Annotated in this window: 42 protein-coding genes and 3 pseudogenes (1 of these 45 running past the window's edge); 32 read left to right on the top strand and 13 right to left on the bottom strand. The window is 72.3% G+C overall.

The features are described from left to right. The 7 genes and pseudogenes from ACFZAM_RS35470 to ACFZAM_RS35440 form a co-directional block, all read left to right on the top strand. On the top strand, positions 1-2,730 hold the 3' portion of the coding sequence (locus ACFZAM_RS35470; protein WP_391052280.1) for a DNA translocase FtsK. It extends 51 nt beyond the left edge of the window; only the last 2,730 of its 2,781 coding nucleotides appear in the window; its start codon lies off the left edge, out of view; the stop codon is at positions 2,728-2,730. 319 nt (positions 2,731-3,049) lie between these two features. Beyond that, the gene (locus ACFZAM_RS35465) at positions 3,050-3,859 is read left to right on the top strand and encodes a RodZ domain-containing protein (protein WP_391052293.1); all 810 of its coding nucleotides are present in this window, start codon (positions 3,050-3,052) and stop codon (positions 3,857-3,859) included. An 83-nt stretch (positions 3,860-3,942) separates the two neighbouring features. Then, a pseudogene (gene rimO, locus ACFZAM_RS35460) lies at positions 3,943-5,466 on the top strand (30S ribosomal protein S12 methylthiotransferase RimO); the annotation flags it as partial. 146 nt (positions 5,467-5,612) lie between these two features. Beyond that, positions 5,613-6,413, top strand: coding sequence for a CDP-diacylglycerol--glycerol-3-phosphate 3-phosphatidyltransferase (gene pgsA, locus ACFZAM_RS35455; RefSeq protein WP_391052278.1), 801 nt, complete (start codon positions 5,613-5,615; stop codon positions 6,411-6,413). Then, positions 6,410-6,961 (top strand): CinA family protein, encoded by a 552-nt coding sequence (locus tag ACFZAM_RS35450; RefSeq protein WP_355338129.1) that lies wholly within the window; start codon positions 6,410-6,412, stop codon positions 6,959-6,961. Before pgsA ends, ACFZAM_RS35450 begins: the two co-directional genes overlap by 4 nt. A 94-nt stretch (positions 6,962-7,055) precedes the next feature. Continuing rightward, the gene (locus ACFZAM_RS35445; RefSeq protein WP_355338132.1) at positions 7,056-7,448 is read left to right on the top strand and encodes a helix-turn-helix transcriptional regulator; all 393 of its coding nucleotides are present in this window, start codon (positions 7,056-7,058) and stop codon (positions 7,446-7,448) included. A 246-nt stretch (positions 7,449-7,694) separates the two neighbouring features. Further along, positions 7,695-8,165: a DNA starvation/stationary phase protection protein gene (locus tag ACFZAM_RS35440; RefSeq protein ID WP_355338135.1), complete on the top strand. Its 471-nt coding sequence runs from the start codon at positions 7,695-7,697 to the stop codon at positions 8,163-8,165. 683 nt (positions 8,166-8,848) lie between these two features. Here ACFZAM_RS35440 and ACFZAM_RS35435 read toward each other — a convergent pair. From ACFZAM_RS35435 to ACFZAM_RS35420, 4 genes are all read right to left on the bottom strand, one after another. Further along, positions 8,849-9,646: a glucose 1-dehydrogenase gene (locus ACFZAM_RS35435; protein WP_391052274.1), complete on the bottom strand. Its 798-nt coding sequence runs from the start codon at positions 9,644-9,646 to the stop codon at positions 8,849-8,851. A 33-nt stretch (positions 9,647-9,679) separates the two neighbouring features. Then, positions 9,680-10,483: a DNA-formamidopyrimidine glycosylase family protein gene (locus ACFZAM_RS35430; protein WP_391052271.1), complete on the bottom strand. Its 804-nt coding sequence runs from the start codon at positions 10,481-10,483 to the stop codon at positions 9,680-9,682. Positions 10,484-10,581: 98 nt separating this feature from the next. Next, positions 10,582-11,298, bottom strand: coding sequence for a LuxR C-terminal-related transcriptional regulator (locus ACFZAM_RS35425; protein WP_391052290.1), 717 nt, complete (start codon positions 11,296-11,298; stop codon positions 10,582-10,584). Between the two features lie 62 nt (positions 11,299-11,360). After that, positions 11,361-12,782, bottom strand: coding sequence for a histidine kinase (locus ACFZAM_RS35420; RefSeq protein ID WP_391052269.1), 1,422 nt, complete (start codon positions 12,780-12,782; stop codon positions 11,361-11,363). A 255-nt stretch (positions 12,783-13,037) separates the two neighbouring features. Between ACFZAM_RS35420 and ACFZAM_RS35415 the strand changes: the two genes are divergently transcribed. Together ACFZAM_RS35415 and ACFZAM_RS35410 are read left to right on the top strand one after the other, a co-directional pair. Continuing rightward, the gene (locus ACFZAM_RS35415) at positions 13,038-13,619 is read left to right on the top strand and encodes a heme-binding protein (RefSeq protein ID WP_391052267.1); all 582 of its coding nucleotides are present in this window, start codon (positions 13,038-13,040) and stop codon (positions 13,617-13,619) included. A 123-nt stretch (positions 13,620-13,742) separates the two neighbouring features. Further along, a pseudogene (locus tag ACFZAM_RS35410) lies at positions 13,743-14,384 on the top strand (ankyrin repeat domain-containing protein); the annotation flags it as partial. 234 nt (positions 14,385-14,618) lie between these two features. On the opposite strand, the gene ACFZAM_RS35405 reads toward ACFZAM_RS35410, so the two are convergent. Continuing rightward, the gene (locus ACFZAM_RS35405; protein WP_391052265.1) at positions 14,619-19,262 is read right to left on the bottom strand and encodes an ATP-dependent helicase; all 4,644 of its coding nucleotides are present in this window, start codon (positions 19,260-19,262) and stop codon (positions 14,619-14,621) included. A 105-nt stretch (positions 19,263-19,367) separates the two neighbouring features. Between ACFZAM_RS35405 and ACFZAM_RS35400 the strand changes: the two genes are divergently transcribed. The 3 genes from ACFZAM_RS35400 to ACFZAM_RS35390 are packed head-to-tail and all read left to right on the top strand — an operon-like array spanning position 19,368 to position 21,419. Then, positions 19,368-20,216 carry an AraC family transcriptional regulator gene (locus ACFZAM_RS35400; protein ID WP_355338155.1) on the top strand — a complete coding sequence of 283 codons (849 nt, stop codon included), beginning with the start codon at positions 19,368-19,370 and terminating at the stop codon, positions 20,214-20,216. Between the two features lie 4 nt (positions 20,217-20,220). After that, positions 20,221-21,096: an AzlC family ABC transporter permease gene (locus ACFZAM_RS35395; RefSeq protein WP_391052261.1), complete on the top strand. Its 876-nt coding sequence runs from the start codon at positions 20,221-20,223 to the stop codon at positions 21,094-21,096. Further along, entirely contained in the window at positions 21,093-21,419 is a 327-nt protein-coding gene (locus tag ACFZAM_RS35390) for an AzlD domain-containing protein (protein WP_391052259.1), read from the top strand. The genes ACFZAM_RS35395 and ACFZAM_RS35390 overlap by 4 nt, the downstream gene beginning before the upstream one ends. A gap of 94 nt (positions 21,420-21,513) precedes the next feature. Here the strand turns inward: ACFZAM_RS35390 and ACFZAM_RS35385 are convergent, their stop codons facing one another. Beyond that, a complete protein-coding gene (locus tag ACFZAM_RS35385) occupies positions 21,514-22,416 on the bottom strand; it encodes a hypothetical protein (RefSeq protein WP_391052257.1) in 903 nt (300 codons plus the stop codon). A gap of 100 nt (positions 22,417-22,516) precedes the next feature. On the opposite strand from ACFZAM_RS35385, the gene ACFZAM_RS35380 reads away from it, so the two are divergent. The 3 genes and pseudogenes from ACFZAM_RS35380 to recX form a co-directional block, all read left to right on the top strand. Then, positions 22,517-22,711, top strand: coding sequence for a DUF3046 domain-containing protein (locus ACFZAM_RS35380; protein WP_188286122.1), 195 nt, complete (start codon positions 22,517-22,519; stop codon positions 22,709-22,711). 237 nt (positions 22,712-22,948) lie between these two features. Beyond that, entirely contained in the window at positions 22,949-24,082 is a 1,134-nt protein-coding gene (recA, locus tag ACFZAM_RS35375) for a recombinase RecA (RefSeq protein WP_355338167.1), read from the top strand. Beyond that, a pseudogene (gene recX / locus ACFZAM_RS35370) lies at positions 24,039-24,650 on the top strand (recombination regulator RecX); the annotation flags it as partial. The gene recA and the pseudogene recX, both read left to right, overlap by 44 nt. 198 nt (positions 24,651-24,848) lie before the next feature. Here recX and ACFZAM_RS35365 read toward each other — a convergent pair. Continuing rightward, positions 24,849-26,567: an FAD-dependent monooxygenase gene (locus ACFZAM_RS35365; RefSeq protein ID WP_391052253.1), complete on the bottom strand. Its 1,719-nt coding sequence runs from the start codon at positions 26,565-26,567 to the stop codon at positions 24,849-24,851. A 299-nt stretch (positions 26,568-26,866) separates the two neighbouring features. Here ACFZAM_RS35365 and ACFZAM_RS35360 point away from each other — a divergent pair, with 299 nt between their 5' ends. Then, positions 26,867-27,634, top strand: coding sequence for a response regulator (locus ACFZAM_RS35360; protein ID WP_391052251.1), 768 nt, complete (start codon positions 26,867-26,869; stop codon positions 27,632-27,634). An 18-nt stretch (positions 27,635-27,652) separates the two neighbouring features. Further along, on the top strand, positions 27,653-29,143 hold the full coding sequence (locus ACFZAM_RS35355) for an ATP-binding protein (protein WP_391052248.1): 1,491 nt from the start codon (positions 27,653-27,655) through the stop codon (positions 29,141-29,143). 97 nt (positions 29,144-29,240) lie between these two features. Here ACFZAM_RS35355 and ACFZAM_RS35350 read toward each other — a convergent pair whose 3' ends face one another. Then, complete coding sequence (locus ACFZAM_RS35350) at positions 29,241-30,257, bottom strand: TAXI family TRAP transporter solute-binding subunit (protein ID WP_391052246.1); 1,017 nt, start codon at positions 30,255-30,257, stop codon at positions 29,241-29,243. Positions 30,258-30,369: 112 nt separating this feature from the next. On the opposite strand from ACFZAM_RS35350, the gene miaB reads away from it, so the two are divergent. Then, positions 30,370-31,857: a tRNA (N6-isopentenyl adenosine(37)-C2)-methylthiotransferase MiaB gene (gene miaB / locus ACFZAM_RS35345; protein ID WP_355338182.1), complete on the top strand. Its 1,488-nt coding sequence runs from the start codon at positions 30,370-30,372 to the stop codon at positions 31,855-31,857. A gap of 99 nt (positions 31,858-31,956) precedes the next feature. Continuing rightward, positions 31,957-32,706 (top strand): hypothetical protein, encoded by a 750-nt coding sequence (locus ACFZAM_RS35340; RefSeq protein ID WP_391052245.1) that lies wholly within the window; start codon positions 31,957-31,959, stop codon positions 32,704-32,706. 84 nt (positions 32,707-32,790) lie between these two features. On the opposite strand, the gene ACFZAM_RS35335 is transcribed toward ACFZAM_RS35340, so the two are convergent. Next, the gene (locus tag ACFZAM_RS35335; protein ID WP_391052242.1) at positions 32,791-33,027 is read right to left on the bottom strand and encodes an Rv0909 family putative TA system antitoxin; all 237 of its coding nucleotides are present in this window, start codon (positions 33,025-33,027) and stop codon (positions 32,791-32,793) included. Between the two features lie 120 nt (positions 33,028-33,147). Between ACFZAM_RS35335 and miaA the strand changes: the two genes are divergently transcribed. From miaA to hflX, 5 genes are all read left to right on the top strand, one after another. Further along, entirely contained in the window at positions 33,148-34,062 is a 915-nt protein-coding gene (miaA, locus tag ACFZAM_RS35330) for a tRNA (adenosine(37)-N6)-dimethylallyltransferase MiaA (RefSeq protein WP_391052239.1), read from the top strand. A 105-nt stretch (positions 34,063-34,167) separates the two neighbouring features. Then, the gene (locus tag ACFZAM_RS35325) at positions 34,168-34,686 is read left to right on the top strand and encodes a hypothetical protein (RefSeq protein WP_355338786.1); all 519 of its coding nucleotides are present in this window, start codon (positions 34,168-34,170) and stop codon (positions 34,684-34,686) included. A 52-nt stretch (positions 34,687-34,738) separates the two neighbouring features. Beyond that, the gene (gene dapF / locus ACFZAM_RS35320; RefSeq protein ID WP_391052236.1) at positions 34,739-35,656 is read left to right on the top strand and encodes a diaminopimelate epimerase; all 918 of its coding nucleotides are present in this window, start codon (positions 34,739-34,741) and stop codon (positions 35,654-35,656) included. Between the two features lie 185 nt (positions 35,657-35,841). After that, a complete protein-coding gene (locus tag ACFZAM_RS35315) occupies positions 35,842-38,013 on the top strand; it encodes an HD domain-containing protein (protein ID WP_391052234.1) in 2,172 nt (723 codons plus the stop codon). A gap of 344 nt (positions 38,014-38,357) precedes the next feature. Beyond that, positions 38,358-39,854: a GTPase HflX gene (hflX, locus tag ACFZAM_RS35310; RefSeq protein WP_391052231.1), complete on the top strand. Its 1,497-nt coding sequence runs from the start codon at positions 38,358-38,360 to the stop codon at positions 39,852-39,854. 105 nt (positions 39,855-39,959) lie between these two features. Here hflX and ACFZAM_RS35305 read toward each other — a convergent pair whose 3' ends face one another. Continuing rightward, positions 39,960-41,123: a trypsin-like serine peptidase gene (locus tag ACFZAM_RS35305; protein ID WP_391052229.1), complete on the bottom strand. Its 1,164-nt coding sequence runs from the start codon at positions 41,121-41,123 to the stop codon at positions 39,960-39,962. A 292-nt stretch (positions 41,124-41,415) separates the two neighbouring features. On the opposite strand from ACFZAM_RS35305, the gene ACFZAM_RS35300 reads away from it, so the two are divergent. The 5 genes from ACFZAM_RS35300 (at position 41,416) to ACFZAM_RS35280 (ending at position 48,065) form a co-directional block, all read left to right on the top strand. Continuing rightward, positions 41,416-42,750 carry a diaminobutyrate--2-oxoglutarate transaminase gene (locus tag ACFZAM_RS35300; protein WP_391052286.1) on the top strand — a complete coding sequence of 445 codons (1,335 nt, stop codon included), beginning with the start codon at positions 41,416-41,418 and terminating at the stop codon, positions 42,748-42,750. 77 nt (positions 42,751-42,827) lie between these two features. After that, complete coding sequence (locus ACFZAM_RS35295) at positions 42,828-44,663, top strand: IucA/IucC family protein (protein ID WP_391052226.1); 1,836 nt, start codon at positions 42,828-42,830, stop codon at positions 44,661-44,663. 124 nt (positions 44,664-44,787) lie between these two features. Continuing rightward, positions 44,788-45,492 (top strand): GNAT family N-acetyltransferase, encoded by a 705-nt coding sequence (locus tag ACFZAM_RS35290; protein WP_355338209.1) that lies wholly within the window; start codon positions 44,788-44,790, stop codon positions 45,490-45,492. A gap of 123 nt (positions 45,493-45,615) precedes the next feature. Further along, positions 45,616-47,382, top strand: a complete 1,767-nt coding sequence (locus tag ACFZAM_RS35285) for an IucA/IucC family protein (protein ID WP_391052223.1) — start codon at positions 45,616-45,618, stop codon at positions 47,380-47,382. A gap of 101 nt (positions 47,383-47,483) precedes the next feature. After that, a complete protein-coding gene (locus ACFZAM_RS35280) occupies positions 47,484-48,065 on the top strand; it encodes an FHA domain-containing protein (RefSeq protein ID WP_391052220.1) in 582 nt (193 codons plus the stop codon). On the opposite strand, the gene ACFZAM_RS35275 is transcribed toward ACFZAM_RS35280, so the two are convergent. Together ACFZAM_RS35275 and ACFZAM_RS35270 are read right to left on the bottom strand one after the other, a co-directional pair. After that, positions 48,043-49,242, bottom strand: coding sequence for a serine/threonine-protein kinase (locus ACFZAM_RS35275; protein ID WP_355338218.1), 1,200 nt, complete (start codon positions 49,240-49,242; stop codon positions 48,043-48,045). The genes ACFZAM_RS35280 and ACFZAM_RS35275 overlap by 23 nt on opposite strands. A gap of 39 nt (positions 49,243-49,281) precedes the next feature. Further along, the gene (locus ACFZAM_RS35270) at positions 49,282-50,451 is read right to left on the bottom strand and encodes an FHA domain-containing protein (RefSeq protein WP_355338221.1); all 1,170 of its coding nucleotides are present in this window, start codon (positions 50,449-50,451) and stop codon (positions 49,282-49,284) included. A gap of 103 nt (positions 50,452-50,554) precedes the next feature. Here ACFZAM_RS35270 and ACFZAM_RS35265 point away from each other — a divergent pair, with 103 nt between their 5' ends. After that, positions 50,555-52,537: a helicase C-terminal domain-containing protein gene (locus ACFZAM_RS35265; protein ID WP_391052215.1), complete on the top strand. Its 1,983-nt coding sequence runs from the start codon at positions 50,555-50,557 to the stop codon at positions 52,535-52,537. Between the two features lie 175 nt (positions 52,538-52,712). Here ACFZAM_RS35265 and lexA read toward each other — a convergent pair whose 3' ends face one another. Beyond that, positions 52,713-53,486 (bottom strand): transcriptional repressor LexA, encoded by a 774-nt coding sequence (gene lexA, locus ACFZAM_RS35260; RefSeq protein WP_355338227.1) that lies wholly within the window; start codon positions 53,484-53,486, stop codon positions 52,713-52,715. A gap of 505 nt (positions 53,487-53,991) precedes the next feature. Between lexA and nrdR the strand changes: the two genes are divergently transcribed. Beyond that, positions 53,992-54,504 carry a transcriptional regulator NrdR gene (gene nrdR / locus ACFZAM_RS35255; RefSeq protein WP_391052211.1) on the top strand — a complete coding sequence of 171 codons (513 nt, stop codon included), beginning with the start codon at positions 53,992-53,994 and terminating at the stop codon, positions 54,502-54,504. Between the two features lie 120 nt (positions 54,505-54,624). Continuing rightward, positions 54,625-57,522 (top strand): vitamin B12-dependent ribonucleotide reductase, encoded by a 2,898-nt coding sequence (locus ACFZAM_RS35250; RefSeq protein WP_355338233.1) that lies wholly within the window; start codon positions 54,625-54,627, stop codon positions 57,520-57,522. Positions 57,523-57,671 lie beyond the last annotated feature (149 nt).

The following is a 57,671-nucleotide window of genomic DNA, read 5'->3' as shown; positions in this document are numbered from 1 at the left end:
GCCAAGAAGACCGCGGCGAAGAAGCCCGCCGCCGCGAAGAGCGCCGCGGGGAGACCGCCCGCCAAGAAGGCTGCGGCGGCCAGACCCGCGCCCCGGCCCGCACCGTCGCCGACCAGCGGGCTCTTCCGCATGGCGCGCGCCGTGTGGCTCGGCCTGGCGCACACCGTGGGCGCCGTCTTCCGCGGCATAGGGCGCGGCGCGCGCGGCCTGGACCCCGCGCACCGCAAGGACGGCCTGGCGCTGCTCCTGCTCGGCCTGACCCTGGTGGTCGCCGCGGGCACCTGGTCCAACCTCCAGGGCCCGGTCGGCAACCTCGTCGAGATCCTGATCACCGGCGCCTTCGGCCGCCTCGACCTGCTCGTGCCGTTCCTGCTCGGCGCGGTCGCCGTACGCCTGATGCGCCATCCGGAACAGCCGGAGGCCAACGGCCGGATCGTGATCGGCCTGTCCGCCCTCGTCATCGGCGCGCTCGGCCTGGTCCACCTGGCCTGCGGCGCCCCCGGCCGGGGCGAGGGAGCGACCGCGATGCGCGACGCGGGCGGCCTGCTCGGCTGGGCCGCCGCCTCCCCGCTCGTCTACACCGTCGGCTCGGTGCTCGCCGTCCCGTTGCTCCTGCTCTTCACCGGCTTCGGCCTGCTCGTGGTCACCGCCACCCCGGTGAACGCGATCCCGCAGCGGCTGCGCCAGGCCGCCACCCGCCTCGGCGTGTACGAGGCGCCCGCGGACCCCGAGGCGGTCCCGCTGGAGGACTTCTTCGAGGACGAGGACGACCCCCGCACCGCCGACACCACCGACGAGTCGCCCGTACGGCGGCTGCCGATCCGCTTCGGCAAATCGGCCGCGGAGCCCTACGACGTCGACAGCGACACCGACCCCGACGAGCGCTCCGCCGTCGCGTCCGCGGCCGGGGGCGACCCGGGCGCCGACGAGCCCAAGCCGCGCCGCCGCCCCAGGCGCCGCTCCGAGGCGCTGCCCGGCGACCGGGACGAGGACGGCAGGGACGCGGTGGACGTGGCCGCCGCTGCCGCCGCCGCGCTGGACGGCGCGGTGCTGCACGGTGTGCAGCCCTCCCCGCTGGTCGCCGACCTCACCAGCCGGATCAGGAAGCCGGTGCCGGCCGCGCGCGCCGAGGACACCCCGGAGGATGCGAGCGCTGCCCCCGCGGAGTCCGGCGGCGTCCCCGACCTCACCAAGAAGTCGCCCGAGACCACGGGACCGCCGCTGCCGCCCCGCGCGGAACAGCTCCAGCTCTCCGGCGACATCACCTACGCGCTGCCCTCCCTGGACCTGCTGGAGCGCGGCGGCCCCGGCCGTACCCGCAGTGCCGCCAACGACGCGGTGGTCGCGGCGCTCGGCCAGGTCTTCAAGGAGTTCAAGGTCGACGCGGTCGTCACCGGCTTCACCCGCGGCCCGACGGTCACCCGCTACGAGGTGGAGCTGGGCCCCGCGGTCAAGGTCGAGCGGATCACCGCGCTCGCCAAGAACATCGCCTACTCGGTCGCCAGCCCCGACATCCGGATCATCAGCCCGATCCCCGGCAAGTCCGCGGTCGGCATCGAGATCCCCAACAGCGACCGCGAGATGGTCAACCTCGGCGACGTGCTGCGCTCCGCGGAGGCCGCGGGCGAGGACCACCCGATGACCGTCGCGCTCGGCAAGGACGTCGAGGGCGGCTACGTGATGGCCAACCTCGCCAAGATGCCGCACGTCCTGGTCGCGGGCGCCACCGGCTCCGGCAAGTCCTCCTGCATCAACTGCCTGATCACCTCGGTGATGGCCCGCGCCACCCCCGACGAGGTCCGGATGGTGCTGGTCGACCCCAAGCGCGTCGAGCTGACCGCGTACGAGGGCATCCCGCACCTGATCACCCCGATCATCACCAACCCCAAGCGGGCCGCGGAAGCCCTCCAGTGGGTGGTGCGCGAGATGGACCTGCGCTACGACGACCTCGCCGCGTACGGCTTCCGGCACATCGACGACTTCAACGCCGCCGTGCGCTCGGGCAAGGCCAAGACGCCCGAGGGCAGCGAGCGTGAGCTGACGCCGTATCCGTATCTGCTGGTGATCGTGGACGAGCTGGCCGACCTCATGATGGTCGCGCCGCGTGACGTGGAGGACTCCATCGTCCGCATCACGCAGCTCGCGCGGGCCGCGGGCATCCACCTGGTGCTGGCCACCCAGCGGCCCAGCGTCGATGTCGTGACCGGTCTGATCAAGGCCAATGTGCCCTCCCGGCTCGCCTTCGCGACGTCCTCGCTCGCCGACAGCCGCGTCATCCTGGACCAGCCCGGCGCCGAGAAGCTGATCGGCAAGGGCGACGGGCTCTTCCTGCCGATGGGCGCGAACAAGCCGATTCGTATGCAGGGCGCCTTCGTCACCGAGGACGAGGTCGCCAAGGTCGTCGACCACTGCAAGGCGCAGCTCACGCCCAGCTACCGCTCCGACGTCACGGTCGGCAGCGGCCCGAAGAAGGAGATCGACGAGGAGATCGGCGACGACCTGGACCTGCTGTGCCAGGCCGCTGAGCTGGTGGTTTCCACCCAGTTCGGCTCCACGTCGATGCTCCAGCGCAAGCTGCGGGTCGGTTTCGCCAAGGCGGGCAGGCTGATGGACCTGATGGAGTCGCGCGGCATCGTCGGCCCCAGCGAGGGCTCCAAGGCGCGCGACGTGATGGTGAAGGCCGACGAGCTGGACGACGTCCTCGCCGAGATCCGCGGCGGGGGAGCGTAGGAGCGGCCGGTCCTGTACGTACCGGGGGCCCGGACGGCCCACGGAAATGCGTAAGTCACGGGACTCGGGGAATGTGTTGGGGCAACCGTTTCTCCTGTTCGTACGTCAAGTTGATACAGGGGGGCTCGTATCGATGCACACGGGTGAACCTGTCGGCTTCCGACGACGATCCTGACCGCGATCCCGATGGCAACCCCGACCGCGATCCCGATGGCAATCCTGATGGCGGACAAAAAGTGATCGTCCGGTTGCCGCCGCGTTTCGTACCCCCCCTAGACTGAACTTCCAGCAGGTGGCTGCACCCTCGAAAGGCGCCCTCGTGTCCGTCGGCAACTCGCCCTCCGAAGACCGGCCTTCGGTCGGTCACGCCCTCGCCCAGGCCCGTATCGCGGCGGGGCTCTCCATCGACGAGGTCAGCACCAGCACGCGGGTGCGCGTCCCGATCGTGCAGTCGATCGAACAGGACGACTTCTCGCGGTGCGGCGGCGACGTCTACGCCCGCGGGCATATCCGGACCCTGGCGCGCGCCGTCGGCGTCGACCCCGAACCGCTGGTCGAGCAGTACGTCGCCGAGCACATCGGCGAGGAGGCGCCCGCTCCCGTCGCGCCGCTCTACGAGGCGCAGAAGATCCGTTCGGAGCCGCGCCGGGCGAACTGGACGGCGGCCATGGTCGCGGCGATCGTCGCCGTGGTGGGCTTCGTCGGCTTCACGGTCTTCACCGGCGGCAGCGGCGGCGACAAGACCGCGGCGAACTCCCCGAGCCCGTCCGCGACCACCAGCGCGCCCGCCGTCACCCGGTCGCCGCAGAGCAACGGCGCCGATCCGAAGACGGACCCGACCGACAGCGCCATCGCCGCGGCCCCGCCCGGCAAGGTCACCGTCAAGATCAGCGCCGAGAGCGGCACGAGCTGGGTCCAGGCCAGTGACGGCAACGGCAAGCAGCTCTTCCAGAAGTCGCTGAAGAAGGGCGAGTCCCAGACCTTCACCGACGACAAGAAGATCAAGCTCGTCGTCGGCAACGCGGGCGCCGTCAAGCTCTTCGTCAACGGCAAGGACCTCGGCGCCGCGGGCACCGACGGTCAGGTGGTGCGTCTCACCTACACGCCGGGTGACCCCACGCAGGGCTGAATTGTGCTTCACCGCCGTCCCGGCACCACCGCGAGCACCGGTGGCGCGGGGGCGGCGGCGACATGGCCGGGTACGCTGAGCGTATGCCCGAACCCCGTACCGTCGCTCTTGTCACGCTCGGCTGCGCCCGCAATGAGGTGGACTCCGAGGAACTCGCCGGCCGGCTGGCGGCGGACGGATGGCAGTTGGTCGACGACGCCTCCGAGGCCGATGTGGCGGTCGTGAACACCTGCGGCTTCGTCGAGGCGGCCAAGAAGGACTCGGTGGACGCGCTGCTGGAGGCCAACGACCTCAAGGGGCAGGCGCGCACCCAGGCCGTCGTCGCGGTCGGCTGCATGGCCGAGCGGTACGGCAAGGAGCTGGCCGAGGCGCTGCCCGAGGCGGACGGCGTACTCGGCTTCGACGACTACGCGGACATCTCCGACCGGCTGCGGACGATCCTGGCCGGCGGCGTCCACGCGTCGCACACCCCGCGCGACCGGCGCAAGCTGCTGCCGATCAGCCCGGCCGAGCGGCAGGCGGCGAGTGTGGCGCTGCCGGGGCACGCGCAGGGGCACGGGACGTCGGGCGAGGAGCCGGTTGAGGCCGCCGTGAGCGCTCTTGAGGCTTCCGAGGACTTCGCGGCCCAGGCGCCCGCCGATCTGCCCGAGGGCGTCGCGCCCGCCTCCGGCCCGCGCGCGCCGCTGCGCCGCCGCCTGGACTCGGGACCCGTCGCCTCCGTGAAGCTCGCCTCCGGCTGCGACCGCCGCTGCACCTTCTGCGCGATCCCGTCCTTCCGCGGCTCCTTCATCTCCCGCCGCCCCTCCGACGTCCTCGGCGAGACCCGCTGGCTGGCCGGAGAGGGCGTCAAGGAGGTGATGCTGGTCAGCGAGAACAACACCTCGTACGGCAAGGACCTCGGCGACATCCGCCTGCTGGAGACGCTGCTGCCGGAGCTGGCGGCGGTCGACGGCATCGAGCGGGTCCGGGTCAGCTACCTCCAGCCCGCCGAGATGCGCCCCGGCCTGATCGACGCGCTCACCGGAACTCCGGGCGTCGTCCCGTACTTCGACCTGTCCTTCCAGCACTCCGCGCCCGCGGTGCTGCGCGCCATGCGCCGCTTCGGCGACACCGACCGCTTCCTCGAACTGCTGGACACCATCCGGGCCAAGGCCCCGGAGGCGGGTGTCCGCTCGAACTTCATCGTCGGCTTCCCCGGCGAGACGGAAGCCGATCTGGCCGAGCTGGAACGGTTCCTGGGCTCCGCGCGGCTGGACGCCATCGGCGTGTTCGGCTACTCGGACGAGGACGGTACGGAGGCGGCGACCTTCGGCGACAAGCTCGACGAGGACGTGGTCGCCGCCAGGCTCGCGCGGGTCTCGCGGCTGGCCGAGGAGCTGACCGCGCAGCGCGCGGAGGAGCGGCTGGGCGCGACCGTACGGGTGCTGGTCGAGGCGGTGGACGAGGAGACCGGCGAGGTGACCGGCCGGGCCGACCATCAGGCGCCGGAGACCGACGGGCAGGTCGTGCTGGCGGTGCCCGACGGCGCTCCCGCCCCGCTGCCGGGGACCTTCGTCATGGCGAAGGTGACGGCGACCGAGGGCGTGGACCTGATCGCGGAGCCGCTGGACGTCCCGGGGGTTCCGGCGAGCCGTGCGGTTCCTGGGATTCCGGCGGTTCCTGAGATTCCTGAGATTCCTGAGGATACGACCGGGACCGCGAGTGCCGCGGGGGGCGTGACCGACGCCCCGCGCGGCCTGCAGGAGGTGGGCAGATGACCGGAGCCCCCGCGCCCGCCGCCCCGGCCTCCTCGACCCCCGATCACCTCGGGGACCCGGTGCTGCCCAAGGCCGATCTGTGGAACATCGCGAACATGCTCACGATGGCCCGGCTGGTCCTGGTGCCCGGCTTCGTGCTGCTGCTCGTGCACGGCGACGGGCACGACCCGGCCTGGCGCTCCTTCGCCTGGGCCGCCTTCGCCGTCGCGATGATCACCGACCTCTTCGACGGCGAGCTGGCCCGCCGCTACGGCCTGGTCACCGACTTCGGCAAGATCGCCGACCCCATCGCCGACAAGGCGATCATGGGCGCGGCGCTCGTCGGCCTGTCCGCCCTCGGCGACCTGCCCTGGTGGGTTACCGTCGTCATCCTCTTCCGCGAGCTGGGCATCACCGCCATGCGGTTCTGGGTGATCAGGCACGGCGTGATCCCCGCCAGCCGGGGCGGCAAGCTCAAGACGCTCACCCAGGGCATCGCCGTCGGCATGTACGTCCTGATCCTGACCGGCCCGCTGGCCACCGTACGGGCCTGGATGATGGGCGCCGCGGTCGTCCTGACCGTCGCCACCGGCTTCGACTACGTACGGCAGGCGGTCGTCCTGCGGCGCGCGGGACTGGCGGCGGAGCGCGCCGCGGTCGCGGCGGCCTCCGAGGCGGTCGCGGAAGCGGCCGCCGCTCCGGCCCAAGCTCCGGCCCAAGCTCCGGCGGGCGCTCCGGCGGGCGCGACCGCGGCGGATTCCGTGGCCGGCGTCGAGCTGGAGGCCGAGGCCGGGGCCGAGCGACCGCAGGGCGTATGACCGCCGCTGGGCGGGCGGACGCGGCGGAGGTACTGCGGCTGCTGGACGAGCGCGGCCGGACGCTGGCCGTCGCGGAGTCCCTGACCGGCGGTCTGGTGGCCGCGGAGCTGACCGGGGTGCCCGGCGCCTCCCGGACCTTCCGCGGCTCGGTGACGGCGTACGCGACCGCCCTCAAGCACGAGCTGCTCGGCGTGGACGCGGCCCTGCTGGCCGCGCGCGGCGCCGTGGACGCCCAGGTGGCCCGCGAGATGGCCGAGGGCGTACGGGACCGGCTCGGCGCCGACTGGGGCGCCGCGACGACCGGGGTGGCGGGACCGGACCCGCAGGACGGGCAGCCGGTGGGCACGGTGTTCGTGGCCGTCGCGGGTCCCGGCGGTGCGGTGGGCGCCGCGCTCAGGCTGTCGGGCGACCGTACGGAGATCCGGCGGGCGACCGTGGCCGCCGTATTCGAACTGCTGACCTCGGAGCTGAGGAAGACCCGCCCCGAGAAGAGTCCGGAGGCGAAGGATAGGGAAGAACACGGGGGGAAGGGATGTTTGCAGCCCTGAGTGAACACGACATCGCTCCCCGCACGGCCGGTGCCCGAGGCGGTACGGTGGGGCGAAGAGGATGCGGATTCGCGGTCCGAGGAGGGAGCCACCGATGATCCTGCTCCGTCGCCTGCTTGGTGACGTGCTGCGTCGGCAGCGCCAGCGCCAGGGCCGCACCCTGCGTGAGGTCTCTTCGTCCGCCCGGGTTTCCCTGGGCTATCTGTCAGAGGTCGAACGGGGGCAGAAGGAAGCGTCATCCGAGCTGCTCTCGGCGATCTGCGACGCCTTGGACGTTCCTATGTCCGAGGTGATGCGGGAGGTCAGTGACGATCTGTCGCTTGCCGAGCTGGCACAGTCGGCGGCGTCCGAGACCACTGCCGCGCCGATGCGGCCCCTGCTGGGTGCGGTCACTTCTGTCACGTCCATGACGTCCACACCGGACGAACGGATCACTATCAAGGCGCCCAAGAAGTCTGCCGAGGCTGTCGACGTGGTCGCCGCCTAGCCTTCTGACCTGCTTGTTCCGACGGCCCCGACCGGCTCGCTCCCGGTCGGGGCCGTCGGCGTGTGCCCGTGCGTCCGCCGGGCTTCGGCCGTTCCGCCGCCCTTCTCCCGGCCATCTCCCGCCGTACTTTCGTCCGCGCTGTTGTTCGTGCTTTTGCCATGTGTGCGAGCCCGAGGCAGGGTAGGCGGGGAGGGTCAAGGGGGGCGAAACGGACCTCATGGTGTCGATCCGCTAGGAGAGAACCGCATGACTGTCGTCAAGAGCCCGCTGTCGGAGCCGGACCGGAAGACCGTCGGAGACGCGCTGCAAGGCGCCCTGGTGGACCTCCTGGACCTGTCGCTGCTCGCCAAGCAGGTGCACTGGAATGTCGTCGGCCCGCGCTTCCGCTCCGTCCATCTCCAGCTCGACGAGGTCGTCGACACCGCCCGGCTGCACTCCGACACGGTCGCCGAGCGGGCCTCCGCGATCGGCGTGACGCCTGACGGGCGGGCCCGCACGGTCGCCGAGACCAGCGGGATCGACACGGTGACCGACGGCTGGGTCAAGGACACCGAGGTCGTCGAGATCCTGGTCGCCGCGCTGGACGCCGTGATCGTGCGGATGCGCGAGCGGATCGAGACCACCGAGCAGCCCGATCCGGTCAGCCAGGACATCCTGATCGGGATCACCGCCGACATCGAGAAGTTCCACTGGATGTTCCAGGCCGAGAACGTCTGACGCACGGCCGGAATGTCGCTTTGCGTGCATATGTCGCAGCTGGTCGTGGCCGTGCGGCGACCCTTTCGGGTGAACGTTGCCCGGGGCCTGCCGGCGCGCGGCTAGCGATCTTGGCGGCAGGGCATCGCACCTGAGTACGGGACCCGCCGCGGGCGGCCTCCCGCCGCAACCTCGGGGGTCCGAAGGAGGCGGCCATGCGCGCACTGCGAGTTTTCGTGCTCCAGGCCACGGACCGGGTGGGGGGCTGGTCATGGGACGGGTCATGGGGTCGGTCGCGGCGCCGGTCATCGGTGCGGCCGCCGGGCCGGGAGACGCCGGACGGTTCTCCGGTCCGCGGTAGGGGATTCGCGGGCCGCGGTGCTGAATCCGGTGTCCGCCGTACGGGATCCGGCCGGGGCGTACGCTCCGCCGCCGTTGTGTTCGCGCTCGCCTGCGGGCTGCTGTGGTGGTGGGCGGTGCTGCGGCTGTGGATACGGCCGGAGGCCGTCGGGTCGTGGGAGGGCGCGATGGCCGCGGGCGGCTGGAGCCTCGGGCTCATACCGCTGCACGCGGTGCCGACGGTGAAGCGGCGGATGCGGGCGGCCGTGGCGGGTGACGCGGACGGGCCGTCCTTTCCGCGGGGGCCGATGGAACGGGTGCGGACCGGACGGCTGTCGCCCGACGCCGGATTCCGGGGATGCGTCCTACCAGGGCATGGCCACCCCGCCGTTGGGGCGGAGGATCTGGCCGGTGACGAAGGCGGAAGCGTCTGAGGCGAGGTAGAGCACGGCCGGGGCCACGTCCTCGGGCCTGCCGACCCGGCCCAGCGGGGACATGCGTGCCAGCGACTCCTCGGCGCGGGCCTGCGCCCTCTCGTCGAACACCCCGTCCGCGCCGGTGCCGTAGTGCGCGGTCATCGGGGTGCGGATGAAGCCGGGAGCCACGGTGTTGGCGCGGATGCCGAGCGGACCCAGCTCGGTGGCGAGGGTCTTGGTGAGCTGGACGACGGCCGCCTTGGAGACGCTGTAGCAGAGCAGGCCGCGCGCGCCCGTGTCGATCGCGCTGGACGACATCGTGATGATGCTGCCGCCGCCGCGGTCGGCCATCGCGCGGGCCGCCTCCTGGGCGCAGTGCAGCACCCCGCGGAAATTCACCGCCAGGACGCGGTCCAGGTCGTCGTCGCTGGTGTCGAGGACGCCGCTGCTGTGCATGATCCCGGCGACGGCGGCCAAGATGTCGAGGCCGCCGTGGTCCCGGACGATGCCGGCGACGGTCCGGGCGATAGCCGCTTTGTCGGTGACGTCGAGCGCCCGGGGCTCGGCCCGCCCGCCGGCCTCATCGATCAGCGCCGCCGTCTCGCGTACCCCCGGCTCGTCCCTGTCCGCGCACACCACGACCGCGCCCGCTGACGCCAGCGACCGCGCGCTGGCCCGGCCGATCCCGCTCGCCGCTCCGGTGACCAGGGCGACCCGCCCGCTGAGGTCGTACGCCGTGACCGTCATGCGTCCGACCGTACGACCGTATCTGACGGTGCGTCAATTGCCGTGCGGGGGTGGACCTTTCTGGCAGCTCGGGCACCAGTACGCGACCCGGCTCTGGTCCGCCCTGCCGTGCCGGTCGGTCCTGACCGTGGTGCCGCAGCGCAGACACGGCCGGTTCGCCCGGTCGTAGACCCAGTGCGTACGGCCGCGCCGCGTATCGCCCGTGGTGATGTGGCCGGGGCGCTCCTTGTTCGCCTCCAGCAGCCGCTTCGCCAGCGCGACCACCTTCTCCGGCGCCCTGACGTCGCCGACCGCCGTCCACGGTGTCACCCCGCGCAGAAAACACAGCTCGACCACGTACACATTGCCGAGCCCCGCCATATTGCGCTGGTCGAGCAGCGCCTCGGCGATCTCCCGCTCCGGCTCCGCGACCAGCCGCGCCAGCGCCCGCGCCGGGTCCCAGTCGGGCCCGAGCAGATCGGGGCCCAGGTGGCCGACGGCCTCGGACTCCTGCGCGGTCGGCAGCAGCGCCAGTACCGGCAGCCGGTAGCCGACGGCCGTCCTGTGCTCCGTCTCCAGCACTGCCCTGATCTGGTGGGCGGGACCGCCGCGCCAGCGCTCACCGGGCGCGTACAGGTGCCAGGAGCCCTCCATCCGCAGATGCGAGTGGAGCGTCGCGCCGCCGTCCAGCCGGGTGAGGAGGTGCTTGCCGCGGCTCACCACTTCGAGGACCCGGCGGCCGGTCAGATCGGCCGTGGCCAATTGCGGCACCCGCAGGTCGGCCCGCACGAGGGCGCGCCCCGCCAGCGCGTCATGCAGTCGGCGGGCCGTCAGCCAGACCGTGTCTCCCTCGGGCATCTGTCCATGATGACGCGGGGCGGGGGCGGGGGTCACGTCGGGGCGGCGGCGGTTTTGGCGCGCCCCTGGGGCGGGGTGCTGGGGGTTCGGGTGCGGGATCAGCCGAGCAGGCGGCGTTCGGTCGCCGCGGCCACCGCGCCCGCGCGGGTGTCGACGCCGAGCTTGTCGTAGATCCGGCCGAGGTGGGTCTTGACGGTGGCCTCGCTGATGAACAGGGCGCGGGCGATGTCGCGGTTGCCGAGGCCGCGGGCGAGCTGGCCGAGGATGTCGCGCTCACGGGCGGTCAACTGCGGTCCCGGCGCGCGCATATGGGCCATCACGCGCCCCGCGACCGGCGGCGACAGCGCGGTGCGGCCCTGCGCGGCGGCGCGGATCGCGGAGAACAGCTCCTCCGGGCGCTCGGCCTTCAGCAGGTAGCCGGTCGCGCCCGCCTCGATGGCGCGGGTGATGTCGGCGTCGGTGTCGTACGTGGTGAGGACGAGGACGTACGGGCCGCCGGGCGCCGTGCCTGTTCCGGGCGCCGTGCCTGTCCCGGGCGCGGCGGCTGCTCCGGACGTGGCGGCTGTTCCGGACGTGGCGGCTGTTCCGGGCGTGGCGGCTGTTCCGGGCGTCTCCGGCCGAACGGATTCGGCCGGTGCGTGGGCCGCTGCGGCGGCGATCCGCCGGGTGGCCTCGACGCCGTCGATGCCCGGACCGAGCTGGAGGTCCATGAGGACCACGTCCGGCCGCGTCTTCGCGGCCATCGCGACGGCCTCCTCGCCGCTGCCCGCCTCGCCCACCACCTCGATGCCGTCCGCGCTGGCCAGCAGCGCCATCAGTCCGGCACGCACCACGGCGTGGTCGTCGCAGACCACGAGACGGACGGGTCGGATCTCGGTCACGGCGCGGCCTCCAGGGCTTCGAGGGGGACGGCGACGGACAGCACGGTGCCCTCGCCGGGGGCTGACTCGATGCTCAGGGTGCCGCCGAGCTGGCCCACCCGCGCGCGGATCGCGGGCAGCCCGTGGCCGCGTACCCCGGTGGCGGCGACGGCGGCCGGATCGAAGCCGCGCCCGTCGTCGGAGACGTCGAGCAGCACCTGGTCGTCGAGATACGTCAGCGTGAGCGTGGCGTGGGCGGCCCCGGCGTGCTCCGCGGTGTTGGCGAGCGCGCCCTGCGCGATCCGCAGCAGCGCCGACCGCGTACGGTCCGGGAGCGGTACGGGCGCGCCCTCCACGTGGCAGCGGACCGTGAGGGCCGACGGCCGGGAGCGCGGAGCGTGCTCGGAGTCGGCAGAGCCTTCGGAGTGGTCGGAGCCTTCGGAGCGGTCAGAGTCTTCGGAGTGCTGCGCGGCGAGCGCGCGCAGGGCGTCGTCCAGGTCCTGTCCGACGAGCGCGGCGGGCGCGAGGTCGTGCACGAAGCGGCGTGCTTCGGCGAGATTCTGCTCGGCCACGGCGGTGGCGGTACGGACGTGGCCGCGGGCGGCGTCCGGTGCCGTCTCCCAGATCCGGTCCGCGGCCTGGAGCAGCATCCGCTGGCTCGACAGGCCCTGCGCGAGGCTGTCGTGGATCTCCATCGACAGCCGCTGCCGTTCCGCGAGGGTGCCCTCGCGCCGTTCGGTGGCCGCCAGTTCGCGGCGGGTCCGCACCAGGTCGTCGATGAGGGCCTGCTGGCGGCCGGTCTGCCGCCGCATGTGGACGAAGACGGCGGTGGCGAGGGTGGCGACGGCGGGCGGCAGCAGCACCAGATTGGGGTCCGTCCCGTCCGCCAGCCGCAACTCCGCGATGACGACGAGTACGGCGAGCGCGGCCACGAGCGCCACGGCCGCCCGGGTCGGCAGCGACCGCAGGCTCGTGTAGATGAGCGGGACGGCGCACCAGGCGAAACTCGGCGCCAGCAGGACGACGACGGTCCAGCAGGCGACGAGGGCGGCGAGGCGTGCCAGCTCCCACCTGCGGGGGAGCGGTTCGCGTTGCCGTCCGGGCCGACGGCCCGCGAACTGGAGGACCGTGAGCGCCACGCTCAGCCCGATCACCCACGGCAGGCGACCGCTGCCGGGGTGCCGGTCGACGAAGCGGATGAGGGCGCCCGCGAGGAGGACGACGAAGGCGCCGTTCATGACCGCCGCCAGCCACCAGCCGTCCGGATCGGGGCTCGGCTCCGGGTCCCGCTCCGATGCGGGCTCCGGCCTCAGCTCCCATTCCGATTCCGGCTCCGGCTGCGGCTCCGGCCGCCGGTTCGGCTCCGGCGTCCGGTTCGGCTCTGGGCTCGGGACCGGGGGCGCGTCCCGGTCCTGGCCGGGCGGCGGCGAGCTGTGCATCGGGGCTCCTGGTCGAGGGCGGGGTCCGTGCGCTGCGAGCGGTACGGGAGGCGACCCGGTGACCGGCCGCCATTCGCAGCGTGACCTGCCGGAACGGCCCGCGCATCGACCGATCGGATGACCCGCTTGTCCTCCATCATGCCCGCGCGCGCGATCCGTATCGCGGACCGGCGCGGCCCCGGTCCGGCCAGAGGATCGAAGGCAGAGGCGGGAACGCGAAAGGCGGTCCCGCAGACCCGAGGAGTTGGAACGTCCATGAAGAAGATGTCCTCCCGTACCCGCGTCCTGACCGGTGCCGTGGCCGTCGCAGCCGTCGGCGCGGCCGCCTTCGGAGCCGCCTCGGCGAGCGCCGTCTCCGCGACCGCCGCCGCCCCGGCCGCGTCCGGCAAGGCCGCCCCCGCCTCGGCGAGCGCCGCCGCGAACGGCAAGGACACCCGTCAGGTCGACCGGCTCACCACCGCCGTCGCGACGAAGGCCGCGCAGGCGGCCCTCGACGCCGCGAACCGCGCCGGCCAGCGCGTCACCGTCGCCGTGGTCGACCGGGACGGCAACACCGTCGTCACCCTGCGCGGCGACGGCGCGGGACCGCAGTCGTACGAGTCCGCCGAGCGCAAGGCGTACACCGCCGTGTCCTGGAACGCCCCCACCTCCGAACTCTCCCAGCGCCTCCAGCAGACTCCGCAGCTCAAGGACATCCCCGGCACGCTCTTCCTCGCGGGCGCCGTTCCGGTCACGGCCAAGAGCGGGCCCGTCGCGGCCGTCGGCGTCGCGGGCGCGCCCAGCGGGGACCAGGACGAGCAGTTCGCCCGGGCGGGAGCGGCAACGCTCGGCCATTGAAGGCCGACGGGCGGGGGGACAATCACCCCGGCGCCCGACAGACATGAGACGTGCGGGAAGCCCGAAGCACCGGAGAAGCCGGAGAAGCGGGAAAACCCGGAGAAGCGGGAAAACCCGGATAACTCCGGTAACCCGGAGAAGCTTTCCGGAGAAGGAGGAGACATCGGCATGGCCGACCTGAACACCAGGCTGCTGGACGCCGCCCACTGCGGCGACGCGGAGCAGGTGACCGCCCTGCTCGACGCGGGCGCGGACATCGAGACCCGCGACGACCAACGGCGCACCCCGCTGCTGCTCGCCGCACTCGCCGACCACCCCGAGGCGGCCCGCAGGCTCGTCGCCGCCGGAGCCGATCCCAACGCGCCGGACTACCGCCAGGACACCCCCTGGCTGGTCACCGGCGTAACCGGCAGCGTCGAGATGATGCGCGCCCTGCTGCCCGCGCACCCCGACCTGACCCTCACCAACCGCTACGGCGGCGTCTCCGTCATCCCCGCCTCCGAACGCGGCCACGTCGCCTACGTCCGCGCCGTCCTCGCCGAGACCGGCATCGACGTCAACCACGTCAACCGCCTCGGGTGGACCGCCCTCCTCGAAGCCGTCATCCTCGGCGACGGCGGGGCCGACCACCAGGAAATCGTCCGACTCCTCCTCGCCGCCCACGCTTCCCCCTCCCTCCCCGACGCCGACGGCGTCACCCCTCTCCAGCACGCCGAACGCCGTGGCTTCGACGCCATCGCCCAACAACTCCGCGCCGCGACCTGACGCAGGCCCCGGCCCCAGCCTCCTCGCCGGTCCCCGCCCCGCCGGGGCGGGCGACCGGCTGCGGCGAGCCCGCGACCGTCGCCCATGGCGAGGCGAGACGCACCCGACGGCCGGTGCGTCCGGGCGGACCGCAGACCGGGGCGACTCCCTGGGGGGCCAGGTCGAGGTCCCGGCCCGCCACGACTGCCCCACGCAGTGGCCCGCTGCTTCCGCCGCCCTGCGTCCGACCGGGCTCTATCCGCCGTCCCGCAGGCGCAGGCCCCGCGGAGTGGCGTGGAAGCCCGCGGCTTCCAGAGCACGGCCGAGGGGCGAGGTGAGGGCCGACTCACCGTTGGTCCGCTCCACCGTGAGGCGGCCCAGCGCGCCCTCGCGGACGGCCAGCGCCAGCGCGTCCGCGGCGGCCTGGAGACGTATCTCGTCGTCGGGCCACGCCAGCAGCGTCTTGCCGCCGCGCTCGACGTAGAGGGCGGGCTCTCCATCGATGAGGACGACCAGGGCGCCGGCCTTGCGGCCCGGTTTGTGGGTGACGCCCGCGGGCTGCTCGGGCCAGGGAAGGGCCGCGCCATAGGCGTTCGCGGGGTCGGCGGCGGCGAGCACCACCGTACGGGCGCGGGAGGCGTGCTCCTCCTCGCGGTCGCGCGCCGTGCTCAGGGCGCGCAGCCGGTCGACGGCGCCGTCCATGGCGAATTGGGCCGCCCCCAGTCCCTCCACCACATAGCCGCGCCGGGCCTGCCCGGTCTCCTCGAAGGCCGCGAGCACCCGGTAGGCCGCGGAGAAGCCGCCCGCGACGCCCTCGGCGGCCACCGCGCCCCGGGTGACCACGCCGTGCCGGTCGAGCAGCGTGTGGGTGAGGGCGTGCGCCCGCAGCGTCGGGTCGGGCTCGGCGGACGGTACGAGGGACCAGCGGCCCGCGGTGGTCGGCGGACCGGAACGGGACGCCGTCGCACGCGGGGCGCGGGTCGCCAGCGAGCTGTACCGACCGCGCGGCACGGAGCGCGGTGCCCGGTGCGCGGTGGAACCCGCCGTGCGGCCCGAGCCGAGGAGCGCCCTGAGCGGCGACAGGGTGTCGTTGGTGAGCCGTCCCGACCAGGCCAGGTCCCAGACGGCGTCGGCCAGTTGGGGATCGGTGGTGTCCTGCCCCGCGGCCCGCACCTGCTCGGCGATCTGCCGGAAGAAGAGACCGTAGCCGCCGGACAGCGTGGCCAGCACCGCCTCGTGCAGCGGGGACAGCTCCAACGGCTGCGGGGCGGGCAGCAGCAGGGGGGCGCTGTCGGCGAGGTAGAGCGACACCCATCCGTCCTTGCCCGGCAGGGCGCCCGCCCCGGCCCACAGGATCTCGCCGGAGGCCGTCAACTCGTCCAGCATCGCCGGGTTGTAGCCCGTCACCCGGGACGGCAGCACCAGCTTCTCCAGCGCCGACGCGGGTACGGACGCGCCCTGCAACTGCTCCACGGCCCGCACCAGCCCGTCGGGACCGCGCAGGCTGTGCGTGCCCACGTGCTGCCACTGCGGGAGGAAGACGCCGAGCGTGGCGGGCGGCACGGGCTCCAACTCCTGCCGCAGCGCGGCCAGCGAGCGGCGCCGCAACCGCCGCAGCACCGTCGCGTCGCACCACTCCTGGCCCGCGCCGCCCGGCCGGAATTCGCCCTGCACCGTACGGCCCGCCGCCGTCAGCCGTTGCAGCGTCCCGTCCGCCACCGCGGCGCCCAGGCCGAATCTCCCGGCCGCCTCCTTGGTCGTGAACGGCCCGTGCGTGCGTGCGTACCGGGCGAGCAGATCCCCCAGCGGGTCCTTCACCGGCTCGGTGAACGCCACCGGCACGCCCACCGGCAGCGCCGTACCGAGCGCGTCCCGCAACCGCCCCGCGTCCTCGACCGCCGCCCAGTGCTCCGCCCCGGCGATCCGCACCCGGATCGCCCGCCTTGCCGTCTCCAACTCCTCCGCCCACCCCGGCTCCGCGCCCCGCGCGGCCAACTCCGCGCCGGTCAGCGGTCCGAGCACCCGCAGCAGATCCGCGACCCCCTCGGCGCTCTTCACCCGCCGGTCCTCGGTCAGCCACTGCAATTCGGTGTCCAACTCGGCCAGGACATCGGCGTCCAGCAACTCGCGCAGCTCCGCCTGGCCCAGCAGCTCCGCCAGCAGCCGCGAGTCCAGCGACAGCGCCGCGGCCCGCCGCTCCGCCAGCGGCGAGTCGCCCTCGTAGAGGAACTGCGCCACATAGCCGAACAGCAGCGAGCGGGCGAAGGGCGAGGGCTCGGGTGTGGTCACCTCGACCAGCCGCACCCTGCGGGCCTCGATGTCGCCCATCAGCTCCACCAGACCCGGCACGTCGAAGACGTCCTGAAGGCATTCGCGGACCGCCTCGAGGACGATCGGGAAGGAGCCGAACTCCGAGGCGACCTGGAGCAGTTGCGAGGCGCGCTGGCGCTGCTGCCACAGCGGGGTGCGCTTTCCGGGGTCGCGGCGCGGCAACAGCAGGGCGCGGGCGGCGCACTCGCGGAACCGGGAGGCGAACAGGGCCGAGCCGCCCACCTGATCGGTGACGAGCTGTTCGACCTCGCCCTTGTCGAACGCGACATCCGCCGCGCCCACCGGCGACTGCTCGGGGTCGAACTCCGCTCCGCGCAGCACCGGATCGGAGTCCAGCAGGTCCAGGCCCATCAAGTCGGCGTCCGGCAGCCGCAGCACGATCCCGTCGTCGGCGTGCATCGCCTGGGCGTCCAGGCCGTAGCGCTCCTGGAGCCGCGCGCCGAGCGCCAGCGCCCACGGCGCGTGCACCTGCGCGCCGAAGGGGGAGTGGATGACGACCCGCCAGTCGCCCAACTCGTCGCGGAACCGCTCGACCACGATCGTCCGGTCGTCCGGCACATGACCGCACGCCTGCCGCTGCTCGGCCAGATACGACAGCACATTGTCCGTCGCCCAGGTGTCGAGACCGGCCGCCGTCAGCCGCTCCCTGGCCCGCTCCGGTGCCAGCGCGCCCACCTCGCGCAGGAACGCGCCCAGCGCACGGCCGAGTTCGAGCGGGCGGCCGAGCTGGTCGCCCTTCCAGAACGGCAGCCGTCCCGGCACTCCCGGCGCGGGCGAGACCAGGACCCGGTCGCGAGTGATGTCCTCGATGCGCCACGAGGTGGTGCCCAGGGTGAAGACGTCCCCGACCCGGGACTCGTACACCATCTCCTCGTCCAGTTCCCCGACCCGGCCGCCGCCCTTCTTCGGGTCGGAGCCCGCCAGGAACACCCCGAACAGCCCGCGGTCGGGGATCGTGCCGCCGGAGGTGACGGCGAGCCGCTGGGTGCCGGGGCGTCCGGTCACCGTGTTCGCCACCCGGTCCCACACCAGGCGCGGGCGCAGCTCGGCGAAGGCGTCCGAGGGGTAGCGCCCGGCCAGCATGTCGAGGACCGCGATGTAGGCGGAGTGGGGCAGCGCCGAGAACGGCGCCGCACGCCGCACCAGGGCCAGCAGGTCGTCCACGTCCCAGGTGTCGAGCGCGGTCATCGCCACGATCTGCTGGGCCAGCACGTCCAGCGGATTCGCGGGCACCCGTAGCGACTCGATCGCGCCCTGCCGCATCCGCTCGGTCACCACGGCGGACTGCACCAGGTCACCGCGGTACTTGGGGAAGACCACCCCGGTGGAGACCGCTCCCACCTGGTGCCCCGCGCGCCCGACCCGTTGCAGACCGGAGGCGACCGAGGGCGGCGACTCCACCTGCACCACCAGATCGACCGCGCCCATGTCGATCCCCAGCTCAAGGCTGGAGGTCGCGACGACCGCGGGCAGCCGCCCCGCCTTCAGGTCCTCTTCCACCAGGGCCCGCTGCTCCTTGGACACCGAGCCGTGGTGTGCCCTGGCCAGCACCGGCGGCGTGCCCTTGGCCGCGCCGGACTGGGCCATGATCTCGGCGGGGGAGTGCGCCTCGGGCAGAGCCTCGCCCTCGGCCCGCTCGTAGGCGATCTCATTGAGCCGATTGCACAGCCGCTCCGCCAGACGGCGCGAATTGGCGAAGACGATCGTGGAGCGGTGCGCCTGCACCAGGTCGGCGATCCGCTCCTCCACATGCGGCCAGATCGAGGCCCGCTCGGCGGGACCCGCCGCCGGCCCGGTGTGCTCGGCCACCGGGGAGCCGCCCAGCTCGCCCAGATCCTCCACCGGCACGACCACCGACAGGTCGAACCGCTTCTGCGACGGCGGCTGGACGATCGTCACCTTGCGGCGCGGCGACAGATAGCGGGCGATCTCGTCCACCGGCCGGACGGTCGCCGACAGCCCGATCCGGCGGGCGGGCCGGTCAAGGAACTCGTCCAGCCGCTCCAGGGAGAGCGCCAGATGCGCCCCGCGCTTGGTGCCCGCGACCGCGTGCACCTCGTCCAGGATCACCGTCTCGACCCCGCTCAGCGCCTCCCGCGCGGCGGAGGTGAGCATCAGGAACAGCGATTCGGGGGTGGTGATCAAAATGTCCGGCGGCCTGGTCACCAGCGCCCGCCGTTCCGCCGGAGGCGTGTCGCCCGAGCGGATGCCGACCCGGACCTCGGGCTCCGGCAGTCCCAGCCGTACCGACTCCTGCCGCAGCCCGGCGAGCGGGCTGCGCAGATTTCGCTCGACGTCCACCGCGAGCGCCTTCAGCGGCGACACGTACAGCACCCGGCACCTGCGGCGGGCCTCGGCGGGCGGCGGGGTGCTGGCCAGCCGGTCCAGGGCGGCGAGGAAGGCCGCCAGCGTCTTGCCGGAACCGGTCGGCGCGACGACCAGCACGTCGGAGCCCTCGGCGATGGCCGACCACGCCCCGGCCTGGGCGTCGGTGGGCTCGCTGAACGCCCCCGTGAACCACGCGCGGGTGGCCGGGGAGAACGCGTCGAGACTGCTGCGACTGGACATGGCATCCATCCTGCCTCGCCGCACCGACACCGCGCGGCGGCCGACCCCTCAGCCTGTGGATAACTCGCTGGACGCCCCGGCCCGCCACCGGTCCACAATGGCCGTGTGACGGTGCGAGAGCAGGCCAGGTACTGGGAACACCCCGGACTGCCCGGAGTCGACCTGCTGCGTGCCCGCTATGTCCGGCACACCTTCACCCGGCACGCCCACGACAGCTACGTGATCGCGGCGGTCACCGGAGGCGTCGAGGGCATCGGGCTGCCCGGCGGAGCCGAGCGGGCGGGCGCGGGCGGAGTCGTCCTGATCAACCCTGAGACCCCGCACACCGCCTACGCGGGCGTCGAGGAGGGCTGGAGCTACCGGGTCCTCTACCCCTCGCCCGCCGTGGTCGCCGCCGTCGCCGCGGAGACCACGGCATTGCGCGGCACCCCTTCCTTCAACGCCTCGGTGCTCGACGACCCCGTGACCGCCCGCATGATCGCCGACGTCCACCGCGCCGCGGAAGGGGACAACGCGCTCGCCGCCGACACGCAGCTGCGCCTCGTCGTCGCCCGGATGCTCGCCCGCCACGCGAACTCCGCGGCCCTCGGACCCGCGCCCGTCGCGGGCGCGGGCGTCGCGGCCCGTGCCCGTGACCTGCTGGCCACCCGCCTGGCGGCTCCGCCGAGCCTGGAGGAACTGGCCCGTGAGGTCGGCACCGGCCCCTTCGCCCTGCTGCGCGCCTTCAAGGCCGCCTACGGGCTGCCGCCGCACGCCTGGCTGACCAGCGAGCGGGTCAGGGCCGCCCGCCGCCTGCTCGACACAGGCGTCAGCCCGGCCGACACGGCCGCCGCCGTCGGCTTCACCGACCAGCCCCACCTCAACCGGCACTTCGCCCGGATCGTCGGCGTCCCGCCCGGCGCCTACCAACGCGAGCGCAAGAACGTACAAGACCCGCCGTCCCGCCGTCCCTAGCCTCATGCGGGTGACGGGACATCCGATAGCCACAGAACCCGCGGAATCCGCCGACCGCAGAGAATCCACCGGGCCGGCGGACCGGCAGCCACGCTCCGCGCGCGCCCAGGTCGTCCGCGACGCCCTCGGGGTGGGTGTCGCCGTCGGGCTCTCCGGCTTTGCCTTCGGCGTGACCTCCGCCGGAGCCGGGCTCGCACTCGCCCAGACCTGCGCCCTGTCCCTGCTGGTGTTCACCGGAGCGTCGCAATTCGCCCTGGTCAGCGCCCTGGGGTCGGGTGGCAACCCCTTCGCGGCAGCCGCGGGAGCCTTCTTCCTCGGCACCCGCAACGCCTTCTACGGGCTCCGGCTCTCCCAGCTCCTCCGCCTGCCCGCCGCGATACGGCCGCTGGCCGCGCAGTGGGTCATCGACGAGACCTCCGCGGTCGCGCTGGCGCAGAAGGACCGCGCCTCCGCGCGGCTGGGCTTCACCGTCACCGGAGGCAGCCTCTACGCCCTGTGGAATCTGACCACCCTCATCGGCGCCCTGGGCGCCTCGGCGCTCGGCGACCCCGCTTCCTGGGGGCTGGACGCGGCAGGCCCCGCCGTCTTCCTCGCGCTCCTCGCCCCCATGGTCAAGGGGCGCGCCGAACGGGCGGTCGCCGCGGTCGCCGTCCTCCTCGGCCTTGTCTGCCTGCCACTCCTGCCCGCCGGAGTCCCGGTCCTGGTCGCCGCCCTGGCGGCGCCCCTCGTCCTGGCCGTCACCCGCGCGAAGCGCACCGGAAAGGACGCGTCAGGAACCGTACGGAAGCCGGAACGGACACCAGCACCAGCAAAGGCACCAGCACCGGCACGGGCATCGGCACCGGCACCGGCACGCGAAGAGGGAGAGACAGCGGAATGAGCACAGGAGCGAGTACCTGGATCGCCGTCATCGTGACGGCCCTCGGCTGCTACGCGGTCAAACTGCTGGGCCTGTCCGTACCGGCGGGATTGCTGGAACGCCCCGTGGTCAAGCGCCTCGCCGGGCTCGTGCCCATCGCGCTCCTCGCCGCGCTCACCGCCCTCCAGACCTTCGGCACCAGCGGACTGCGGCTGGCCGTGGACGCGCGCTCGGCCGGGCTCGCGGCAGCGGCCGTCGCCCTCCTGCTGCGGGCGCCCTTCCTCGTGGTGGTGGCCGCGGCCGTCGTCGTGACCGCGGCCGTACGGGCCGTCTCCGGCATGTGAGCCACGGGCCGGTCCTCCGCGACATCCGGTGCCCGGTCACCGGCGTAAGGACCGGGCACCTGGATCAGCGCCCCTTACCCGCGCGGCCTCGCCGTCAGCCCAGACGGCCGTACGCGCGCAGCGTCCGCAGCGCCTCGATCGTCACCATGGGCCGCCCTTCGAGGGCGGAGCCCGGCGCCCACTCGCGCCAGGTGATCGGCCAGCCGCCGTCGTCGCCCTGCTGCCCCGCGAGATAGTCCAGCGACCGTTCCATCTCGGTGTCGGTGAACCACGACCGGGCGGCCGAGTCGGGGGAGGGCGCGAAGTCGTGGGCGAAGTGATGTTCGCCCGGCGCGTATCCGGTCGGCGGCGCGACCCGCCCGGCGCGCTCGGGCTCCAGCAGCGCCAGACCCTGCTCGCGCACCAGTCGTCCCAGCCGCTCCACCGCGCCCTGCGCACGCGGCCGGTCCTGCGCCGAGGCCAGGAACGCCAGCGAGGCCAGCACCTCGTAGGGATGCGTCCGGTCCAGGGCGTCGATCGCCGCCCAGCAGAAGTCCGTCGACCTGAACAGCCACGCGTGCCACACCTCGTTGCGGCGCAGCAGCCCCACCACGGGCCCGGTGGCGAGCAGGTCACCGGGCGGGTCGTCGGAGATCCGCATCCAGGGCGCGTACGGATAGCCGCGCAAGGACGCGTCGACCGCGGGCAGCGCGCCCTCCGCCGTCGAGCACGCCGTCAGATAGCGGCAGATGCGCTCGGCCCTGCCGCCCCTGCACCGGTCGATCTCGTCCAGCACCCGCAGCGCGTACGCCACGTGCAGCGGCTGGCTCACCGGGCCGCGCAGGTCGGGCTCCAGCGCGTGGCCGTATCCGGCGTCGTCATTGCGGTACGCGTCGAGCGCGGTCTCGACCGCGTCGCCGTCGCCGTCGAGGAAGTGGAAGGCGAACCTGCGCTGCTCGAGCACACGGGCGGTGAGCCACACGAACTGCTCGGCGCGACCTAGCGGGGTTGCTGGCATGCGCGCACCCTAGGTCGTGCGCGGCGGCCTGAACACGGCTGAGCCGAGGAGCCACCCGGCTGTGTGACGGTACGCGTGCGGGCGCGGGATACTGGCAGTCATGCGGTTGACGATTTTCTGGGAGCGGATGCGCGCGCACTTCGGCGACGCGTACGCCGATTCCTTCGCGCGGGACCATGTGATGGCCGAATTGGGCGGCCGTACGGTGCATCAGGCGCTGGACGACGGCTGGGAGGCCAAGGACGTCTGGCGCGCGGTGTGCGCCTCGATGGACGTGCCCGCCGCCAAGCGCTGACGCGATGTCGCGAGCGGAGCGACGGATTCAGGAGCGGCCCGACACCCCCGGCGGGTCGCTTGACATCAAATTCGAACATCCATTCTTATGGCTTGTGCCGGGTGGATTTCCGTGGTGACGAAGCGTGTTTCCGCCGGAGTTATCCACAGCACGGGGCGACGGCCGGGCGCGTTGTCAGTGCCAGGCGCTAGCGTCGTGGACGTGAAGCGATCGAACCAGACATCCCGGGTGGAGCCCATGGCAGGAAACGACCGCGAGAAGGCGCTCGACGCCGCGCTCGCGCAGATTGAACGGCAGTTCGGCAAGGGCGCGGTCATGCGCCTGGGCGACCGGCCGAACGAACCCATCGAAGTCATCCCCACCGGATCGACCGCTCTTGACGTGGCACTCGGCGTCGGCGGCCTGCCGCGCGGCCGAGTGGTGGAGGTCTACGGCCCGGAGTCCTCCGGTAAGACGACCCTCACCCTGCACGCGGTGGCCAACGCCCAGCGGGCGGGCGGCACGGTGGCGTTCGTGGACGCCGAGCACGCGCTGGACCCCGACTACGCCAAGGCGCTCGGCGTCGACACGGACAATCTGATCCTGTCCCAGCCGGACACCGGCGAGCAGGCGCTGGAGATCGTGGACATGCTGGTCCGCTCCGGCGCTCTCGACCTCATCGTGGTCGACTCCGTGGCAGCCCTCGTGCCACGGGCCGAGATCGAGGGCGAGATGGGCGACTCGCACGTGGGTCTCCAGGCCCGCCTGATGAGCCAGGCCCTCCGCAAGATCACCAGCGCGCTCAACCAGACCAAGACCACCTGCATCTTCATCAACCAGCTCCGCGAGAAGATCGGTGTGATGTTCGGCTCGCCGGAGACCACCACCGGTGGCCGCGCGCTGAAGTTCTACGCCTCCGTCCGGCTCGACATCCGCCGGATCGAGACCCTCAAGGACGGCACCGAGGCGGTCGGCAACCGTACCCGCGTCAAGGTCGTCAAGAACAAGGTCGCGCCGCCCTTCAAGCAGGCCGAGTTCGACATCCTCTACGGCCACGGCATCAGCCGTGAGGGCGGCCTGATCGACATGGGCGTGGAGCACGGCTTCGTCCGCAAGTCCGGCGCCTGGTACACGTACGAGGGCGACCAGCTCGGTCAGGGCAAGGAAAACGCGCGCAATTTCCTGAAGGACAACCCCGACCTGTCGGACGAGATCGAGAAGAAGATCAAGGAGAAGCTCGGCGTCGGCGTGCCGAAGGTCGAGGCGCCGGGCGCACAGCCCGGGGCGGACGCGGCAGGACCCGCGGCCGTGGCCAAGACCGACGCGCCCAAGGCCGAGGTCCCCGCGCCCAAGGGCGCGAAGGCGACCAAGGCGACCGCCGCCAAGGCCTGACGCCGTGGCGCGCAGGTCCCCTGAGCGCGGCGGCTCTTCCGAGTCGAGGGCCTCGCGAGAGCCGCCGCTCGATCCCGAGGAGCAGGCGCGGGCGCTGTGCCTGCGCCTGCTCACCGGGACGCCCCGCACCCGCAGGCAGCTCGCCGACGCCCTGCGCAAGCGCGAGATCCCGGACGAGGTCGCCGAGCACGTCCTGGAACGCTTCCAGGACGTGGGGCTGATCGACGACCAGGCGTTCGCCAACTCCTGGGTGGAGTCCCGGCACCGCGGCCGGGGTCTCGCCCGCCGTGCCCTCGCGCAGGAGCTCCGCCACCGCGGAGTGGACGCGGAGCTGGTGAACGAAGCGGTCGGACTGCTCGACCACGACCAGGAGGAGCAGACCGCCCGCGAGCTGGTACGCCGCAGGCTGCCGGGCACCCGCGGGCTGGACCGCGACAAGCGGATCCGCCGCGTCGCGGGCATGCTCGCCCGCAAGGGCTACTCCGAGGGCCTGGCCCTCCGGGTGGTCCGGGAAGCGCTCGCCGCCGAGGGCGTCGAGGAGGAGCTCGAAGAGGAGCCGTGGGAGTGACGGCGGCGAGGACGGCGGAATCCTGGAAGGCGAGGGAGCACGAAGGCCCCGCCACCGGACGTCGCCCTGCCGCCAGGGCCTCCCAAAACCGCCCCGCCGTCCGGCACCGGGACCATCCGCCAATGGAGACGGTGCCGGTGACCGGCAGCCCCGGCGGGCTGACGGTGACCGTCCGGCAGGGCGTGCCCGGCCCGGCTGCTACCGGGTGTGCCCGCTGACCCGCGTGCCCGCCGCGCCGCCGGGCCCGCCGCCTTCACCGTCACCGTCACCGTCACCGTCGTCGGAGTCCGGCTCCGTACCTTCACTGCCCGCCGGCACCGGCGGACCGCCGCGGGCCAGGTCGGCGTACGAGTACAGCTCCGCGGGGCGGCAGCCCACCATCGCCGTGACCAGGCGCCCGTCCGGCCGGATCAGCAGCACACTGTGCGCGGTCGCCCCCGGATACGTCTCGGCGACGACCAACTCCGCGCGGGTCGGCAGCGCGGCGACCGCGGAGGCGAGCCGGGGCATGAGCCCGGCGGTCAGCCAGTGACGGCTGTCCCACACCCCCGTACCCGGCGCGATCAGCACCACGATCAACCCCCGGCCGAGCCGGTCCCGCAGCCGTCCGACGGTGCCGTCGAGCGCGGTCACCGACACATCGGTCACCGCACCGCCCGGCGGCGTGTCGCACCCGGCGACCAGCGGCGACGGCCCGGACTTGCCGCCTCCGGAGCGCGGCGCGGGCAGCGCGAGCGGCGAGCGCCCGTAGACCGAGGACGCGGCGGCGGACCCCCGGCCGAGATGGCTGTCGGTCAGCAGCTCCGCCTGGCCGCGCGCCGAGCCCGACAGCACCGCGTGCCGTACCGTCTGCCACGCGCCACTGGCCCGCAGCAGCGGAAGCGCCTGGTCGGTGGCGCGCAACCGGGCGCCGACCGCGCCGCGCCGCTCCGCCTCGTAGCTGTTCAGCAGTATCTTCGACGCGCCGTCGTGCCAGGCCAGCGAGAGCTTCCAGGACAGATTCTCCGCGTCCCGCAGCCCCTCCTCGACGCTCTGCGCGCCGAGCGCGCCCATCAGGTGTGCGGCGTCCCCCGCGAGGAAGACCCGCCCCCTGCGCCAGCGCCTGGCCAGCCGCTGGTGCACCGGATAGTCGGCCGAGCCGACGAGTTCGTACGGGACGACGCTGCCGCACCAGGCGGTGAGCGTGGACCGCAGCCGTTCCACCAGCGCGTCGGACGTGAGCAGCCGTCCCTGCGGGGGCAGCAGCCAGTCCAGCCGCCACAGGCCGTCCGGCAACGGACGGGCCGTCACCTCCTGGCCCGCGGGCGCCCCCGGCGGGTCGCGGTGCAGCAACGCCACACCCGGTTCGGGGAGTTCCGCGCGGATCACCGCCACCGCGTGCCGGTCGACGGCGGTGCGGCCGGGGAAACGTACGCCCGTCAGCTTGCGGACCGTCGAACGGGGACCGTCGCAGCCGACCAGGAAACTGCCGCGCCACCAGGTGTCGTGCGACCCGCGGGTGTGCACGGTGATCCCGAGACCGTCCTGCTCGAAGGCGTCCACCCGGCAGCCCGGCACGATCCGCACTGACCCGCAGGCGAGCAGCGCGTCGCGCAGGCCGCGCTCCAATTGGTGCTGCGCGATGTGCGTGGGGGAGTCCTGCGGTCCGAATTCGACGCGCAGCACTTCCGTACGACGGCGCAATGTGCGCCAGGCCGACCAGGAGGCTCCGTCGCCGCGGACACCGGCGTAGCCGAGCCGTTCGACGAACGCGACCGTGTCGGGGCCGAGGACCGCGGTGCGTGGGCGCCGTAACCCGTCGGCATCGGTCAGTGCCTCCGCCTCGTCGAGGACGATGACGGGGACGTCGCGGCGGGCCAGAGCGAGGGCGAGGGCCAGGCCCACGGGACCCGCCCCCGCGACGATCACCGGGTCCATGGAGAGGCCCCCGGAAGAAGTGCGGTCACAAAGCGTATGCAACCCACTGCGCCTTCCCACGTCAAGCGACGGTCCCGCCTCGGCGCGGTGCGCCGCTCCACGCGCCCTCCGTGCTCCGTGCGCGCCCTCGGGCACCTCCGGTGCGTACCGGGTCGGTAACGGTCCACGGCGCGAGCCGGTAGGGCCTTGACGCACCCCGTGCCGATCGGCGTGGATTCGGTCCACAGGTACCGCTACCGCACACGAACAACACGATCAGCCGAAATGATCATAAGACCGAATGAACAGGGAGGTTGACGATGCGACTGCTCCTCGTGGAGGACGACGACAGGGTCGCCTCCGCCCTCTCCGCGGTCCTCGGCAAGCACGGCTTCGACGTGCGGCACGCCCGCAGCGGCGAGGAGGCGATCCAGGCGCTGCTGCCCGGCGACAGCCCCGCGTACGACTGTGTCCTGCTCGACCTGGGGCTGCCCGACCAGGACGGTTTCGAGGTGTGCAGCCGGATACGCCGCCGTACCGCGACCCCGGTGATCATGGTGACCGCGCGGGCCGACGTACGCTCCCGGATCCACGGCCTCAACCTGGGCGCGGACGACTACGTGGTGAAGCCGTACGACACGGGCGAGCTGCTGGCGCGGATCCACGCCGTGAGCCGCCGCCCGCCGCTGAACGCGCAAGGCGCCGCCGGGCCGACGGCCACCGGCGCGACCGTCGCGGGCACCGGAGTGCTGGCCGCCGCGCGGACCGGCGAGACCGGCCCGCAGGAGAGCGCCAAACTGCTGCTCGGCACGGTCACCATCGAACTGTCCACCCGCCGCGTCACCGTGGAGGGCGATCTGATCGCCCTCACCCGCAAGGAGTTCGACCTGCTGTCGCTGCTCGCCAAACGGCCGGGTGTCGTCTTCCGCAGGGAGCAGATCATCAGCGAGGTGTGGCGCACCGCGTGGGAGGGTACGGGTCGCACCCTTGAGGTCCATGTGGCGTCCCTGCGCTCCAAGCTGCGGACCCCGGCGATGATCGAGACGGTGCGCGGGGTCGGATACCGGCTCGTCGTCCCCGTCGGCTGACCCGTCGAGGCCACCACCTTGCGCTCCCGCCTGCTCCCGCTGCTCATCGTGCTGATGGCCGGTGTCCTGCTGGCCCTCGGCTTCCCGCTGGCCGCCAGCCAGGCCGCGTCCCAGCAGCAGCGCGTCGTGGTCGACCGCATCGACGACACCACGCGCTTCGCGGCGCTCGCGCAGTACGTCACCGCGCGGGACGAACAGACCGCCGTGGACAGCGCCGACGACGAGCGGCTGCACACCCTGCGCACCGAACTCACCCGCTACAAAGAGCTGTACGGCATCGACGCCGGAGTCTTCTACCGCGACCGCACCGCGATGGCGGCCGCGCCCGGCGACTGGAAGGTGCCGGACGAGGGCGAGCTGTTCGACGCCTACAACTCGGCGCTGCTCGGCCGCCGCACCCACGACCCCCGCCAGGTGTGGCCGTGGCAGACCCGCAAACTCGCCATCGCCTCGCCGATCGTCCGGGACGGGGACGTCGTCGCCGTCGTCGTGACCGATTCGCCGACCGGCGCGCTGCGCTCCCGCATCCTGCACGCCTGGCTGCTGCTGGCGGCCGGGGAGCTGGCGGCGATGGCCATCGCCGTGCTCTTCGCCGTCCGCCTGACCGCCTGGGTGCTGCTTCCGGTCGCCACCTTGGACCGCGTCACCCACGACATCGCGACCGGCCGGATGAAGTCGCGTGTCGGAACGGCGGGCGGCCCGCCGGAACTCCGCCGCCTGGTCCGTTCGTTCAACGAGATGGCCGACAACGTCGAGGAAGTCCTCGACCAGCAGCGGGCCTTCGTGGCGGACGCGTCGCATCAGTTGCGCAATCCGCTCGCCGCACTGCTGCTGCGGATCGAATTGCTCGGCCTGGAACTGCCCGACGGCCACGACGAGGCCGAGGCGGTGAAGGAGGAGGGGCACCGGCTCGCCCAGGTGCTCGACGACCTGCTGGGCCTGGCGCTCGCCGAACGCTCCGGCAGTCATCTGGCCGTCACCGATCTCGCCGCGCTCGCCCGTACCCGCTCGGCGGCCTGGCGACCCGTCGCCGACCAGGCGGGAATCTCCGTGGAGTTCACAGTGGAGGGGGAGGACTCGGAGGACCGGGGAGGTGAGAGCGCGGGGGAGCGGGCGGGCGAGAGCCCGGGGGAGCGGGCGGCGCTCAAGGTGACCGGGTGGGCCGACGCGGTCGCGCTGTCCAGCGCCTTGGACGCGGTGATCGACAACGCGATCAAATTCACCCCGCGCGGCGAGGCCGTCCATGTGCGCGTGGCGGCGGACGACCAGCGCACCGCGATCTCCGTCGCCGACAGCGGCCCCGGTCTGACGGACGAGGAACTCGCCAGGATCGGCGATCGTTTCTGGCGCAGCGCCCGCCACCAGAATGTGCACGGCTCCGGCCTCGGCCTGTCCATCGCCCGCGCTCTGCTGAGCCAGGGCGGCGGCGCCATCAGTTACGGGCGGCGCGACCCGCACGGCCTGGAGGTCATCCTGACGGTGCCGAGGACGGCGCCGGTCGGGGTGTGACCGTCCGGTTGTCGGATCGTACGACCGTCTGATCATGACCACGGAGTGCGCGGCGGGGTGAGCGCGCGGCGCGGCCGAGGTCACGGCGGAGCACCCGCTACGGCTTCACCGACCGGTAGTACCGCTCCGCGCCGACATGCAGCGGCAGCGGATCGGTGAACACCGCGGTCCGCAGGTCTACCAATTGCGCGGCGTGCACCTCCTTGCCGATCGCGTCCCGGCTGTCGATCACCGCACGGGTGAGCCGTTCGACCAGGCCGGTGTTCGCGCGGTCCGTGGTGACCAGCAGATTGGCGACGGCGATGGTGGCGATCGCCTGCCCCTTCTGCGCCTGCGGATACGCGTCGGCGGGCATCACGGCCTGCCGGTAGTACGACATCTGCGGTCCCATGGAATGCAGCTTCGCCACCAGGTCGCCGAGTTGGACGAGCTTGATGCCCGGCGAGGAGTGCGCCATCTCGGCCACGGCGGCGGTCGGCAGCCCGCCCGACCAGAAGAACGCGTCCAGCTGCTTGTCGCGCAGCATCGCGGGCGCCTGGTCGATGCCGACCGGTATCGCGTCCACATCCTTGGTGATGTCCAGGCCCGCCGCCGCGAACAGCCGCCTGGTGATCAGATTGACCCCGGAGTCCGCCTGGCCGACCCCGACCCGCAGCCCGCGCAGATCGCGCGCGGACCGCACCGTGGAATCGCTCGGTACGACAAGCTGCATGTAGTCGTCGTAGAGCCGGGCGCAGGCGCGCAACTGGTCCTTGCCGGGACCGTTGTAATCGGCGACGGCGTCGGCCGCGGCGATGGTGAAGTCCGCCCGTCCTGACGCCACCCGCTTGATGTTGTCGACCGAGCCCTCGGTGTGCACGAGATTGACCCGCACTCCCGGCAGCGCGGTGTGCAGATCGCCCTTGAGGAGCAGCCCGTACTTCTCGTACACCCCGTTGGCGACCCCGGTGGCCAGCGACATCGGCGCCCGCGGATACGAAGGCCCCGCGTTCGGCAGCAGCCACCACAGCAGGAGGGCGAGCACGGAGACCCCGGCCAGCAGCGCCTGGAGCACGCGCCGCCGCCTGCCCAGCGCGGCATCGCGCAGGCGTACGACGGGGCGGGGGAGGTCCATGCATGGGGATCCTGCCAGCCGGGCGGGAATCGGGGAAGGGCGGTCGGCGGCGGCCGGTCCCGGGAAGGCGGGGGCGCCGGGCCCCGGCGACCACGTACTCTGGGTGATTGTTATGAGCGCGCGTACTTACGAGGTCCGCACCTACGGGTGCCAGATGAACGTCCACGACTCCGAGCGGCTGTCCGGCCTTCTGGAGGACGCGGGGTATGTCCGCGCGCCTTCCGACGCCGACGGCGCGGATGTCGTCGTCTTCAACACCTGCGCGGTGCGGGAGAACGCCGACAACCGGCTGTACGGCAACCTCGGCCAGCTCGTACCGAAGAAGGCCGCCAGGCCCGGCATGCAGATCGCCGTCGGCGGCTGCCTGGCGCAGAAGGACCGCGACACCATCGTGAAGCGGGCCCCCTGGGTCGACGTCGTCTTCGGCACCCACAACATCGGGCAGCTCCCGGTGCTGTTGGAGCGGGCCAGGATCGCCGAAGAGGCCCAGGTCGAGATCGTCGAGTCGCTGGAGACCTTCCCCTCGACGCTGCCCTCGCGCCGCGAGTCCGCGTACGCCGCCTGGGTCGCGGTCTCCGTCGGCTGCAACAACACCTGCACCTTCTGCATCGTCCCCGCCCTGCGCGGCAAGGAGAAGGACCGCAGGCCCGGCGACGTGCTCGCCGAGGTCGAGGCCCTGGTCTCCGAGGGCGTCGTCGAGGTCACCCTGCTCGGCCAGAACGTGAACGCGTACGGCTCCGACATCGGCGACCGCGAGGCGTTCGGCAAGCTGCTGCGCGCCGCGGGCACCATCGACGGCCTGGAGCGGATCCGCTTCACCTCGCCGCACCCGCGCGACTTCACCGACGACGTCATCGCCGCCATGGCCGAGACGCCCAATGTGATGCACCAGCTCCACATGCCGCTCCAGTCCGGCTCCGACACGGTGCTGAAGGCGATGCGCCGGTCGTACCGGCAGGATCGTTACCTCGGGATCATCGAGAAGGTGCGCGCCGCGATGCCGGACGCCGCCATCACCACCGACATCATCGTGGGCTTCCCCGGCGAGACCGAGGAGGACTTCGAGCAGACCCTGCACGTGGTGCGCGAGGCGCGCTTCGCGCAGGCCTTCACCTTCCAGTACTCCAAGCGGCCCGGCACCCCCGCCGCCGAGATGGACGGCCAGATCCCGAAGGCCGTCGTCCAGCAGCGGTACGAGAGGCTGGTCGCGCTCCAGGAGGAGATCTCCTGGGAGGAGAACAAGAAGCAGGTCGGCCGCACCATCGAGGTGCTGGTCGCCGAGGGCGAGGGCCGCAAGGACGACGCCACCCGGCGGCTGTCCGGCCGCGCGCCCGACAACCGCCTCGTGCACTTCGAGCGCCCGGCCGAGCCGGTCAGGCCCGGAGACATGGTGACCGTCGAGATCACCTACGCCGCGCCGCACCATCTGCTCGCGGAGAAGCCCGCCGCCGCCGTACGCCGTACGCGGGCGGGCGACGCGTGGGAGCGGCGCAACGCGGCCCCGGCCGCGACCGGCACGGGCGTGATGCTGGGTCTGCCGACGATCGGCGCGCCCGCCGTGACGGAGCCGGCGTCGCTGGGCGGATGCAGCGTCCAGTGACGCGCGCGGTCCCGGACACCGGTGCGCGGCCGAACGTGCCGACGCCGTTGTCCGGCGACGGCCGTCTATCCGCGAGGCCGCGCCGGTAAGGTTTCGATCATGCTGGTCGCCGCTGCCGTCTGTCCCTGCCCGCCGCTGCTGGTCCCGGAGGTGGCGGCAGGCGCCGCACCCGAACTCGACGCTCTGCGGGCCTCCTGCGCCGACGCGATCGGCGTCCTGGCCGCTTCCCGGCCCGACCGGCTGGTCGTGATCGGTCCGGCGGACCGGCCGCGCCGCGGTGCTTTCGCCGAGGGCGCCACGGGTTCTTTCCGGCCGTTCGGTGTCGCGCTGGACGTCCGCCTCGGATCGGAACGCGGCGCGGCGGCCGAGGCCACGGCCGAGCCCGCTGCTGAGGCCGCCGCTGAGCCCGCACGCACGTTGCCGCCCTCGCTCGCCGTGGCCGCCTGGCTGCTGCGCGGCTGGCACGCCGCACCCGTCGAGGGGCTGGGGGTCGGCGAGCAACTGGAACAGCCGAGCTGCGCCGCCGCGGGCCGCGCTGTCGCCGAGGCCGCGGGACGCGTCGCCCTGCTCGTGATGGGGGACGGCAGCGCCTGCCGTACGGTCAAGGCGCCCGGCTACCTGGACGAGCGCGCCGGGCCCTTCGACGTGGCCGTGACCGCGGCCCTGGCGGCGGCCGACACCGACGCGCTCACCGCGCTGGACGCCGGGTTGGCCGATGCGCTGAAGGTGTCCGGCCGGGCGCCGTGGCAGGTGCTCGCGGGCGCGGCACAGGGCGCGGGCCTGGCGGGGGAGCTGCTGTACGAGGCGGCGCCGTACGGCGTGGGCTACGCCGTGGCGACCTGGACCTGAGCCGGAGGGCTACGCGGATACCTGACCCGGAGCCCCCGCCCGGACGCGCGACTCGGACGTCCTACGGCAGGGCGCCGCGCGCGCTCAGGCGGTCGCGTCGCCGTCCTTGCCGCTCTTGTCCTTGAGGTTGCCCAAGGCGCCCTTGGCCTTGTCCACCCCGGTGCCGATCTTGTCGCTGTACTTGCCGCCGGTCTTGGAGTCGACGGTGTGCGCCGCCTTCTCCAGTCCCGACTCGATCTTGCCGCCGTGCTGCTGCGCCAAGTCGCCGGCCTTGCTCTTCGCCAAGCCCAGCTTGTCCTTGAACGTGTCCTTGAGGCCCATGCGGCACCTTCCCAAGCATCGTGAATCCCCCGCCCTGTTTCCGACCATACCTGTGCCCGCCCTGGCCTGCTTCACGCCAATCGATCGAGGTCAGCGGCCAATGTTTGCGAGACTGGCCACGTGAAGAACCGTGTGATCGCCGTCGTCGGCCCGACCGCAGCCGGGAAGTCCGATCTGGGCGTGGCCCTGGCCCGGATCCTGGACGGCGAGGTGATCAACGCCGACTCCATGCAGCTCTACCGCGGTATGGACATCGGCACCGCCAAGCTCAGCCCGGACGAACGCCAGGGCGTGCCGCACCACCTGCTGGAAATCTGGGACGTGACACAGGCCGCCAACGTCGCCGACTACCAGCGCCTCGCCCGCGTCGAGATCGACCGGCTGCACGCCGAGGGCCGCGTCCCGGTGCTGGTCGGCGGCTCCGGCCTGTACGTACGCGCCGCGATCGACGCCCTGGAGTTCCCCGGCACGGACGCGGCCGTCCGGGCCCGCCTGGAGGCCGAACTCGACATGCGCGGCTCCGGCGCCCTGCACGCCCGGCTGGCCGCGGTCGACCCCGAGGCCGCCCGCGCCATCCTGCCCAGCAACGGCCGCCGGATCGTCCGCGCCCTCGAAGTCGTGGAGATCACCGGCCGCCCCTTCGCCGCCAACCTCCCCGGCCCCGAGGGTGTCTACGACACCGTCCAGATTGGCGTCGACGTCCCCCGGCCCGAACTCGACGAACGCATCGCCCTGCGCGTCGACCGCATGTGGGAGGCCGGTCTGGTCGACGAGGTCCGCGCCCTGGAGGCCGCGGGGCTGCGCGAAGGACGTACGGCCTCCCGCGCGCTCGGCTACCAACAGGTGCTCGCCGCACTGGCCGGTGAGTGCACCGAGGACGAGGCCCGCGCCACGACCGTACGCGCCACCAAGCGCTTCGCACGCCGTCAGGACTCGTGGTTCCGCCGCGACCCGCGTGTGCACTGGCTCACGGCCCGCGGCACGGAACTCGCGCACCAGGCGCTGACGTTGCTCCAAGAAGCGGTTACAGCCTGATCACGTGATGGCATCGGGACGCTCCGGCGTCCCGGACCTGCCGGTCGACCGTGCCATCATCGAGCATCTAGCTACGGTGTCGGAGAATCGGGAGGGCGCGTGGCGATGGAAGCCGGCCCACGCGACACCCCAGCCGGGCGCGACCCCGCGGCGGAAGCCCAGATTCCCCCGGAGTTTCCGCGCAATGGCGCGATCCCCGAGTCGAGGAACACCCTGGAGCCCTTCGAGCCCCTGGACTCCCTCGGCTCCCTGGAAGCGATCGAGCCCCTTCCGCCGATGGAGGAGGGCCAGTCCTTCCGCGAGCTGCGCCCCCAGCGCCGACTGCGGATCTGGCAACTCGCCCCGATCATCGCCCTCGCGGTGAGCGGATCGCTGATGTTCGCCTTCCCCCTCGCCTTCGAATCCGGCGACGCGGGACCTGTCGTCGCCATGCTCGGCCTTCTGCTGTGCTGCTGCTCCGCCGGGTGGGGCCTGATGGCCGCCCGCCGGGTCGGCTACACCTGGCCCGGCCTGCCTGCCCGCGGCTCCGGTGCCCGTGTCGACTGGCGCTACGTGGCCGGATACACCGCGCTGATCGCCCTGCTGGCGGTGCTCGCCGTCTGGCGCGTCGCCCGGCTGCGCTGACGGCCCCGCCCACCAGCCCGTCCCCCTCCGTCGCCCGCGTACGATCGATGACGTGACTGACGCGCGCCACGACACCGCACCGCTCGCCTTCCTCAAGGGCCACGGCACCGAGAACGACTTCGTGATCGTCCCCGACCCGGACGGTCTGCTCGACCTGTCCCCGGCCGACGTCACCCGCCTGTGCGACCGGCGCGCCGGAATCGGCGGCGACGGCCTGCTGCGCGTGGTCCGCTCCGCCTGCCACCCCGAGGCCGCGGCACTCGCCGACCGGGCCGAGTGGTTCATGGACTACCGCAACAGCGACGGCAGCATCGCCGAGATGTGCGGCAACGGCGTCCGCGTCTTCGCCCGCTACCTCCAGCGCACCGGCCTCACCGACGCGGGCGACCTGTCCGTCGCCACCCGCGCCGGCGTCCGCGACGTCCACATCGCCAAGGACGCCGACGACGGCACTCCCGGCGACATCACGGTCCGCATGGGCCGCGCCACGCTTCCCGAGGGCGTCGTCACCGTCACCGTGGGCGACCGCAGTTGGCCCGCGCTCCACGTCGACATGGGCAACCCGCACGCCGTCGCCTTCGTCGACACCCTCGACCACGCCGGTGACCTCCTCCGTGCCCCCGCGGTCGCCCCCGCCGACGCCTACCCGGCGGGCACCAACGTCGAATTCGTCGTCGACCGCGGGCCGCGCCACGTGGCACTGCGCGTCCACGAGCGCGGTTCCGGCGAGACCCGCTCCTGCGGCACGGGCGCCTGCGCCGTGATGGTCGCCGCGGCCCGCCGCGACGGCGCCGACCCGGCCGTCACCGGCCGCCCGGTCACGTACACCGTCGACGTCCCCGGCGGCCGGCTGGTGATCACCGAGACCGCCGACGGACAGATCGAGATGACCGGACCCGCGGTGATCGTCGCCGAGGGCGTCATCGACCCGGCCTGGCGCGGCGGTCCCTCCGCCGACCCCGGTGCCTGAACCACCACCTTTCCGGCGGTATCCGACCGGGATTCCCGCACACGTTCCCTCGAACGGGTGATGGGGATCACTCTCGGCGAGAGCGTGACTGCCGCACGTGGTGGGCTCGGTAGCATCAATCACCGGCGCGGCCCCACGGGGCGTGGAGAGCGTCCGCAGCCGGTTCAGGCTGCTGGAGGTGCCCGATGAGCGCAGACAACGCGGTGGACGCCGACCGCAGTGCCGGGGCCCCGCGCCGTGGACTGCGCCGGATCGACCTGCTCAGGCTCGGCCGCGCGGCGCTGCTCGGCCCCAGCGGTCGGGATCGCGTGCCCGACGCCATCGAGCACCTCACCAAGGTTCACCGCGCGCGCCACCCCGAAGCGGGCCCCGAAGCGATCGAGACGCTGCGGCGGGCGTATGTGCTCGCGGAGTCCTCGCACCGCGGTCAGATGCGCAAGAGCGGCGAGCCGTACATCACCCACCCGCTGGCGGTCACGCTGATCCTTGCCGAACTGGGCGCGGAGACCACCACCCTCACCGCCTCCCTCCTCCACGACACCGTCGAGGACACCGATGTGACGCTCGATCAGGTACGGGAGGAGTTCGGCCAGGAGGTCAGCTATCTCGTCGACGGCGTCACCAAGCTGGAGAAGGTCGACTACGGCGCCGCCGCGGAGCCGGAGACCTTCCGCAAGATGCTCGTCGCCACCGGCAACGACGTACGCGTGATGTCGATCAAGCTCGCCGACCGGCTGCACAACATGCGGACCCTCGGGGTGATGCGCCCCGAGAAGCAGGTGCGGATCGCCAAGGTCACCCGCGATGTGCTGATTCCGCTCGCCGAACGCCTCGGCGTGCAAGCCCTGAAGACCGAGCTCGAAGATCTGGTCTTCGCGATCCTCCACCCCGAGGAGCACGCCAGGACCCGCGCCATGATCGCCGCGAACGCCGCCGGACCCGACCTCCTCGCGGCTGTCGCCGAGGACCTGCGCAAGGTGCTGCGCGAGGCGGACATCGCCGCCGAGGTCGCCATCCGCCCGCGGCACGCGGTCTCCGTCCACCGCGTCCTGCTCAAGCGCGGCGGCGCGGAACTCGGCAGTTGCGACTTCGGCCGCCTGCTCGTCGTGGTCGCCGAGGACGCCGACTGCTATGCCGTGCTCGGTGAGCTGCACACCTGTTTCACCCCGGTGATCGCGGAGTTCAAGGACTTCATCGCCGCCCCCAAGTTCAACCTGTACCAGTCGCTGCACACCGCCGTCGCCGACGAGCGCGGCCGGATCGCCGAAGTCCTGGTCCGCACCCGGCGGATGCACCGGGTCGCGGAAGCCGGGGTGATCGCGCTCGGTGACCCGCACGCCGTGGAGGAGACTCCGCAGGCCGCCGAGGCCGAGCAGGGGGCGAGCGCGGCGGAGACCTGGGGGAGGGTGGACCCGACCCAACCCGGTTGGCTCGCCCGGCTGTTGGAGTGGCAGCGCGACGCCCCCGACCCCGACACCTTCTGGTCCGCTCTGCGGGACGACCTCGCCCAGGACCGCGAGATCACCGTCTTCGCCACCGAGTCCGGCGAGTCCATCGGCACGATGCGGCTGGCCGCCGGCGCGAGCTGCGTGGACGCCGCCTACGCGGTGCACGGCGAGGCCGGTCACCAGTGCGTCGGCGCCCGCGTCAACGGGCGGCTGGCGCCGCTGGGGACCCGGCTGCGCGACGGCGACACCCTCCAGCTCCTGATGGACGACTCCGCCACCTCCGGCCCCGACGCCGACTGGCTGGAGCACGCCATCACCCCGGCCGCCCGGATCGCCATCACCAGGTGGCTGACCCAGAACCCGGCGACGGCAGACGAGGACAAGCCGGCGTCGGCCCCTGCGGTACGCCCGACCCACGCCGCGGGCCAGGCGCGCGCCGCCGAACCGGTGGCGGTCACCGACCTGCCGCACGCGACCGTACGGCTGGCCCGCTGTTGCACGCCGGTGCCTCCGGACGGCCTCACCGGATTCGTCATCCGCGGCGGCACCGTCGCCGTCCACCGCGTCGAGTGTCCGAGCACCGCCCGGATGGTCACGGCGGGACGGGCGCCCGTACCCGTACGCTGGCGCGACGACGGCCCCGCCAACGGCTTCCGGGCCACGATCCTCGCCGAGGCGCTGAGCCGCCCGCGCCTGCTCGCCGACCTCACCGAGGCCATCGCGGCCCAGGGCGTCGGGATCGTCTCGGCCGCGGTGGAGCCCCCGCAGGAGCACCGGGTGCGGCACACGTACACGGTGGAGCTGCCCGACCCCCAGGCGCTGGCAATCCTGATGCGGGCGATGCGGTCGGTGCCAGGTGTCTATGACGTCTACCGCGCGCGACTGGCCGTCACGGCGGCGCAGCCCTGAGACCAGGGCGTACACACGCTTGGACGCGCGCGAGGACTCTCGTGAGGACGCGGGCGCGGAAGCCCGGGTGCGCACCTGCGGGGACTTCGGGAAGTGGGTCATCACTGTCTCCTTCGATCGTTACTCCCAGTGAACGTCTGGTGGCAGATCGTAGGTTCCGGGGTGATCGTCACCCACACGAGTGATTCCGGCGACGGCCGCCGGAGATCCGGTCCTGTCGGCCGGCGGACAGCCCTCGCGGGTATCCGCGGCGAAACTCGCGTGACCGCGAGTGTCCGGCGTGCGACCATCGTAGTAACGGCAGAAACACCGCCGATTCGTTGACCGCTCGACCAAAGGATCCAATGACCTCCTCTCCTTCTTCCTCTTCGAACAACCGCCAGCGCCTCCCCGAGAGCCTTCGGGCCGACGCCCTGATGGAAGAGGACGTCGCCTGGAGTCATGAGATCGACGAGGACCGGGACGGCGACCAATTCGACCGCTCCGAGCGTGCGTCGCTCCGCCGGGTCGCCGGACTCTCCACCGAACTCGAGGACGTCACCGAGGTCGAGTACCGGCAGCTCCGACTGGAGCGCGTGGTGCTCGTGGGCGTCTGGACCACGGGGACCGTCGACGACGCCGAGAATTCGCTGGCCGAGCTGGCGGCGCTCGCCGAGACCGCCGGAGCACTCGTCCTCGACGGCGTCATCCAGCGCCGCGACAAGCCGGACCCGGCCACGTACATCGGATCCGGCAAGGCACTGGAGCTGCGCGACATCGTCGTGGAGACCGGCGCCGACACCGTCGTCTGCGACGGTGAGCTGAGCCCCGGCCAGCTCATCCATCTGGAGGACGTCGTCAAGGTCAAGGTGGTCGACAGGACCGCGCTGATCCTCGACATCTTCGCTCAGCACGCCAAGTCCCGTGAGGGCAAGGCGCAGGTCTCGCTGGCACAGATGCAGTACATGCTGCCGAGGCTGCGCGGCTGGGGTCAGTCGTTGTCCCGGCAGATGGGTGGCGGTGGCGCCGGTTCGTCCGGCGGCGGCATGGCGACGCGTGGTCCCGGTGAGACCAAGATCGAGACCGACCGTCGGCGTATCCGCGAGAAGATGGCCAAGATGCGCCGGGAGATCGCGGAGATGAAGACCAGCCGCGACCTCAAGCGCCAGGAGCGCAAGCGGCACAAGGTGCCGTCGGTCGCCATCGCCGGATACACCAATGCGGGCAAGTCCTCGCTGCTCAACCGGCTCACGGGTGCGGGCGTCCTGGTGGAGAACGCGCTGTTCGCCACCCTGGACCCGACCGTGCGCCGCGCGGAGACCCCCAGCGGACGGCTCTACACACTGGTGGACACCGTCGGGTTCGTGCGGCACCTGCCGCACCACCTGGTCGAGGCCTTCCGGTCCACGATGGAGGAGGTCGGCGACGCCGACCTGATCCTGCACGTGGTGGACGGCTCGCACCCGGTGCCCGAGGAGCAGCTCGCGGCAGTACGCGAGGTGTTCCGCGATGTCGGCGCGCTGGACGTGCCCGAGATCGTGGTCGTCAACAAGGCGGACGCCGCGGACCCGCTGGTCCTCCAGCGTCTGCTGCGCAACGAGAAGCACGCCATCGCGGTCTCCGCCCGCAGCGGCATGGGCATCGACGAGTTGCTGGAGATCATCGACCAGGAACTGCCGCGGCCCGACGTGGAAGTCGAGGCGCTGGTGCCGTACACGCACGGCGGTCTCGTCTCCCGGGTGCACGCCGCGGGTGAGGTCCTCTCCGAGGAGCACACCGGCGACGGCACGCTGCTCAAGGTGCGGGTGCACGAGGAACTGGCCGCGGAACTGGCCCCGTTCACGCTCGTCGCCAGGACCTGACAGGGCTGAGGCGCCACGGCAGTTCGACGCCGGGTCGCCGCCGCGCGCACTGACATGGGTAAGGGGCCGCCTCCTAGAGGCGGCCCCTTACCCATGCGTCGTCTGCTAGTTGAACTTCTGGCTCACGCCGTCGAAGACCTTCTTCGCCTCGGAACCCAAGTGCGGCCCCGCCAGCCAGGTGTTCGTCACCGGCCCGATCGACGTATTGCTGACCAGTGCCGTCGTCCCGTCCGGCCGCTTGGCGAACCAGCCGCCGCCCGACGAACCACCCGTCATCGTGCAGCCGATCCGGTACTCCGTCGGCGCCTGGGCGTTCAGCGACAGCCGGCCCGGCTTGCCCACGCAGTCGTACATCTGCTGCCCGTTGAAGGGGGGCGCCGCGGGATAGCCCCAGGCGCCCATCGTCCCGATCCGCGTCGCGGACGGCGCGTCGAACCACACCGGCATCGCCGTTCCGACCGTCTCCTCCAGCGACTTGCCGCCCGCGCCCTCCTCCGGCTTCACATGCAGCACGGCGAAGTCGTACGGCGAACCGCTGCCGCCGGACTCGGCGCCCGTGCTGATCCACTGGTCGGAGGTGCTGGCCCAGTCGGCCCAGAACACGCCGTACGGCGCCAGCACATCACGCGAGGCGCCCTCCAGGGCCGCGGCGCTCTTGCCCGTGTCGTTGTAGGCGGGGACGAAGGCGATGTTGCGGTACCAGCCGCCGGAAGCGCCCGCGTGCACGCAGTGGCCCGCCGTCCACACCAGATTCGACTTGCCCGGATGCGCCGGGTCCCGGACCACCGTCGCCGAGCAGACCATCGAGCCCTTGGGCCCGTCGAAGAAGAGTTTTCCGACACCAGGTGCGGCCTCGTGGTACGGCGCCGTGACCCGGCTCGCCTGCACCGGATCCGGCGCAGGGTCGCTCTCGCCCTGGTCGGCCGACACGTTGGTGGGCACCTTCTTGTCGCTCTGGTCCGCGCCCTTCATGCGGTCGTCGCTCCACAGCCCGTTGATCACCGGGTTGACGAAATCCGCCGCCTTGCGCAGCCACTTCGCCTTGTCCCAGTTCTTCCAGCCGCCCTTCTTGTACGCCTGCTCCCACTTCTTCAGGTCGTCGAGGCTGGTCGGGAAGGACGTCGGCAGACCGAGGTTGTTGCCCGCCGTCACCGACGAACTGGGCTTGGCGTCCGCGGAGTCACCGGACGACCCGCACGCGGTGGCGGTGCCCGCGAGGAGAACGGCTGCCGCCGCCGCGGCCACCAAGGGCCTTCGTATGGATGACATGGACTGCTCCCCCTGAGATGTCTTCGGCTGTACGGCAGTTGCCGCCCCCGATGCGCGGTGGCCACCACTATGCCGCTGGTGTGAGGGACGGCCGGGGGTGTTCGCCGGTTCCGCGCCGAAAGTCTCCGGGCCGCCCGTGATCGAGCCGTCACCCAGTCGTTAGTACGGACGGGGGACGACTGCCTGGACGCCGACCCGGAGGAGTGAGCACGTGGCCGCCATTTCGAGCGCGCCGGGACAACGACTGGCGGCATCGGCCGAGGTGTCCGCCGAGGGACCGGCCGACGAATCCATGACGGGGGAGGCGATTCTCCGCAGGCAGGCGCAGCGCGAATCGGCCGCGCGCACCTATGCGCGGTCCCTGCCGGTGGTACCCGTCCGCGCCCGCGGGATGACCGTGGAGGGCGCCGACGGCCGCCGGTATCTTGACTGCCTGTCCGGTGCGGGAACCCTCGCTCTCGGCCACAATCACCCCGTCGTCCTGGAGGCCATCAGGGGCGTCCTGGACTCGGGCGCTCCCTTGCACGTCCTGGACCTCGCGACCCCGGTCAAGGACGCCTTCACCACCGCGCTGTTCGAGACGCTGCCGCCTCAACTCGCCGAGCACGGCCGCATCCAGTTCTGCGGGCCCGCCGGGACCGACGCGGTGGAGGCGGCCATCAAGCTCGCCCGTATCGCCACCGGGCGCGGCGGACTCCTCGCCTTTTCCGGCGCCTACCACGGCATGACGGCCGGCGCGCTCGCCGCTACGGGTGACACGGCGGTCCGCGGCGCCGTCGGTGAAGCGGACGCGCGGATCACCCGTCTGCCGTACCCGTACGACTACCGCTGCCCGTTCGGCATCGGCGGCGACCGGGGGGCCGAGCTCTCGGCGCGCTGGACCGCGCATCTCCTCGACGACCCCAAGGGCGGGGTGCAGCCGCCCGCCGCGATGCTCCTCGAACCGGTGCAGGGCGAAGGCGGCGTCATCCCGGCGCCCGACACCTGGCTGCGCAGGATGCGTGAGATCACGGCAGCGCGCGGCATCCCGCTGGTGGTCGACGAGGTGCAGACGGGCGTCGGCCGTACCGGCACCTTCTGGGCCGTCGAGCGCAGCGGAATCGTGCCCGACGTCATGGTGCTGTCCAAGGCCATCGGCGGCAGCCTCCCGCTGGCCGTGATCGTCTACCGCGAAGAGCTCGACGCCTGGCAGCCGGGCGCCCACGCGGGCACCTTCCGCGGCAATCAACTCGCCATGGCCGCCGGCACGGCCACGCTCCGCTTCGTGCGGCAGCACGCGCTGCACGAGCGCGCGGAGACCGTCGGCGCGCGCATGCTCAGCCGCCTGCGCGGACTCGCCGCGCACCACGACTGCATTGGCGACGTCCGAGGACGCGGTCTGATGATCGGCGTCGAACTCGTCGACACCGAAGCCGAGCCCGACGACTACGGAGCGCTTCCCGCCGCGCCCCCGCTCGCCGCCCGCGTCCAGCAGGAGGCCCTGCGCCGCGGACTCATCGTCGAACTGGGCGGACGGCACGGCGCCGTGATCCGGCTGCTGCCGCCGCTGACCATCACCGACGAACAGGCCGAAGCCGTGCTCGACCGGCTGGCCGCCGCCATCGACGCCGCGCGGACCGCGACGTGAGGCGGCCCGGCATGACCCCGGCGGACCGACCGCGAGAAGCCGTGCCGCCGCGCGGTACCGACGAGTGGAGCCCTGGCATGACCGCACCCGTGGACCCCGGCACCCCCATGCCGCCCGGCGCGGCGGTGCCGCTGGCCGCCGCAGTACCGGTGCAGCGACCGCGCGCCGCCGCGGCCGACCAGGATCCGGACCCGTTGGAGCACCCGGACCCGTACCGTGTCGCCGACGCGGCGGGCGCCGAGAATCTGCTGCGCTGCTGGGTCCGCGAGACGGGCCTCACGGAGCCGGCCGACAGCCTGCTGCGGATCTCTCTGCCCGCCAGCGGCACGCAGGCCCAGGCGGTTGTTCTGCACTGGTCGGCGACCGGTCACCACCGCTTCGGACCGGTCCGCCTCACAACCGCCCCGAGCCGCCCGCTGACCGCGGTCGCGCTCGCCGCGCTGCTGGCCCGTGAAGGCGGCGGCGCGGCGGCCGAGGGCGACGACCTGGTGGCGAGGGTGGCCGATTCGGTACGCAGGACCGCCGTGTTCGTCAGCGAGCGGCGTGCGCGGCCCGGCAGGCCCGAGCCGGAACTGCCCTTCCTGGAGTCGGAACAGGCCCTGCTCCTCGGTCACCCGACGCATCCCGCGCCCAAGGCCCGCGAAGGGCTCAGCGAGAGCGAGAGCGCCGCGTACTCGCCCGAGACGCGCGGCTCCTTCGCGCTGCACTGGCTCGCCGTGGACGCCGCCGTCCTCGCCACCGACTCCGCGTGGACCGACCGCGGCCGACCCGTACCGGCCGCCGATTTGCTGACCGCGATGGCCGGGCCAGAACTCGCGTGCCCCGCAGGCACCGCGCCGCTCCCGCTGCACCCCTGGCAGGCGCGCGACATCCTGCACCGGCCCGCCGTCCAGCGGCTGTTGGACGCCGGGCTGCTGCGTGACCTGGGCCCGGTCGGCGACCCGTGGTACGCCACCTCTTCCGTGCGGACCGTCTACCGTCCCGACGCGCCCGCGATGCTCAAGCTCTCCCTCGCGCTGCGCATCACCAACTCTCGCAGGGAGAATCTCCGCAAGGAGCTGAGGCGCGGCACCGAGGTGCACCGGCTGCTGCGCAGCGGGCTCGTCGCGCGCTGGCACGCCGCCCACCCGGGCTTCGACATCGTCCGCGACCCGGCCTGGCTGGGCGTGGACACGCCGGACGGCACACCGGTGCCCGGCCTGGACGTCGTGCTCAGGCACAGCCCGTTCGGCCCCGGCGACCAGGCGCACTGCGTGGCGGGACTCACCTCGCCGCGCCCGTGGCCCGGCGTTCCCGCGCCCGCGCTGCGCTCCCGGCTGGCCATGCTCGTCACCCGCCTCGCGGAGCGCACCGGAAGGCCCGCGACGGCGGTCGCCACCGAGTGGTTCCTGCGCTACCTCGACGCGGTCGTACGGCCGGTGCTGTGGCTCGACGGCGAGGCGGGCATCGCCCTGGAAGCGCATCAGCAGAACACTCTCGTCCTGCTCGACGGCTCCGGCTGGCCCTGCGGCGGGCGCTACCGCGACAACCAAGGGTACTACTTCCGCGAGTCGCACCGCGCGGAGCTGGAACGCCAGCAGCCGGGCATCGGGGTCGACAGCGACACCTTCGTCGCCGACGAGATCGCGGACGAGCGGCTCGCCTACTACCTCGGCGTCAACAACGTGCTCGGCCTCATCGGCGCCTTCGGCTCCCAGCGGCTCGCGGACGAGCAGGTGCTGCTCGCCGCGTTCCGCCGCTTCCTGGCCGCCGCCGCGGGAGGCCGCAGCAGCCTTCCCGCCCGGCTGCTGGACGCCCCGGAACTGCGCAGCAAGGCCAATCTGCTGACCAGGCTGCACGGAATGGACGAACTCGTCGGACCGGTCGACACCCAGTCGGTCTACATCACCATGCCCAACCCGCTGACCGTCTGAGCGGACCGTCCGGCCGCGCGTCCGTCCCCGGTCCTCGCCCCCGGACCCGCACCGGATCCCCGCCGGGAACCGGCCCGGACTCCCGACGAGGACCGGACCCCGCTCAGGAGAGGAAGGAGCTTCCGTGACACCCGCCGACTCCAGCACCGAGGACACCCTCGACCTGAAGCTGCCGCCCGAGGTCCTGGCCCTCTTCGCCGCGACGGCGTTCGACGCCGCCGAACCGGACACCGAGGACCCGGCGGGCGCCGCGAGGCCAGGACTCCTCGGCGCGGCCGCCTCCTGGCCGGCCGTCGAGACCCCCGCAGGCTCCTTCCGGCTGGTGCCGGTCCGCGTCGACCGCGACCTGCCCCTGCTCACCCGCTGGATGAACGACCCGGCCGTCGCCGAATTCTGGGAGCTGGCCGGCGACGAGCGCGTCACCGAGCGGCACCTGCGCGGCCAGACCGAGGGTGACGGACGCAGCGTGCCCTGCCTCGGCGTGCTGGACGGCACGCCGATGAGCTACTGGGAGATCTACCGCGCCGATCTGGACCCGGTTGCCCGTTTCTATCCGGCCCGGCCGCACGACATCGGCGTCCACCTGCTCATCGGCGGCGTCGCCGACCGGGCACGCGGCCTCGGCGGCACGCTGCTGCGCGCCGTGTGCGACATCGTCCTCGACCACCGCCCCGGCTGCCCACGAGTGATCGCGGAACCCGACCTGCGCAACACCCCCTCCGTCGCCGCCTTCCTCACCGCGGGCTTCCGCCTGTCCGCGGAACTCGAACTGCCCGGCAAGCGGGCGGCCCTCATGATCCGCGACCGTTCGCTGCGCCACCGGCTCTGAGCCCGGCCGGCAACGCCTGCGCCCCGACACCGCGTCCTTCGGGCGCTGCCTCGACGGCGGTTCCCCGAACCCTCCTCACCCCTGCCTTCCAGGTCACCAGGTCCCCACCGCAGGAGCCCCACTGTGCTCACCCCCTCCGTGTCCGACTCCGCCGCCTGGCAGCACGCGGCCAGGCGCCTGCTGGCCAAGATGCTCGCCGAGTTCGCGTACGAGGAGGTGATCGTCCCCGAACCGGAGCCCGCCGAGGGCCCGACCGCGTACCGGCTACGGCTCAGCCCGGACGTGACCTACCGCTTCCGCGCCCGGCGCGGCGCGTACGGCAGTTGGTACGTGGACGCGGACAGCGTCACGCCGACCGGTGACCCGCTGCACTTCCTGCTGCACGGCCACGAGAGCGTGCTCGGCCTGAGCGGCGACACCACAGGGCACCTGATCCAGGAACTCCTCGCGACGCTCCGCGCCGACGTGCGGCTCGACAGCACCGCGCTGACGGCGGCCGAACTCGCCGACCTGGACTACGCCGACCTCGAAGGCCACCAGACCGGCCACCCCTGGCTGGTCGCCAACAAGGGACGTATCGGCTTCTCCGCCGCCGACGCCGCCCGCTGGGCACCCGAGGCGCGCAAGCCGGAGCGCCTGCCCTGGATCGCCGTACACCGCGACCTCGCCCAATACCGCGGTATCCCCACGCTCGCCACCCCCGATCTCCTCTACGCCGAAGAACTCACCCCCGGCACCCTCGACACCTTCCGGCACACCATCGCCGACCGGAACCGCGACCCCGCCGACTACCTGCTGCTGCCCGTCCACCCCTGGCAGTGGGACCAGGTGATCGCGCCGCTCTTCGCCCCCGCGATCAGCGACGGATCCATCCTCCACCTCACCACTGACAACGACCTGCGGCTGCCCCAGCAGTCGATCCGCACCTTCCTCAACACCAGCCGCCCGCACCGGCGCACCGTCAAGCTCCCGCTGTCCGTCCTCAACACCCTGGTCTGGCGCGGCCTGCCGACCGAACGCACGCTGGCCGCCCCGGCCGTCACCGCCTGGGTGCGGGGCCTGCGGGACGCCGACCCCTTCCTGCGGGACGAGACGCGGGTGATCCTGCTCGGCGAGGTCGCCTCCGTCACCGTCGAACACCCGCAGTACGACCGGCTGCCCACCGTCCCGTACCAGTACCGCGAACTGCTCGGCTGCATCTGGCGCGAGCCGCTGGCCGCCCACCTGGAACCGGGAGAACACGCCCGTACCCTCGCCGCGCTGCTGCACACCGACCCGAACGGGCGATCTTTCACCGCCGAACTCGTCGACCGGTCCGGTCTCGCGCCCCGCGTATGGCTGCGCCACCTCTTCGCGGCGCTGCTACCGCCCCTCCTGCGCTTTCTCTACCAATACGGCACGGTTTTCTCCCCGCACGGCGAGAACACCATCGTGGTCTACGACGAGCACGACATCCCGGTACGCCTCGCGGTGAAGGACTTCGTCGACGACATCAACGTTTCCGCGGACCCACTGCCGGAACACGACGGCATGCCGGACGACGTACGCCAGGTGCTGCTCACCGAACGGCCCGAATTCCTCACCCAGTTCATCCACGCGGGCCTCTTCATCGGGGTCCTGCGCTATCTCGCGCCCCTGTGCGAGGCACAACTGGACGTGCCCGAAGCCGAATTCTGGACCCTGGTGCGGGACGAGATCATCCGCCACCAGGAGCGCTTTCCCGAACTCAAGGAACGTTTCGCCGCCTTCGACCTCCTTACGCCCCGCATTGACCGGCTCTGCCTCAACCGCAATCGGCTGCACCTCGACGGCTACCGCGACCGGTCGCAGCGCCCGCACGCCGCCGTGCACGGCACGGTCGCCAACCCCCTCCACCTTCCCCGTCCCTGAGGCGCGCCGCGGCCGAGCCGATACGATCCGAGCACGGGGACCCGGTACGGAATCCCGTACGGAACGCGTACGGGAATCACCGCGGAAAGGTGGGGGCGGCCATGCAGGAGGCAACTGGCGCCGAACCCTGCCCGGAGTGCGGTACGGCCACGCGGCCCGGACAACTGCTCTGCCAGGGCTGCTTCGTGCCCTTCTCGCTGATGGCCGCGGCCCGCGCCGCGCAGACCCCGCCGCAGGGAGCCGCCCCCGAGGCATCCCCGGAACCGACCGCGCTGCTGCCGAGCGCCCACGGCGCCGACTCCGAACACACCCGAGTGATCAACGTGATCCCCGGAGCGCTGCCCCGACCCCTGGAGACGCGCAGGGACGCACCGCCGCGGGCGCTGCGACTGCGGTTCCCCAGCGGCGAGATCGTCGCGGTGGAGCCGGCCAACTCGATCCGGCTCGGCCGCGACCCGAAGCACTGCCCCGCCGTGCCCTTCCTCGCCGCGCACGACAATCTGTCCCGTATCCACGCCATGGTCGGCGTCGAGCCCGACGGCTCCGCCTGGATCTCCGACGAGAGCTCCACGAACGGCACCTTCGTCCACGGCTACCGGCTCGCGCCCGGCGAGCGGGCACCCGTACGCCCCGGCGACACCCTCCGGCTCGCCGCCGACGTCACCGTCCGCGTACTGCTCTGACCTCCGCGTAGGCGGCGATGCAACGGGCCAGCGGGTGCTCGGGGCCCAGCGCCTGCGCGGCGTCGGCCGAGAGCTCCTCGAAGCGGCGGACGACGGCGGTCGTGCCGTTCAGACCCTCCAGGGCCCGCGCCCGGCCGAAAAGCGCCGCAAATGGTGCGGCCTCGTTTTCCGCACCCTGGCGCGCGATGTGCTGGAGCGCCTGCCAGTAGCGCTCGTCCGCGTCGGTGAACCGGTCCGCGGCGAGCAGCCCCTCGGCGTCCTCCAGCAGCGCCCACAGCACATGGCCGGCGCTCCGGGCCAGCACCGTGGGACTGCGCCGTACGGGAGCGGGCCGCATCAGCGCGCGCAGCCGCTCGGCCACCTCCCCGGCGTCGGCGGGCCGGTCGTCCGGCTTCTTGGCGAGCATCCGGTGCACCAGGCGCGCGAGTCCGGCGGGCACCTCGGGGCGCCGCCGCTCGATGGGCTCCGGCGCCTCGTGGACGTGCATGTACGCGTATCCCACGGACGTCCCGGCCGAGAAGGGCGGCCCCTCGGCGAGCATCGCGTACAGCACACAGCCGAGCGAATAGAGGTCGGACCGCGCGGTCACCTCGGCGCCGCGCGCCTGCTCGGGCGAGAAGTACGGCGGCGAGCCCATGACCGCCCGCGGATCGGTGTACCGCGTGGCGCTGTCGTCGCGGTGCGCCACCAGGCCGAAGTCGCAGATCTTGACGACGCCGTCCGGGAGAAGCATCAGATTCTCCGGCTTGATGTCCCGGTGGACGAGCCCGCGCTCATGCGCGTGCCGCAGCCCGGCGCTGATCTGCGCGCCATAGGCGATGACATCGGCCACCGGCAGTCCGCCGCGGTCCAGCAGCACTTGGCGGAAGTCCGCGCCGCGCAGCAACTCCATGACGATGAACGGCCTGCCCCGGTGCTCGCCCGCGTCATGGACGGTGGCCACATTGGGATGGCTCAGCGCGGCGGCGGCCATCGCCTCCCTGCGGAACCGACCCTGGCGCTCGTCACGCTCGCCGTCGCCCCAATCGGCGCGCAGCGTCAGCACCTTCACCGCGACACGCCGCCCCAGACTCCGGTCGAGAGCCGCGTAGACCTGCCCGTACCCGCCGCCGCCCAGCGACTCCTCCAGGAGGTACCGGTCGCTGAGGACCGTACCGATCCCGATCTCCCCCGACACGTCGTCCTCGTCCCCGCTCGTTCGCCGTCGCGGCCCGGTTCACCCGGGCTCCTGCCCCGGCGGCCACGGTACGGCCATCATGGTGGGACCCGCCGCGTCCGCGCTCACCCGCGGTCCGACGGTACCTTCCGCCGGGTCCTCCTCGAAGACGAACTGACGGCCGCTGGGCAGCAGTTCCAGCCGTTCGTGCAGGACGACGGAATCCCCCTGGCGCAGATGCCACAGCGCGCCGTGCGGCAGCGGCACCAACTCGTCACCAGTGGGGCGGCGGCGCCGCACCCAGGTGCCGTTCGCACTGCGCTCGTCCACCACGCTCAGCCCTGTGCCGTCGTAACTGACCATCACATGGGTACGGCTCACCGACTCGACCTCGGTGTCGTCGATCCAGGCGCCGAGGACGACACCGCCGTCGGCGGGCGCCCGGCCGACCGCGAGCGGCTCGCCCGCCGTCACCATGAAGCGGCCCCGCACCGTCCCGTCCATGACCACCTTCACCTGCGCGCGGGACGGACGGGGACCCGCGTCCGCCAGGGGCAGCCCGTGCGTCGGGCAGAGAACCTGGGATTTCCGGCGGCGGGGGAGCGCGGTGCTCGGCCGGTCGGCGGCGCCGAACAGCGGGCAGTCGGCCTCGGGACAACGCCAGTCACGGCTGAGGACCGCCCGGTGCGCCGACCGGTCCCAGCGCCGGTACACGCCCGCCTCCAGGAGCAGCCCTTCCTCCTCCTTGCGGGAGACCTGCCACTCGGGAGGCACCGGCATGATCCGCGGCCGTACGCCGATCACGCCGTCCGGCTGGAGGAAGGGCCGCAGGAAACGGTCCCGGTTGCCGGGAATCCACGGATAGGCGCGGTGGAAGTCCAGGAAATTGTCCGCGCTGACCACCCGCAGCTCCAGCGCGTCGGCCAGCTCCAGGATGCGGTCGTCCGCCCTCGGCAGGACCTCCAGCAGCCCTTCGAGATACCAGCGGTCCAGGCGCTGCCGCTCCTCGGGCGTCAGACGGCCGTCGGTCAGCAGGGAACGGTCGGTGATCGCGTACACCTGGACGGCGGGATCGCGGGTGAATTCCGCCAGTGCGTCCAGCAGACCCGACAACCGGGCCAGATCCGCCGCCCGTTCCCCGCCGAGCGCCGGTTCACGCACCACATTCGCGACGTCGATCACATATTCCGCGGCGGAGGCATCCAGAGTCAGGCGGCGCTCGAACGGCATGTGTCCAGAAGCTATCACCGCCCGACTTGAACGGTCCGCCGAACGATCCGCGGCACCTGGCGCGGACGGCGATGTCAGTGCGGCCCTCTAGGCTTGCCTCCCTATGACTGCCACGCCCCCACCCGCGCTCACCGACCTGCTGCACGCCGCCGTCACCGCCGTCGGAGGTGTCGAGCGGGCCGGTCAGGTCACCATGGCCCAAGCCGTCGAGGCCGCCGTGGACGACCAGTCCCATCTGCTCGTCCAGGCCGGTACCGGCACCGGAAAATCGCTCGGCTATCTGGTGCCCGCGCTCGCCCACGGCGAGCGCGTGGTGGTGGCCACCGCCACCCTCGCGCTCCAGCGCCAGCTCGTCGAGCGCGACCTGCCGCGCACCGTCGACGCCCTGAAGCCGCTGCTGCGCCGTGAGCCGCAGTACGCGATGCTCAAGGGCCGATCCAACTACCTGTGCCTGCACCGCCTGCACGAGGGCGTGCCGCAGGACGAGGAGGACGGTCTCTTCGACCCCTTCGAGGCCGCCGCGCCGACCAGCAAGCTCGGCCAGGACCTGCTGCGGCTGCGCGACTGGGCCGACGAGACCGAGACCGGCGACCGGGACGGCCTCACCCCCGGCGTCTCCGACCGCGCCTGGAGCCAGGTGTCGGTCACCTCGCGCGAGTGTCTGGGCGCCACCAAGTGCGCCTACGGTGCCGAGTGCTTCGCCGAGGCCGCCCGTGAGCGCGCCAAACTGGTCGACGTGGTGGTCACCAACCACGCGCTGCTGGCGATCGACGCCATCGAGGGCGCCCCGGTGCTGCCGGGCCACGAGGTCCTGATCATCGACGAGGCGCACGAACTGGTCTCCCGCGTCACCGGGGTCGCCACCGGCGAGCTGTCCCCGGGCGCCGTCAACCGCGCGGTCAAGCGGGCGTCCCGGCTGGTCAATGAGAAGGCCGCGGACGCCCTGCTCACCGCCGCCGAGGGCTTCGAGCGCGTGATGGAGTTGGCCCTGCCGGGACGCCTGGAGGAGATCCCCGAGGATCTGGGGTACGTCCTCGCGGCGCTACGCGACGCCTGCCGCCAGGTCATCACCGCCATCGGCGACACCCGCGACAAGTCCGTGCAGGACGAGGACGCGGTCCGCAAGCAGGCACTCGCCGCGGTGGAGCACATCCACGGGGTCAGCGAGCGGCTGGTGCTCGGCTCCGAATTCGACGTGGTGTGGTGCGAGCGGCACGACCGGTACGGGGCCTCGCTGCGGGTCGCCCCCCTGAGCGTGTCCGGGCTGCTGCGCGAGAAGCTCTTCACCGAGCGCTCGGTGGTGCTCACCTCCGCCACCCTCAAGCTGGGCGGCGACTTCAACGGGGTGGCCGCCTCGCTCGGCCTGGCCCCCGAGGGCACCGAGGGCGAGGACGTCCCGCAGTGGAAGGGCATCGACGTCGGCTCGCCCTTCGACTACCGCAAGCAGGGCATCCTCTACGTCGCCAGGCACCTCAACCAGCCGGGCAGGGACAGCAACCGCGAGGACATGCTCGACGAACTCGCCGAGCTGATCGAGGCGGCCGGCGGCCGTACCCTCGGGCTGTTCTCGTCCATGCGCGGCGCCCAGGCCGCCGCGGAGGCCATGCGGGGCCGCCTGGACCACCCGGTGCTGCTCCAGGGCGAGGAGACGCTCGGTGAGCTGATCCGTACGTTCTCGCAGGACGCCAAGACGTGTCTGTTCGGGACGCTCTCGCTGTGGCAGGGCGTCGATGTGCCGGGTGTGAACTGCCAGTTGGTGGTGATGGACCGGATCCCGTTCCCGCGGCCCGACGACCCGCTCATGAGCGCCCGGCAGAAGTCGGTCGAGGAGCACGGCGGCAACGGCTTCATGGCCGTGGCCGCCACCCACGCGGCCCTGCTGATGGCACAGGGCGCGGGACGGCTGATCCGGGCGATGGGCGACCGCGGCGTGGTCGCCGTACTCGATCCACGGCTGGCCAACGCCCGCTACGGCAGCTTCCTGCGGTCCTCGATGCCCGACCTCTGGTACACCACCGACCGCAATCAGGTCCGGCGTTCTCTGGCGGCGATCGACGCGGCGGCGACGGCGGCGGTCGTCGGCTGACAGGACGGGGACAGGGCAGGGAAAGGGCGGGGACAGGGCCGACCGGAGCGGGGCTTCAGGCGAGCGGCTGACAGGGGAGTCGTACGGCTCAGTCGACAGGATGACGGCCGCTCAGCGGGCATGGCGGGGCCCCGGAACCGGCGCAGAGGTCCCGGGGCCCGTTCGTTGGGGTCGGTCAGACCCGGCGGAGTACCGCCACCACTTTGCCGAGGATCGTCGCCTCGTCGCCGGGGATGGGCTGGTACGCCGCATTGTGCGGAAGCAGCCACACATGGCCGTTGTCCCGCTTGAAGCGCTTCACCGTGGCTTCGCCGTCCAGCATCGCGGCGACGATGTCCCCGTTCTCCGCGACGGGCTGACGGCGTACCGTCACCCAGTCGCCGTCACAGATCGCCGCCTCGATCATCGAGTCGCCGACCACCTTGAGCACGAACAGCTCGCCGTCGCCGACCAGTTGGCGGGGGAGCGGGAAGACGTCCTCGACCGACTCCTCGGCGAGGATCGGGCCGCCCGCCGCGATCCGGCCGACGAGCGGCACATACGAGGCGGAGGGCTTGCCCGCCGTGTCGGTGGGCTGCGGGTGGCCGCCGTCGGAGCCGCGGACCTCGTACGCGCGGGGACGGTGCGGGTCGCGGCGCAGGAAGCCCTTGCGCTCCAGGGCCATGAGCTGGTGGGCCACCGAGGACGTGCTGGACAGGCCGACGGCCTGGCCGATCTCGCGCATGGACGGCGGATATCCGCGACGCTGCACGGAGTCCCTGATGACCTCGATGACGCGGCGCTGCCGCTCGGTGAGCCCGGAGCTGTCGGCACGAATACCGGGGGGCCGCCCGGGGAGCGATCGTGCGGGCTTCGGGCTGTTGTCTTCGCCTGTCACGTCCAACGGGCCGATCCGATCCTGGGAGCGGTCATGGGCGGTCAATGTGGCGCTGTCTGCGGTGGTGGTCACGGCGGCCCCTTTTCGATGTTCTCCCACCGCATGGACTGCGGCCGGCCCGCTTCGCAGTCGCGGGCAGTTAGTACAACGGTAGTGGGTTTCGAAAGGTTGCGCCAAACACACGTTCGAGTGAATCTGCGTAAATCCGCTGACGTGATCAAGATATCGGGTGTATTGGTCGAATGGAAGTTCGATTATCCACGGCCTGCCGAGCGTCCCGGGGGCTCCGTGCGGCTCAGTCTGCCACCCGTGCCCCGGCGGCGGGCCGTCACGACACTTCCCCTAGGCTCACCTCCGGCCGCACGCGCGACACGCGGAGCGGCGGTGTTTGCCCGCCGCCCCCAGATCTAGTGGTTGTATATGCACCAGCCACCACCCGTAGTGGTTTCGCGGGGGGCCGGCGGCCCCAAACTCCGCGGGATCGCCTATGCTTGGGACTGCTTCGAGGGGCCGGCAAGGCTCCCCGAAGGCCATTTTGTCGTGCGCTCACCGCGGGTGAGGAAGGGAGCCGGGAACCATGCACTGCCCCTTCTGCAAGCACCCCGACAGCCGCGTCGTCGACAGCCGCACCACCGATGACGGCACCTCGATCCGCCGCCGTCGGCAGTGCCCGGACTGCGGTCGCCGTTTCACCACGGTCGAGACCGCGTCACTGATGGTCATCAAGCGCAGCGGAGTGACCGAGCCTTTCAGCCGCAGCAAGGTCATCGCGGGCGTGCGCAAGGCATGCCAGGGCCGCCCCGTCACCGAGGACGCCCTCGCCCAGCTCGGGCAGCGCGTCGAGGAGGCGGTCAGGGCCACCGGCAGCGCCGAGCTGTCGACCCACGACGTGGGACTGGCCATACTCGGTCCGCTTCAGGACCTCGACCTGGTCGCGTTTCTGCGCTTCGCCTCGGTCTACCGGGCGTTCGACTCGCTCGAGGACTTCGAGACGGCCATCACGGAGCTGCGCGAGCAGCTGCCACCCACCACTCCCGGCGGGCTCGACGAGGACCTCGGAGTCCCCGCGCCCGCAGTCGCCGCCGACTGAGCGGAACGGCGGGGACCCACAGATTTGCCGGAGCGCCAGGTGCGCCGAGGCGGCAGACATCACCGTGTTGCGGGAAGATCCGCGCACACTAGGGCGTTTTCGCCCGTATAGGGAGGCGGAATGACAGAGACGACGAGCGGCCCGGCACGCGGTTCCCGTACCAAGGGATCCAAGGCGAGCAAGGGTCTGCGCATCGAGCGCATCCACACCACCCCCGGCGTGCATCCGTACGACGAAGTGGTCTGGGAGCACCGTGACGTCGTCATGACCAACTGGCGCGACGGCTCGATCAACTTCGAGCAGCGTGGCGTCGAGTTCCCCGACTCCTGGTCGGTGAACGCGGTCAACATCGTCACCAGCAAGTACTTCCGCGGCGCGGTGGGCAGCCCCAAGCGCGAGAAGAGCCTGAAGCAGCTCATCGACCGAGTGGTGCTCACCTACCGCAAGGCGGGCGAGGACCACGGATACTTCGCCTCCCCCGCGGACGCCGAGATCTTCGAGCACGAGCTGACCTACGCGCTGCTGCACCAGGTGTTCAGCTTCAACTCCCCGGTGTGGTTCAACGTCGGCACCGCTCAGCCCCAGCAGGTCTCCGCCTGCTTCATCCTGTCCGTCGACGACTCCATGGAGTCGATCCTCGACTGGTACAAGGAAGAGGGCATGATCTTCAAGGGCGGCTCCGGCGCCGGCCTGAACCTCTCCCGGATCCGCTCCTCCAAGGAACTGCTCTCCTCCGGCGGCAACGCCTCGGGACCGGTCTCCTTCATGCGCGGCGCGGACGCCTCCGCGGGCACCATCAAGTCGGGCGGCGCCACCCGCCGCGCGGCCAAGATGGTCGTCCTGGACGTCGATCACCCCGATGTCGAGGCGTTCATCGAGACCAAGGTCAAGGAAGAAGAGAAGATCCGCGCCCTGCGCGACGCGGGCTTCGACATGGACCTGGGCGGCGACGACATCACGTCGGTGCAGTACCAGAACGCCAACAACTCCGTCCGTGTCAACGACGAGTTCATGAAGGCGTACGAGTCCGGCTCGAAGTTCGGGCTGCGCGCCCGGATGACCGGTGAGGTCATCGAGGAGGTCGACGCCAAGGCGCTCTTCCGCAAGCTCGCCGAGGCCGCGTGGGCCTGCGCCGACCCGGGCATCCAGTACGACGACACGATCAACCGCTGGCACACCTCGCCCGAGACGGGCCGGATCACCGCCTCGAACCCGTGCAGCGAGTACATGCACCTCGACAACTCGAGCTGCAACCTCGCCTCGCTCAACCTCATGAAGTTCCTGCGCGACGACGGCAAGGGCAATCAGTCCTTCGACGCCGAGAGCTTCGCCAAGGTCGTCGAGCTGGTCATCACCGCGATGGACATCTCCATCTGCTTCGCCGACTTCCCGACCCAGAAGATCGGCGAGACCACCCGAGCCTTCCGCCAGCTCGGCATCGGCTACGCCAACCTCGGCGCACTGCTGATGGCGACCGGCCACGCGTACGACTCCGACGGCGGTCGCGGCCTCGCCGGTGCCATCACTTCGCTGATGACCGGCACTTCCTACAAGCGCTCCGCCGAACTGGCCTCGGTCGTCGGCGCGTACGAGGGCTACGCCCGCAACGCGGACGCCCACAAGCGCGTCATGAAGCAGCACTCCGACGCCAATGGCGCCGCCACCCGCGTGGACGACCTGGACACCCCCGTCTGGGCCGCGGCCACCGAGGCCTGGCAGGACGTCGTCCGGCTGGGCGAGAAGAACGGTTTCCGTAACGCGCAGGCGTCGGTGCTCGCGCCGACCGGCACCATCGGCCTGATGATGGACTGCGACACCACGGGCGTCGAGCCGGACCTGGCCCTGGTCAAGTTCAAGAAGCTCGTCGGCGGCGGCTCGATGCAGATCGTCAACAACACGGTGCCCGCGGCCCTCAAGCGGCTCGGATACCAGGCCGAGCAGGTCGAGGCGATCGTCGCCCACATCGCCGAGCAGGGCAATGTGATCGACGCCCCGGGTCTGAAGCCCGAGCACTACTCGGTCTTCGACTGCGCGATGGGTGAGCGCGCGATCTCCGCCATGGGTCACGTACGGATGATGGCCGCCGCCCAGCCGTTCCTGTCGGGCGCGATCTCCAAGACGGTCAACCTGCCGGAGACGGCGACCGTCGAAGAGGTCGAGGAGGTCTACTTCGAGGGCTGGAAGCTCGGCCTGAAGGCGCTCGCGATCTACCGCGACAACTGCAAGGTCGGCCAGCCCCTCTCGGCCAAGAAGAAGGACGAGAAGCCGGCCGAGGCCGCCGCCGAGGCGCCCGCCGCAGTCGAGAAGGTCGTCGAGTACCGTCCGGTCCGCAAGCGCCTGCCCAAGGGCCGTCCCGGCATCACCACGTCCTTCACGGTCGGCGGCGCCGAGGGCTACATGACGGCGAACTCCTACCCGGACGACGGCCTCGGCGAGGTCTTCCTCAAGATGTCCAAGCAGGGCTCCACCCTCGCGGGCATGATGGACGCCTTCTCCATCGCCGTCTCGGTGGGCATGCAGTACGGCGTCCCGCTGGAGACCTACGTCTCGAAGTTCACCAACATGCGCTTCGAGCCCGCCGGTCTCACCGACGACCCGGACGTACGGATGGCGCAGTCGATCGTCGACTACATCTTCCGCCGCCTGGCGCTGGACTTCCTGCCCTTCGAGACCCGCTCCGCGCTGGGCATCCACTCCGCGCCCGAGCGGCAGCGCCACCTGGACACCGGCTCCTACGAGGCCGCCGAGGAAGAGGTCGACGTCGAGGGCCTGGCGCAGTCCGCGCCGCGCGAGGTCCGCGAGGCAGAACCCCGTAAGCCGCTGGCCGTGGCCAAGCCCGAAGCGGGCGCGGCGGCGGTACCGGCACCCAAGGAAGCGCACAACTCCACGGAACTGCTGGAGATCCAGCTCGGCCTCAACGCCGACGCGCCGCTGTGCTTCTCCTGCGGCACCAAGATGCGCCGCGCGGGGAGCTGCTACCTGTGCGAGGGCTGCGGATCGACGAGCGGTTGTAGCTGACATCCGGGCGCGGCCCGTTTGTTGAACTGACTGGTCAGGGCGGTGGGGGGGGGGGGGGGGGGGGGCGCCGCCCCCGGCGCGCCCCCGCCGCCCCCCCCCCCCCCCCCCAACCCAACACACCACAAACACCGGGCACAAAACATATTTGA

The sequence above is a fragment of the Streptomyces sp. NPDC008079 genome, from assembly GCF_042957385.1.
Taxonomy (GTDB): domain Bacteria; phylum Actinomycetota; class Actinomycetes; order Streptomycetales; family Streptomycetaceae; genus Actinacidiphila.
Note: the sequence above shows the minus strand (reverse complement) of the source record. Positions and strands in the feature narration are given on the sequence as shown.

What these genes read in the sequence shown, in the direction of transcription:
- pgsA (WP_391052278.1), top strand. Translation starts at nt 5,613, where the DNA reads ATGACCGGAGCCCCCGCGCCCGCCGCCCCGGCCTCCTCGACCCCCGAT.
- ACFZAM_RS35450 (WP_355338129.1), top strand. Translation starts at nt 6,410, where the DNA reads ATGACCGCCGCTGGGCGGGCGGACGCGGCGGAGGTACTGCGGCTGCTG.
- ACFZAM_RS35445 (WP_355338132.1), top strand. Translation starts at nt 7,056, where the DNA reads ATGATCCTGCTCCGTCGCCTGCTTGGTGACGTGCTGCGTCGGCAGCGC.
- ACFZAM_RS35440 (WP_355338135.1), top strand. Translation starts at nt 7,695, where the DNA reads ATGACTGTCGTCAAGAGCCCGCTGTCGGAGCCGGACCGGAAGACCGTC.
- ACFZAM_RS35435 (WP_391052274.1), bottom strand. Translation starts at nt 9,646, where the DNA reads ATGACGGTCACGGCGTACGACCTCAGCGGGCGGGTCGCCCTGGTCACC.
- ACFZAM_RS35430 (WP_391052271.1), bottom strand. Translation starts at nt 10,483, where the DNA reads ATGCCCGAGGGAGACACGGTCTGGCTGACGGCCCGCCGACTGCATGAC.
- ACFZAM_RS35425 (WP_391052290.1), bottom strand. Translation starts at nt 11,298, where the DNA reads ATGGCGCTGCTGGCCAGCGCGGACGGCATCGAGGTGGTGGGCGAGGCG.
- ACFZAM_RS35420 (WP_391052269.1), bottom strand. Translation starts at nt 12,782, where the DNA reads ATGCACAGCTCGCCGCCGCCCGGCCAGGACCGGGACGCGCCCCCGGTC.
- ACFZAM_RS35415 (WP_391052267.1), top strand. Translation starts at nt 13,038, where the DNA reads ATGAAGAAGATGTCCTCCCGTACCCGCGTCCTGACCGGTGCCGTGGCC.
- ACFZAM_RS35405 (WP_391052265.1), bottom strand. Translation starts at nt 19,262, where the DNA reads ATGTCCAGTCGCAGCAGTCTCGACGCGTTCTCCCCGGCCACCCGCGCG.
- ACFZAM_RS35395 (WP_391052261.1), top strand. Translation starts at nt 20,221, where the DNA reads ATGCGGGTGACGGGACATCCGATAGCCACAGAACCCGCGGAATCCGCC.
- ACFZAM_RS35390 (WP_391052259.1), top strand. Translation starts at nt 21,093, where the DNA reads ATGAGCACAGGAGCGAGTACCTGGATCGCCGTCATCGTGACGGCCCTC.
- ACFZAM_RS35385 (WP_391052257.1), bottom strand. Translation starts at nt 22,416, where the DNA reads ATGCCAGCAACCCCGCTAGGTCGCGCCGAGCAGTTCGTGTGGCTCACC.
- ACFZAM_RS35380 (WP_188286122.1), top strand. Translation starts at nt 22,517, where the DNA reads ATGCGGTTGACGATTTTCTGGGAGCGGATGCGCGCGCACTTCGGCGAC.
- recA (WP_355338167.1), top strand. Translation starts at nt 22,949, where the DNA reads ATGGCAGGAAACGACCGCGAGAAGGCGCTCGACGCCGCGCTCGCGCAG.
- ACFZAM_RS35365 (WP_391052253.1), bottom strand. Translation starts at nt 26,567, where the DNA reads ATGGACCCGGTGATCGTCGCGGGGGCGGGTCCCGTGGGCCTGGCCCTC.
- ACFZAM_RS35360 (WP_391052251.1), top strand. Translation starts at nt 26,867, where the DNA reads ATGCGACTGCTCCTCGTGGAGGACGACGACAGGGTCGCCTCCGCCCTC.
- ACFZAM_RS35350 (WP_391052246.1), bottom strand. Translation starts at nt 30,257, where the DNA reads ATGGACCTCCCCCGCCCCGTCGTACGCCTGCGCGATGCCGCGCTGGGC.
- miaB (WP_355338182.1), top strand. Translation starts at nt 30,370, where the DNA reads ATGAGCGCGCGTACTTACGAGGTCCGCACCTACGGGTGCCAGATGAAC.
- ACFZAM_RS35340 (WP_391052245.1), top strand. Translation starts at nt 31,957, where the DNA reads ATGCTGGTCGCCGCTGCCGTCTGTCCCTGCCCGCCGCTGCTGGTCCCG.
- ACFZAM_RS35335 (WP_391052242.1), bottom strand. Translation starts at nt 33,027, where the DNA reads ATGGGCCTCAAGGACACGTTCAAGGACAAGCTGGGCTTGGCGAAGAGC.
- ACFZAM_RS35325 (WP_355338786.1), top strand. Translation starts at nt 34,168, where the DNA reads ATGGAAGCCGGCCCACGCGACACCCCAGCCGGGCGCGACCCCGCGGCG.
- ACFZAM_RS35315 (WP_391052234.1), top strand. Translation starts at nt 35,842, where the DNA reads ATGAGCGCAGACAACGCGGTGGACGCCGACCGCAGTGCCGGGGCCCCG.
- hflX (WP_391052231.1), top strand. Translation starts at nt 38,358, where the DNA reads ATGACCTCCTCTCCTTCTTCCTCTTCGAACAACCGCCAGCGCCTCCCC.
- ACFZAM_RS35305 (WP_391052229.1), bottom strand. Translation starts at nt 41,123, where the DNA reads ATGTCATCCATACGAAGGCCCTTGGTGGCCGCGGCGGCGGCAGCCGTT.
- ACFZAM_RS35300 (WP_391052286.1), top strand. Translation starts at nt 41,416, where the DNA reads ATGACGGGGGAGGCGATTCTCCGCAGGCAGGCGCAGCGCGAATCGGCC.
- ACFZAM_RS35295 (WP_391052226.1), top strand. Translation starts at nt 42,828, where the DNA reads ATGACCGCACCCGTGGACCCCGGCACCCCCATGCCGCCCGGCGCGGCG.
- ACFZAM_RS35280 (WP_391052220.1), top strand. Translation starts at nt 47,484, where the DNA reads ATGCAGGAGGCAACTGGCGCCGAACCCTGCCCGGAGTGCGGTACGGCC.
- ACFZAM_RS35270 (WP_355338221.1), bottom strand. Translation starts at nt 50,451, where the DNA reads ATGCCGTTCGAGCGCCGCCTGACTCTGGATGCCTCCGCCGCGGAATAT.
- ACFZAM_RS35265 (WP_391052215.1), top strand. Translation starts at nt 50,555, where the DNA reads ATGACTGCCACGCCCCCACCCGCGCTCACCGACCTGCTGCACGCCGCC.
- nrdR (WP_391052211.1), top strand. Translation starts at nt 53,992, where the DNA reads ATGCACTGCCCCTTCTGCAAGCACCCCGACAGCCGCGTCGTCGACAGC.
- ACFZAM_RS35250 (WP_355338233.1), top strand. Translation starts at nt 54,625, where the DNA reads ATGACAGAGACGACGAGCGGCCCGGCACGCGGTTCCCGTACCAAGGGA.